Here is a 57,046-nt window from a genome sequence, read left to right on the forward strand (position 1 = left end):
GACCCGAGGTCCGCACCCCGATGGCGGTCGTCGTATGCCTGCTGGCCATCCTGGCCTGGTTGACGCTGATCGTCTGGCCGGGTGGCAGGCCGCCGTTCGCGGTTGTGCTGGTGGTCGTGTTCGTCTTCTCCCTCAGCGGGCCGACGTCGGCCGTGGCGTTCATGCTGGCGCGTGACTACAACCCGCGGCATCGGATCTCCACTGCGACCGGAATGGTGAACATCGGCGGGTTCTGCGGCGCCGTGCTCGGGATCTTCCTGGTCGGTCAGATCCTCGATCTGATGGAGCCCACCGGTTCGGTGCATTCGGTCCAGGCGTTCCGGTTCGCCTTCAGCTCGTTGATCGTGGTGACCGCCTTCGGGCTGACCCGCATGTTGACCTGGTGGCTGCGGACCAGGGCGATGGTGTTGCTGGCGGCCGCCCGCGGCGAGGAGGTTCCGGTGCATCTGCACGTCCACCGCTGGGAGCTGGTCGACGAGGCCGAACTGGCCAGGGAGGCCGAACGGTCGCGGGCCAACCGGTCGACCGGGGACGACGACTGATGGCGGGCGACGCAATCCCGCCCGGTGGCGGACTGCTGTTGGTGGACAAGCCGTCCGGCTGCACCTCTCATGACGTGGTCGGGCGCCTGCGCCAAGTCCTGCGCACCCGCCGCATCGGCCACGCGGGCACCCTGGACCCGATGGCGACCGGGCTGCTGGTGGTGGCCGTCGAGCGGTCGACCAAGCTGCTCGGACATCTGGCGCTGACCGACAAGACCTACCTGGCGACCATCCGGCTGGGGCAGTCGACCACCACCGATGACGCCGAAGGCGACGTGGTCGGCGCTGCGTCGGAGTCGGCGGTGCTCGGTGTCGCGGACGAAGGGATCCTGGCCGGCATCGCGGCGCTGACCGGCCCGATCCTGCAGGTCCCGAGTTCGGTGTCCGCCATCAAGGTGGACGGCAAGCGCGCGTACGAACTGGTCAGGGCGGGGGAGGAGGTCGAGCTCAAGGCGCGTCCGGTCACCATCTCGCGTTTCGACCTGCTGTCCCCGGCCCGTCGACTGTCGGGATCCATCGATCTCGACGTGTTGGTGGCGTGCACCACCGGGACGTACATCCGGTCGCTGGCCAGGGATCTCGGCGTTGCGCTCGGCATCGGCGGGCACCTGTCCGCACTGCGCCGCACCACTGTAGGACCGTTCGACGTGAGCGATTCCGTGGACGTCTACGGTCCCGACGGAGTTCCGCCGCGCGGTCAAGCCCGGGTGGAGGTGCCGCCGGAATTCAGCGATGCAGTGGCTGCTGCGATCATCCCGGCGGCCGACGCCGTCCGCAACGCCTTTGCCGTGCGCACCGTCGATGCGGCGCTGGCCGGCGACATGCGTCACGGGCGGCCCATTCCCGGCATCGGGATACCCGGTACCTACGGGCTCTTCGAGGAACGCGACCTGCTGGCCTTGGTCGAGGAGTCCGGCGGCCTTGCCCGGCCGCGTCTGGTCTGGGACCCGGCCTGATCAGGCGCGCGTGATCGACCAGGTCCCGTCGGCGACGATCTCCACGTATGCAGGCACATCGATCGGTCGAACACCGTTGTAGTTGCCGATCTCGTTGACGATGAGGTCCCCGAATTGGCTACCAGGTGTGTAGCTCTCGACGATGAAGTTACTGGTTCCGGTGTGCTTCAAACGGAAGTTCGCACCTGAGCCGAGGTAGATGGCGTCGTCACCTGATCCGCTGGTACGTGTGGATGACCGGAGCGTTGAAGCAGGCTCGACCTTCACCGACCAAGCTGCATCAGCCTGGATGGTGAGCTGGGTGGTGCGGTCTCCGGTCATGTCGACCAGCTGCCTTCCGGTATAGCTCCCGACTGCGTTGACCAGCAACGAATCCTCGTAGCCGCCGTTGCCCTCGACGATGAAGTTGCTGGTGCAGGCTGCGCAACTGATGGTGAGCAGCGCGGGCACGTCGCCGGTGTCGATGCGCACCACGTTGTCACCGGAACCGCCGTACACGTCTGAAAACGCTCATTATCCCTCGTTCCACTCTGTGAGACGGCGATCGGTGTCATCCCCCCAGACGGGTGGATGCAGAAAGTAGCTCTGCAAAGCCAGAAGGTAAAGAGTCTCCCATGGAACCCGTCGAGCAGGGCGTGGCACGCTGTAGACGGCGGGCGCGGGCGCACCGGCCGGGTTCAGGAGAGGGTGATCGCGTGGAGCGTTGGCGCGGAGTCGATGAAATACCCCCCGGTTGGGGGCGGTGCGTGCTGACCATCGGAGTGTTCGATGGTCTTCACCGCGGGCACCAGGAGCTGGTGCACGCCTGCGTGACCAAGGCCAAGGAACTGGGCCTGCCGGCCGTCATGATGACGTTCGACCCCCATCCGGCCGAGGTGGTCCGCCCCGGCAGTCATCCCGCCGAACTGATCACGCTGCGCCGCAAGGCCGAACTGGCCGCCGAGCTCGGGATCGACGTTTTGATGGTGCTGCCGTTCACCCCGGCCATGGCATCGACCGATCCGCAGGCATTCGTCCACGACGTGATCGTCGACAGCCTGCATGCCGCCTGCGTCGTGGTGGGGGAGAACTTCCGCTTCGGCCATCGGGGCGCCGGCGATCTGGACCTGCTGCGCACGCTGGGAGCGCGGTTCGGGTTCACCGCGGTCGGTGTCGGCCTCGTCTCCAAGGACACGCTGACGGTGACGTCCACGCTGGTGCGGGCGTCGGTCGGCGCCGGCGATGTGCACGCTGCGGCGCAGGCGCTCGGCCGGTCCCATCGGGTCGAGGGTGTCGTCGTCCACGGAGACGGCCGCGGCGGCAGCGAGCTCGGCTATCCGACCGCCAACCTCGACGTCACACCGCACGGCGCGATCCCGGCCGACGGCGTCTACGCGGGCTGGTTCGTATTGGGGGACAGGCGATCTCCGGCGGCGATCTCGATCGGCTCCAACCCGACGTTCTCGGGACGGGTCCGGACGGTGGAGGCGTTCGTCCTGGACGGCGGCGCCAACTTCTACGGCCGCCGGGTCGCCCTCGACTTCGTCGAACGTCTGCGCGCAACGATCAAGTACGACTCGGTCGACGCCCTGATCGAGCAGATCGGTCTCGACGTCGAGCAGACGAGGCAGATCCTGGAGCGTGCTGGTTCGTGACCTCGGTCCGCTGGTCGATCAGCCTGCGTGACGCGGACTCTGACGCGGTCCTTCTCGAGGAGAACGCCGACGAGGTGCTCAAGACCGCGAGCATCGGCAAGATCCTGCTGCTGTTCCGGATCGCCGAACTGCTCGAGCGCGGCGATCTGACGCCGGACGAGCCCCTGACCCGAACACCCGATGATGCGGTGGCCGACTCCGGCATCTGGCAGTACCTGGGCGTCGATGCCCTCTCCGTCGGCGATCTTTGTGAATTGGTCGGAATGACCAGCGACAACCTGGCCACGAACGTGTTGCTGCGCCGGGTCGGTCTCGCCGGGGTGGCCTCGAGTGCAGCACGACGCGGGATGACGGTCACCGCCCTGCACGACCGGGTCCGCGACGTCCGGGGGCCGCAGCACCCGGCCACCCTGTCCACCGGAAGCGCCGCCGAACTGGCTGGGTTGATGGCCGCTCTGCATCGCGGCGTCCGCGCTGGTGACACGGTGTCCGGACACGTGTACGGCTGGCTCGGCAAGGGCATGGATCTGTCCCAGGTAGCGTCCGGTTGGGGACTGGACCCGCTGGCGCACCTTGGCGAGAACCTGGGTCTGTCGGTGGTGAACAAGACCGGCACCGATAGCGGCGTGCGGGCCGAGATCGGACTGCTGACCACGCCGTCGAGGACCGTCGCCTACGCGGTCCTGGCCAACTGGGATGACGACGCAGAGCCGCAGGCCAGACATGACGTGCTCGCGCGGCAGCGCGAACTCGGACTGTCCGTCGCGGGTGCTGCGCGCTGGTAAACTTACCGATTGGGTCCGGCCTCAGTCCGTGGCGGCCGGCACCGTCATCCCCCCGGCGCATCCTCGTCCGGTGCGGGCAGTGCACGTGACAGAACCACACAGGGAGCACCACAGTGGCTTTGACCACCGATCAGAAGAAGACCATCCTGGCCGAGTACGGCCTGCACGAGACCGACACCGGCTCGGCAGAGGCCCAGGTGGCCATGCTCACCAAGAGGATCTCGGATCTCACCGAGCACCTCAAGGAGCACAAGCACGATCACCACACCCGCCGGGGCCTGCTGGCCCTCGTCGGCAAGCGCCGTCGGCTGCTCCGCTACCTGCAGAACATCGACATCGCACGCTACCGCTCGCTGATCGAGCGGCTCGGCCTGCGCCGCTAGCGCAACCACGTCAGGGGAGTGCCCACCAGGGCCCTCCCCTGACGTGCACCTGCACCACCGCGGTAGAACCGGGCACCGATGTCCGGACGCGGAGCAACACCCCCCTCGGCCTACGAGGCCGGGGACAAAAGAGGAGACACATGTCTGATTCAACCGCCAAGAGCGCAACCGCCGTCATCGACAACGGTTCGTTCGGCACCCGCACCATCCGCCTCGAGACCGGCCGTCTGGCCCAGCAGGCTGCTGGTTCCGTCGCCGCGTACCTCGACGAGGACACCATGCTGCTGAGCGCGACCACCGCCGGCAAGCACCCGAAGGACCAGTTCGATTTCTTCCCGCTGACGATCGACGTCGAAGAGCGCATGTACGCCGCCGGCCGCATCCCGGGCTCGTTCTTCCGTCGTGAGGGACGTCCCTCCGAGGACGCCATCCTGACCTGCCGCCTGATCGACCGGCCGCTGCGCCCGTCCTTCACGGCCGGCCTGCGCAACGAGGTCCAGGTCGTCATCACCGTCATGGCCCTGAACCCGGACGTGCTGTACGACGTGCTGGCCATCAACGCCGCGTCCGCTTCCACCCAGATCTCGGGCCTGCCGTTCTCCGGCCCCGTCGCCGGCGTGCGCGTCGCCCTCATCGGTAGCCAGTGGGTTGCCTTCCCGACGCACAGCCAGCTCGTCGACGCCGTGTTCGACATGGTCGTCGCCGGCCGTGTCACCGACTCGGGTGACGTCGCGATCATGATGGTCGAGGCCGAGGCCACCGAGAAGACCATCGAGCTCATCGCGGGCGGCGCCACCGCGCCGACCGAAGAGGTCGTCGCCGCCGGTCTGGAAGCGGCCAAGCCGTTCCTGAAGATCCTGGTCGAGGCCCAGTCGGAGCTTGCGTCGCACGCGGCCAAGCCGATCGCCGAGTTCAAGCTGTTCCCGCCGTACCAGTCCGATGTCTACGAGGCCGTCGAAGCAGCGGCATCCGAGAAGTTGTCGGCTGCCCTGGTTCTCACCGGCAAGCAGGAGCGCGACGAGGCCACCGACGTCGTCAAGGCCGAGGTCATCGCCGCCCTGGGCGATCGGTTCGAGGGCCGCGGCTCCGAGATCGGCCAGGCGTTCCGCAGCGTGACCAAGAAGCTGGTCCGCCAGCGCGTGCTCACGGACAAGATCCGGATGGACGGCCGTGGGCTGTCCGACATCCGCACCCTGGCCGCCGAGGTTGGCTACCTGCCCCGCGTGCACGGCTCGGCGATCTTCGAGCGCGGCGAGACCCAGATCCTGGGCGTCACCACGCTGAACATGCTCCGCATGGAGCAGCAGCTCGACACGCTCTCCCCGGAGACGCGCAAGCGTTACATGCACAACTACAACTTCCCGCCGTACTCCACCGGTGAGACGGGTCGCGTCGGTTCGCCGAAGCGTCGCGAGATCGGCCACGGAGCGCTCGCCGAGCGCGCCCTGGTGCCGGTGCTTCCGACCAAGGTCGAGTTCCCCTACGCGATCCGCCAGGTGTCGGAAGCGTTGGGCTCCAACGGGTCCACCTCGATGGGCTCGGTCTGTGCGTCGACCATGTCGCTGCTCAACGCCGGCGTGCCGCTCAAGGCCCCGGTCGCGGGTATCGCCATGGGTCTGGTGTCGGACACGGTTGATGGAGTCACCCAGTACCTGGCGCTGACGGACATCCTCGGTTCCGAGGACGCGTTCGGTGACATGGACTTCAAGGTGGCCGGCACCAAGACCTTCGTCACCGCCCTGCAGCTGGACACCAAGCTCGACGGCATCCCGTCCGACGTGCTCGCGGCTGCTCTGAGGCAGGCCCGCGACGCCCGCCTGACCATCCTCGAGGTGATGAACGAGGCGATCGACGCCCCGGACGAGATGAGCGACAACGCGCCGCGCATCACGACGGTCAAGGTCCCGGTCGACAAGATCGGCGAGGTCATCGGGCCGAAGGGCAAGATGATCAACTCGATCACCGAGCAGACCGGTGCGGAGATCGCCATCGAGGACGATGGCACCATCTACGTCTCGGCTGCCAGCGGTGAAGCGGCGGAAGCCGCGATCGCGATCATCAACTCGATCGCGAACCCGCAGTTGCCCAAGGTCGGCGAGCGCTTCCTGGGCACGGTCGTCAAGACCACCGCCTTCGGCGCGTTCGTCTCGCTGCTGCCTGGCCGTGACGGCCTGGTCCACATCTCCAAGCTGGGCAACGGCAAGCGGATCAACAAGGTCGAGGACGTCGCGAACGTCGGCGACAAGCTGCAGGTCGAGATCGCCGAGATCGACGCCCGCGGCAAGATCTCGCTGATCCCGGTCGTTGCCGGTGCCGACGCCGAAGCTGGTTCCGCTCCGGCGGACTCCGTCTCGGTCTGAGAGAACTGGATGGCCGCGAGGACCCGGACCACAGTCCTGGAACGGGGCGTCGACGGCTCTGCGGTGACGCTCTCGGTGATCCCCGGTGGTCTACGGGTGATCACCGAGAGCGTTCCCGGTGCACGGAGTGCCTCGGTCGGTATCTGGGTGGGCGTCGGTTCCGTCGACGAGACCCCGAAGCTGGCCGGGGCGTCGCACTACCTCGAGCATCTGCTGTTCAAGGGGACGAGCCACCGGACCGGGCATCAGATCGCCTCGGCGATCGATGCCGTCGGCGGTGAGCTCAACGCCTTCACCTCGCACGAGTACACGTGCTACTACGCCCACGTGCTGGCGAGTTCGGCCGAGCTGGCCGTCGACATCGTCTGCGATGTCGTGTTGGACGCGGTGATCACCTCCGCAGACGTCGATGTCGAGCGTCAGGTCATCCTCGAAGAGATCTCGATGCGGGACGACGACCCGGAGGACACCCTCGGCGACGCGTTCGCCGCCGCGCTGTTCGCCGGCCATCCCGTCGCGGCCCCGGTGATCGGCTCGGAACAGACCATCACCGAGATGACGAGGGCCCAGATCGCTGGGTACTACCGACGTCGGTACTCCCCGGACAAGATGGTCGTGTCGGTGGCCGGTGGGGTCGACCACGGCGAGGTGGTCAAGTGGGTACGCAAGGCGTTCGGGTCCCGCCTCGACTCCGATGCTGCTCCGGAGGCGCCCCGCCTCGGACGCGGGCGCGCCAGGGCGATCTCCGAGGTGCTCGTGGTCGACCGCGACATCGAGCAGGCCCACCTGTGCGTGGGTGTGCCGGCCCCGGGTCGCTCCGATCCGTCCCGTTACACGATGTCGGTGCTCGCGGCCGCGCTGGGCGGCGGGATGAGTTCGCGGCTGTTCCGGACCATCCGCGAGGAACACGGTCTGGCGTACTCCTGTTATGCCGCCACGTCCGGCTACGCCGACGTCGGCTCGTTCTCGGTCTACGCCGGTTGCCAGCCGGAGAACCTCGGCACGGTGGCTCGGCTGGTCGGCAGGGAGCTGACGGCCGTAGCCGCGAACGGTCTTGAGACCTCCGAACTGGCTCGGGTCCACGGCCAGCTGGCCGGGGGGCTGGTCCTCGGGTTGGAGGACAACGAGTCCAAGATGAGCCGCATCGGCAAGAACCTGTTGGTGCGCAACGAGTATCGCTCCGTCGCCGACGAGCTGGCGGCCATCGCCGCGGTCGACGCCGGCCAGGTCGCCACGCTGGCGAAGACGTTGCTGGGCCAGCAGCTCACCGCAGCCGTGGTGGGGCCGTACGCTGCCCAGACGGATCTGCCCCAGGAGTTGACGTCGATGGTTCACACAGGAGGACGCCGCCGTGCCGGATAAGGTGCTGTCGGATGAGGTTCTGCGGGTCGGCGTGATCGGCGCTCGCGGCCGGATGGGTTCGGAGGTCTGCCAAGCGGTGGACGCGGCCGACGACATGGATCTGGTCGCCGCTGTGGGCGGACGCGAGTGGTTGTTCTCGCTCTCCGATGCGGGCAGCCAGGTCGTCGTCGACTTCACCCACCCCGACGTCGTGATGGAGCACATCCGCTTCTGCATCGACCAGAACATCCACGCCGTCGTCGGTACCTCGGGCATCGGTGACGCTCAGGCCAAGCAGATCAGGCACTGGCTGGAGCTCAAGCCCGAGATCGGCGTCATGGTGGTCCCGAACTTCGCGATCGGAGCGGTGCTGACCGCGCGTTTCGCGCGTCAGGCGGCCCGGTTCTTCGAGTCGGCCGAGATCATCGAACGGCACCACGCGGGTAAGATCGATGCCCCGTCGGGCACCGCGATCGCCACTGCCCGCGGTATCGCCGCGGCGCGGGCCGCCGCCGAGATGGGTCCGATTCCGGATGCCACCACCATCGAGGCGCCCGGCGCCCGCGGTAATCAGGTCGACGGGATCCACGTGCACTCGGTGCGGATGCCCGGTCTGGTCGCGCACCAGGAGGTGATGCTGGGCAGCACCGGTGAGACGCTGACCATCCGGCACGACTCCCTGCACCGCTCGTCGTTCATGCCCGGCGTGCTGACGGCTGTTCGCGGGATCGTGGAACGCCCCGGTCTGACGCTCGGTCTCGAGCAACTGCTCGGTCTGGACTGACCCCCTCTTGAAGGTCCCCTCTTGAAGACCCGGATAACGGTCGCGGTCCTGACGTTCGCGCTGGTGGTGTATTTCTGGCTGCTCGGCCAGCGTGGCTTCTATCTTCTCGAGACCGGTACTGTCGTCGGCATCAGCCTGGGGATCGGCGTGTTGATCCTCCCCGTCATCGGGGTGGTGCTGGTGGTGTTCGAGCTGCGTTTCGGCGCCGCGACCGCCCGGCTGGCGCGTCGGCTGGCGCAGGACGACGAACTCCCGGATGACGAGGGGTTGACCCGTCGTCCGTCCGGTCGGATCGAGAGAGCCTCAGCGGACGCCTACTTCGAGACGGTCCGGACCAGGGTTGAGGCCGACGAGGGCAACTGGCGCCTCTGGTACGAACTCGGCTACGCCTACAACCTGGCCGGCGACCGCAAGCGCGCCCGCGCCGCCATGCGGACGGCCATCGAGCTGGCGGGCCGCTAGCACTAGCTTTGGCGGACTGCTGTTACCTGTAGACGGCCGCCGTCGCCGGGTACTGCGAGCCACTCTCGCCCAGTGGCATCGGGTCGGACAGCATGGCCGTGGTCCGTTTTGCCTGACTGTCGGTGGTCGCCCGTACAGTTGTACGCATGGACGTCGACGACAAAGATGCAGGTCACCGACCTGACGACGCCTCCGACACGGCTGATCCCTTCTGGGAACCCGGCCCGGCGCAGGCCGCGATCAACGCTGTGTCCGCAGCGGTGGACGGCCTGCTGATTTGACCGTGGAATCGCTGCGGGTGGTGTTCGGGGCGATGTGCGCACCCGCCGCCGACCGCAACAAATGCGACGCCCCCGACCCCGCCCCGGCACCCGGGTCTGACCCGACACCCGAGTCTGGCCCGGCCGACGGGACGATCAGCGATACGAAGCCCACCGCGGATGCCGACGAGACCAGCGGCGCCACGGCGGATGCCGACGAGACCAGCGGCGCCACCGCGGATGCCGACGAGACCAGCGGCCCCACCGCGGACGCCGATTCCGACGTCGACCTCGACCTCGACCTTCCAGACAGCTCCGACTCCACCACCCAGGAACCAACCGGCGTGCACCCCGCCGGTGAACCGGACATCGACCTGACGTCCGAGCAAGCCACAGGAACACCGGACGACCCCGACAACCGAGTCGAACCCGCGGAGGTCGACGACCACGGCGACCTCTTCGATCAAGGCGAGCCCGGTAGCTCGACTGAGCACGGCGAACCCGGCGACGTCGGCCAACCAGGCGAAGCCCGCGACGCCGGGCAGAACGAAAATGACTCGGTAGCCATCGATGTCGACCCACCGCCGACCTGGCGGGCACCACGCGTCCCCTACCAGTGGGCGCCGCTGGGCACCCTGCCCGGCGACTACCCCAACCCCACACCACACCCACCCGACGGCGATGACGCCTGCCCGTACCCGGACCTGAAACCGCGCCTGTTCTGCGGCGATGACCCCTGCCCCGACACCGATCCCGACCGGCAACAAGACCCCACCGGCACACCCCGAGCCGCCACCCGCCGAGCGCAAGCGTTGGGCATCGTGTTCACCAAATTCTTGGAAGCCGGACACGCCCCCATCCAGAGCGGGGAGAAACCTCAACTCCTGGTCACCGTCGAAGAACGATCACTGCGGGACCGCCTCGGCCACGGCACCCTGGGCTACGGCACCCACATCAGCATCAAACAAGTCCGGATGCTGGCCTGCGACTCCAAAGTCATCGCCGCCGTCCTCGGCGGCAGGTCAGAACTGCTGGACATGGGCAGATCCATGCGCGCCTTCAACGCGCCACCGCCAGAGCGATCCTGCTCCGCGACAAAGGATGTGTGTTCTCCGGCTGCGACATGCCCGGACTGTGGACTGAAAAACACCACATCCAACCCTGGGAAGACGGCGGACCCTCCAACTACAGCAACGGGTGCCTGCTGTGCCGACGACACCACACCCTGATCCACCACAGCGACTGGCAAGTCCGCCCGGCCCCCGACGGCCCCCCCGAAATCATCCCGCCCGCCACCCACGACCCCACCCGAACACCGTTGCGCAACACCCTCAACCACCAACCACAATTCAACTGGCCACAACCGGCCGGAATCTAGACCAGCATCAGGTCCAGGCTGCCCGAATACCTGATCTCGGCGAACGTGCTCTCACCCGTGTCGAGCACTCGGCGTCCGCCATCCGCGGCCCAGCCCACGGTGAGCAGGAACTGCTGGATGCTCTCATCCGCCTCCGGTGCCCACCAGCTGCCGCGCCCTGCAGCGGACTTGCGTAGGTGTGCGGCGGCGGCACCCAGCAGCCGACCGCCGTGGCCGCGCCGGGACCACCGGGGCAGCACGTGCAGCAGTTCCAGCTGAGCGGTTCCGTCGTCGTCCAGGTCCGGCTCGGTGGCAGCAAAGCCGACGGGTTCGGCGCCCTCGAAGGCCAGCAGGACCACCCCACCGGCGACGACGCGGGCCCCCCACACCTCGGCCTGCTGGTCCGGATCGGCAAGCAGCGCAGCTGCCGGCAGCAACTCGGAGTAGGCCTGCTGCCATACCCCGATCTGCAACTTCGCCAGGACAGCGGCGTCCTGCGGACCAGCCGGCCGGACCAGTGCGTCCGCCATGTCAGGCCTGGATGACGCGCACGTCGGCGTTCTCGAAGTCGGCCACCAGTCGGGGATCCGCTGCCGTGTCGGTGATCAGGATGTCGACCGCCGACGTCGGGCAGATCCGGGCGAACGACCGGTGTGCCAGCTTGGAGGCGTCCGCGACGACGATCACGGTGGTCGATTGACGGACCATCAACGCGTTGACCGAGGCCTCGCCTTCGTGGTGAGCGGTGGCGCCGGTCTCCACGTCGAAGCCGTCGACGCCCAGCACGACGTAGTCGAGATGGAGCCGTTCGAGCGCGGGTTCGGCCAGCGGGCCGATGAGTTCGTAGGAGCTGGGCCGGGCCACCCCTCCGGTGACCACCAGCTTGATGGTCCGGCGGACCGCCAGGTCGTTGGCGATGTTGAGGGCGTTGGTGACCACGGTGTAGGCGGGGTTGTCGCCGATCGCGTCGTAGTCCAGCCCGGTCGGGATCGTCACCAGGGCCCTGGCCACCTCGGACGTCGTGGTGCCGCCATTCACCGCCACCACCGAGCCAGGCCGGATCAGGGCGGCCGCTGCAGTGCCGATGCGGAACTTCTCCTCGGTGTGGCGTCCGGTCTTGTAACGCAGTGGCAGGTCGTAGGCGACACTCGCCGGCGCGGCGCCACCCCGGGTCCGGCTGAGCAGCTGCTGGCCGGCCAGGTGGTCGAGGTCGCGGCGGATGGTCGCGGCCGAGACATCCAGCTCGTCGGCGGCCTCCGCCACGTCGAGTCGTCCGTCGCGGCCAAGGATGTCCAGCAATGCCGTCCAGCGCTCGTGCGGGCCCATGCGCTGATCTTGCCTCGCGGGCACCGGCAAAAGCCACTTGCTCCTGTCCAGTGGGAGCATGTCGTGCGTGATCACGGCAGAGACAACCCTGAGCTCGGCCCACGACCGGCGGAATCGGTGCCCGACGACGAGCGCGCTGCCGTCCTCGGATCGATCGACGCCGCACACCAACAGCGCGACGACCAAGGAGACAGACGTCAGGAGGAGCGATCGTCGACGAGTCACTCATCATCGACGCGGCGGCCGATCCACCTGCCTGCGGAACCTTCACCCGAGGGGCGTTGGCCGCTCACCTGACAGTGAGCCTCTCCAGATCGAAATCGAATCCACACCCTGGCTCGACGTCTACCCGCGCCTGGGTACCCGCAGAAACGGCTCCTCGTGACGCCGACGCGGACGCTGCCGAACGTCGCCCACCCGCTGCTGACCACCGACTCAGCATTGGGTGCTCCGGTGCACCGATCACCTGCCAGATCATGAGGGTTCGCTGGTGCGGTACAGCAGGACTGTTAGCGCGGTACAGCAGGACTGTTAGCACTGACAGCGTCTGCGTCATCAGATCGAGGACGCGTCAGTGCGCTCACGATCTGCAGCCGTGATGATGAAGGGACAGCCACTTGAGGGTTGCACGGATCGTGGGGTCAGCTTGGTTCCAGGTTGCGTTGTAGTTGGTGCCGACCGTGACATCGGGTTCGATGGGCGCGTCCGGGTACACGTGGCCGGTCCGGTCGGTTTCGAAGGCCGTCGTGAGGATGAGGGTCGCGCCGTCGTCGAGTTCGAACGCCGCGTTGCCGGTCGGGACACCATCCGTTGCCGATCCCATCGACGTGGTGCACGGGCGTCCCCGAAATGCGATTGCGACGAACTCTGCGGCACTGGCGGTGGTTGGTCCGGTCAACACCACGACAGGGTCGGTGTTGGCGCCCTGCTGGGCTGCCACGGGTATCCGGATCGAGACCTGCCCACCTTGTGTCAGTTGCGTCGGCGTCACCCGAACAACGATGGGGGGTTCCGGTGGCGAGACGAACGAGCCGATCGTGCCGGAACCCAGCAGCGGTTGGATCCCGCCGAGCATGGGCCAGACGTCGCCGCCGCTGTTGCTGCGCAGATCCAGGATCCAGCCGTCGGGGTGCCCGACCTGCAGAGCCCGCACGACGGCGGCGCCGGCTTTTTGTTACTGATCGGCGTAGGGCACGTCGACGCCGGGAAGTGCGACATAGCCGATTCGTCCGGACAGAATCTTGGCTGATGGCTCCTGCGACGGACCAACTGGGAGCGAAGCGGTGGTCGTGCCGATCGAAGGTGGCAGGAGGCGGGAATGTCCGTTGACGTCAAGTGTCCCGACGGCCACCGCGATCGCAGAATAGGTGTCAGCGGGAGTCGCCGCTCCAGATGCACTGCGGACGGCCTCTTGCCGAATCGCCGGCCAGTTCAGCCTTGCACGATTGACCGCCCGACGCTGCATGAGATCCAACGCCGTATCCAGGTACTTCTGTGCGGCGGCGGACGCCGACAGAATGGACGTCTCGGATGATGACGGGGCAGAAGGGACAGGCCGTACCGGTTGGGTCGTCGTGCAGCTGACCAACGTGCTCGCGGCTGCCAGCGACCCGACCAGCCGACGAAGCCGCACCCGCCGTGTCACCATGCCTCAGTATCACGGTCCGGATCGCCCAACTGTTACTCCCTTGGTATGAAACTGGTCCCGGCATGCGGATCGCTCAATGGGGCATCCGGAGAGACTCGTCCAGGGTCTTCATGAGGTCCGTGACGCGGCTGACACCCACCAGCGCGCGGGGGTAACGATTCAGAACGTCGATCAGCGTTGCAGTGGCCCGGTTGCAGGCCAACTCGATCAGCGCATCCCCAACGTGAGGGTCTCCGCCTGCTCTCAGCTCGGCTGCGCGTGCCGCGCCGGCGACAGCCCGCAAGATATGACCGACCTGGGTGGCGTTGGCCAACGGGTGCAGATAGGCGGCCGCCGCGGCATCCCCGGCAGCACGAGCCGCATGCTGAGCGGCTTCATCCGACACCTCGCTGGCAGCCCGATGCGCTGCGACGGCAGTGATTCGCTGCAAGTTCGTGCGACCGGCACCGTGAGCGAACATCCACGCCGCCTCGATGGCAGCGCAAGGTCTGCGGTCATCGGTGGCGACCTCCTCGAAAAGCGGAAGAACCGCCTCAGCGCTCTCTGCGGCATACCGCACAACCATCCGCAGCTCGTCCACTGTCAGCTCGAAGTCGGCTCTTCCCAAGGCCATGGACGATGATAGCTACCGTTGGTGCGGCCCAAGCCGGCATGCGAGTCGAAGACGAAGATCGAACTGCTCCCACTTGCCGTCCGCACATCAGGCTCAGGCAGATGACGGACACGCCCGACCCACCACATCCGCAGCAGGGAAGAAGTCGCGTCGGGGGGCCTGCATTTGCCGCCTGTTTGTCCGACCGGCCCGCATCGCGCGCGGCCGGGGCGCAGGCAATCGCGCTTGCCCTCCGACACTTCGCCATCCAGCTGACGTCCGCGCCGCCGCTGATGGAACTACGCATCGAGGCCTTCTCCCTCGGTGCCGCAGTTGATACCGGTCTCGGATGGCCGGGAATTGGAACCGCGGCGTGGGCGCGGCGTCTACCGCCGACCCGTCGGAAGGTCCCATGGGCAGGAGCAGCTTTTTCGTGAATGCTTCCTGCCATCGACGGGCCATCAGAGGGTCATGTCAAGTGCGGTGACCACGAATTGGAGTCGGAGCGAACGTCTCGTCGGCACGGATCGACCGGCGAACGCGGAAGGCCGCAGCGACAAGGAAGGATCTGCTCGCGCATGATCGTCTGGATCGACGGGGCGTTTGGCGCGGGGAAGTCCACGCTCGCCCGGCAGCTCCATCGCAGGCTGCCGGAGGCCCTGGCATTCGACCCGCAGTGTGTCGGCGCCATCCTGGTCACATCGGCTCCACCCGCGCCGAGTGGAGATTTTCAGGACCTGCCGTTGTGGCGAAAACTGGTCGCGGACTTCGTGATCGGGCTCGCCGACGACTACGGCCAGATGCTCATCGTGCCGATGACGCTGGTGAACCCGCACCACCGCGGCGAAATCTTCGGGTTGATCAAGAAGTCTGGGCACGAGTTGTTGCACGTGTTCCTGGAGGTGCCGGCCGATGAGTTGCGGCGCCGCATCGACGCCCAGATCCTGGTGGACGACGACTGGGTCCGCGATGGCGGAGCGCGCGCGTTCCGGCACCGCAAAGTTGAACGATGCGTCGCCGCCCGCGAGTCCCTGACCGGCGACACGCTTGTCCTCCGCGGAGATCGGCACACACCGGCTGGGCTCGCGGACCTGGTGGTGGCCGCGATCGATGATCGCAAACCGGTCCCAACCGGGGCTGACTCAAGGTGTTCCTCGAACAGTGGCGAAGCCGCGGATGCTCCCGAGATCGGTCCGGCACTGCGCTCGGTCCGGGTGGTGGCCACGACGATGCTCAAGGCCGATGCCAGAGCACGGTTGAGCGAACAGCTCGGGCCCGGATTCGTCGTGCTCGACCTGCGCAAGGCCCCACCCTCCACCGACATCGTGATCGCTCCGGTGCTCAGTCCGCAGACGATCTCTGCCCTCAAGCAGATGTTCCCCGCAGCCCGGGTGGTCCTGACCGAGATCGAGGACCGAGACACGAGTGTTTCCTTTCCCGGCCCGGTGCAACGGGCCATCGAAGCCGGCGCCGACGGCTACGTCGTTGCCGGCGATCTCGCCGCTCTCGCTGCCTTCACCGCCGCGGATACCCACCTGGCGCTGAACCCGGGTCGACCCGGACAGCTGCAGGGGTCCACGGTCCGCAGCTCCGGTGCTGATCAGTCCGGTGCGGATGAGTCGGTCCGGCGGGAGCTGGGAAAGCATTCGCGACGTCGCGAGATCCACTAGACCGGCGGGCCCGCGCGCTTGGAGTCCGGCGATGGCGACCTTTCTCACCTGCAAGCGGTGGCGTGTGCGTGACGGCGTAGATGCCCAGACGGTGGTGATCTGAGCGGCAGCAGATTCCCCAGCGGGGGCTTCGCCGACGGCCGCCCGCGAGCCTCTGGCCGGCAACGCTGTCGGTGCCGGGTGGCAGCATGTCGCGTGTGATCACTGCAGAGGAAACCCTGAGCGCGGCCCAGGCCCGACGGATCGCCATCGCCGCCCAGGGTCTGGCCGCACCGCTGGGGCCGGAGCCGGCGACCGTCAACCGGGGTCACCTGCGGCGGATGCTGGATCGGCTCGGGCTGCTGCAGATCGACTCGGTGAACGTGCTGGCCAGGGCGCACTACCTGCCGCTGTTCGCGCGTCTCGGCGACTACCCGGTCGAACTCCTCCAGGGCGCCGCTTGGCCGGCCAGGGCGAGGGACCGGACGCTGCTGGAGACCTGGGCGCACGAGGCGTCGCTGGTCCCCATCGAGCTGGAGCCCCTCCTGCGGTGGCGCCAGGAGAAGCTGGTCGACGGTCCGTTTGCTTCCGCCGCGCGGCTGCGGGCCGAGCACCCGGGATTCCTCGACCGCGTCCTGGGTGTGGTGCGGGACGAGGGCCCGCTGTCCGCGGGCGACATCGAGAAAGTCCTGGAGGCGCCCGGAAAGGGTAAACCGGGCTGGTGGGGATGGTCGACGACGAAGACTGCCAGCGAGTACCTCTTCGCGACCGGGGCCATCGGGACGTCCTACCGCCGCGGGTTCGAGCGGGTCTACGACCTGATGGACCGCATCCTGCCGGCGGCCATCGCCTCGCTGCCGACACCCCCCGAGGCAGACGCCAAACGTGCATTGGTGGAGTTGTCCGCGCGCTCCCACGGCATCGGCACCGCCGGCGATCTGGCCGACTACTACCGCATCCGCAACGACGACGCCAAGGTGGCGCTGCAGGAGCTGGCAGAGGAAGGCGTCGTCACGCCGGTTCGCGTCCAGGGCTGGCGCGACGTCGCCTACCTGCACCGTGACGCCAGGGTGCCGCGCAGAGTGTCCGGCCGCGCCCTGCTGTGTCCGTTCGACCCGCTGATCTGGGAACGGGCCCGGACCGAGCGGCTCTTCGGGTTCCACTACCGCATCGAGATCTACACGCCGGCCGCCAAACGCGTGCACGGCTACTACGTGTTCCCGCTGCTGGTCGACGACGAGCTCGTGGGCCGGTTCGATCTGAAGGCCGACCGCGCTGCCGGCCAGCTGCTGGTCCAGGCCTCCTGGTACGAGCCGGGAACGAATCCCGGAGCCGTCGCCGAGGCAGCCGCGGCCGAACTGCGCCGGATGGCTCGGTGGCTGGGTCTGGACGAGGTGGTGATCAGGCCGCAGGGCAATCTGTGCGGCGAACTCGCCGCCGTGATCCTGGCCGCTGGGGGACCATGATGCCGGGAGGCTCCCGGTAACCTTCTGCCGGTGACCCAACTTCCGGCCGGTGTGGCAGCGGGACACCCGGCCACGGCCACCGCCGGACATAGCGTGCTGGCCGCTGGAGGCTCGGCGGCCGACAGCGCAGCGGCCATGGTGCTGGCCGGTTGCGTCTCCGAGACGATCTTCTGCGGGCTGGGTGGCGGCGGGTTCGCGACGTACTACGACGCCACTACCCGCATCGTGAGCTGTCTGGACTTCTTCGTCGCTGTCCCAGGGCTGGACGGTACGGAACCCGCACCGGCACAGAACATCTCGGTCGTCTTCGGCACGGTGCCCGTGCCTTATGCGATCGGCGGTCCCAGCGTGGCCGTCGCTGGAACGCCGTCGGGCGCCCACGAGCTCAACCGGCTTTTCGGACGTCTGCCGTGGGCCGAGGTGGTGAGGCCGGCCCGGGACCTGGCCGCCGGCGGGGTGGTGTTCTCGGAGGCGCACGCCGACCTGCTACCCGAGATCGCCCCGGCCATGATGGTCGGCGCCGGGGTCGAGGTCTACTCCCGCTCCGACACCGCCGGTGGCCGCCGGCTCCTGCAGGCGGGGGAGACCATCGACCATCCCGGCCTCACCGGGACGTTCGAGGCTCTGGCGGCGGAAGGGCCGGCGGTGCTGGCCACCGGCGAACTCGGCCGGGCGATGGTCGACGCGGTCCGGGCGGACGGCGGGGCGTTGTCCCTGCAGGACATGGCGGCCTATAAGGTGACCGATCTGGAGCCGCTCCGGGTGCCGTTCGGGCCGGGGACGTTGCACGTCCGCGGGAACGATCTGGATTCCTTCGGTGTGACCGCGGCTGCACTGGATCTGGACGCCGTCGGTCGTGGTGGTCCGGACCGGGCGACCGCCCTGGTGAGCGTTCTGCGGGCCCCATCGCGGCGAGCCGAGACGACGAGCGTGGTCGCGGTCGACCGCTGGGGAAATGCATGCGCCGCAACCCATTCACTGGGGCTGGGGTCCGGGATCTGGGTCGGCGGGGTCCACGCCAACTCGATGCTCGGGGAGGGCGAACTGCTCCGCGGGGAACTCGTCCCGGGCACCAGGATGGCCTCGATGATGGTGCCGTCGGTGGTCACCGACGCCGACGGCCGATTGCTGTTCGCCGGGGGCGCCGCCGGCGGCAGCCGGATCCGTCCCGCCCTGCTGCAGACCATGGCCGGCCTGTTCGGCGAAGGCCGTGACCTCGCGGACGCAATCGCCGCCCCGCGGATGTCGGTCACCGAGTCGGTGGTGCATCTGGAACCCGGGTTCTCGCCGGAGGTGGTGGCCGCCCTTCGTGCGGCGGGGGAGGAACTGGTGCTCTGGGATGCGCCCCGCCCGTACTTCGGTGGCGTCGCCGCCGCGGCCGCCGGCGGACCGGCCGGCGACCCGCGGCGGGGCGGCCTGGCGCTCAGGTTCTGAGTGCCGGAGTTCAGGCGGCCCGAGATCAGGCGGCCCGAGATCAGGCGGCGCGGTGCAGCAGGATGTCGCCCGAGGTCGTCCTGACCTTGATCTGCAGGATCGGCGCGTCGCCTTCGGTCACCTCGTCGGCCACCTCGAAGTCGGTCCGGGTGGTGCCCGAGACCGTCGACAGGTCGATGGCGGCCAGCGAGCCGGTGTGGATGCCGATGCGGACGTCTCCGGAGACGGCATTGACCTGGGCCAGCCCGGAAACGGCATCGGCCACCTGGACGTCGCCGGAAACGGTGCGGGCCGTGATGTCTCCGGTGACAGCGCCGAGCCGGATGTCGCCGGATGCCGTGTGCACCAGCGCGCTACCGCCGATCGGACCGACCACCACATCGCCGGATGCGGTGCGGACATCGACGTCGTCACCGGCGATGTCGATGAAGACGTCACCGGACGCGCTCTGCAGCAGAGCCTTTCCGCGGGTCTCGGTGAGTTTCACGTTGCCCGAGGCGGTCCGGACATCCGCGAGTCGAGTGGATCCGGTAACGGTCAGGTCAGCGGACTTGGACTGCACCCGGACGTTGGAGCCGACCGGCGCGTTGATGGTGATGTCGAAGGACGAGCGCCATCCGTCCCGGGCGGTTTTCGTGTCGACGATGACGGTGGGGCTGTCGCCCTCGACGTGCTCGACCCGGACGGAGTCGGCCGGGTCGGTGATGGTGGAGGTGGACCATCCGCTGGGGTCGGCGTCCGTGCTCTGGTCGCCAAAGCCGCCAAAGCCGCCAAAGCCGCCGAAGCCGCCGCGGGGGCCGGACTGGCGGCCCTTGCCGAAGCCGTCGAAGCCCCGCCCGGTCCCGAACGACTTCAGGAAGTCGTCGATGAATCCAAGTGGGTGGCCGGTGGAGGTGATGACGTCGACGGTGGTGGTCTGGGTGTCGGTCAGGTTCACGTGGATCTGACCGGCCGCGTTGCGGATCTCGAGCGTGACCGCGTCAGGGGTGAGAAAGGTGTGCATGGGGAGTCCTCAGGTCGGGGTCAAAGGCGTTGGGCTGGAAGGGGAGGAGGGCAGATCAGCCCTTGATGTATCCGGTGACGGTACGGCCGTTGCCGCTGCGGCCGTTGCTGTCCCGCTTGCCCTTCATGCCCGGCGGCACGGCAGTGCGGACCGAATCGGAGACGGCACGCGAGATGTAGGTGTTCAGCGACACGCCCTGGTCCGAGGCCGCCTGCTCGGCCTGCGACTTGAGGTCGTTGAACAGTCGGACGGTCGTGCGCGACAACTCGCCTCCAGCCTCCTGCATCGCCCGCCTCAGGTCGTCGGCGTGCAGGTGGTGGCCGTGACGGCTTGCCCCGTCGAGATCATCGTCGGAACCGTCGGAACCGTGGGTCTCGAAGGCGTTCGACGACGGTCCGCCGCGGTCGGACACGGAGACACGGACGTCCCGGCCGTCCAGCTTGATCTCCACGACGTGGCGGTCGAGAGCCTCGGTCACCTCGGCGGCGAGGTCGGAGAGCGCGTTCATGATGGCGAGCCGACCGGCCGGCTCGATGGCGGCGCCGAGGATGGCGGCCGCGCGACGGATTTCCTCGTCGCCGATTGCTGCTGCGGCGAGGAGGTCCTCGCGCAGGCTTCTGATGTACGGGTTCAGGTCCATGACACCACTATGACACCATTAGTGACGTCACGCAAGGAGAATCTGACGCTGATTGACGTCAGATCACCTCAGAATGGCGTCACTCCCGCAGGGATTGGATCTCCTACGATGGGGGAATGACGATCACCCAGAGCTCGACCACCACCTATGCCGGACTGCTCCGCAGCCAGATCCGCAACGAGTTCAACGCCAGCCAGCAGTACGTGGCCATGGCGGTGTGGTTCGATGCCCGCGACCTCCCGCAGTTGGCCACGCACTTCTACCGCCAGGCCGTCGAGGAGCGGAACCACGCGATGATGATGGTCCAGTGGATGCTCGACCGAGATCTGCCGGTGTCGATCCCGGGCATCGACGAGGTCCGCTCCGACTTCCTGGACATCTCCGATGCGGTCCGTATCGCGCTCGCCCAGGAGGTCGCCGTGACCGAACAGATCAAGGCCCTGTTCGCCAAGGCCCGGGAGGAGAGCGACTTCCTCGGTGAGCAGTTCATGCTGTGGTTCCTCAGCGAGCAGGTCGAGGAGGTCGCCGCGATGACGACCCTGCTGACCATCGCCGAGCGGGCCGGTTCCGACTGGTTCGAGGTCGAGACCTACCTGGCGCGGGAAGCCGTGGGCGACAGCGGTGTCAGTACCGGACCGACAGCCGCAGGCGGCGCCCTGTAGTGACCGATCCACGCATCCGGTTGATCGCCAGGACCGAGTTCCTCCCCCCTGATGACGTCGGCTTCCTGAGTGACGCCGAGGGCGGTCAGGCGCTCGCGGAATTCGCGGGCCGGGCCTGCTACCAGTCGTGGGACCGACCCAACCCGGCCACCGCCACCAACGACGGATACCTGCGCCACATCCTGCAGGTGGGACACCTGTCCGTCCTCGAGCACAGCACGGCCACCTTCTACCTGACCGGCATCTCGCGGGCGGTCACCCACGAGATCCTCAGGCACCGGCACTTCTCCAACTCCGAGTTGTCACCGCGGTTCGTGCCGCCCGGCGGTCCAGCCGTGGTCGAACCGGATGCGGTGGCGAGAAACCCTGCCCTGCATGAGAAGTTCACCGCTGCTACCGAAGCGGCAGCGGCTGCGCACGGCGAGTTGCTGGCCGCACTGGAAGAGGCGGCCGAGCAGTCGCCCGACGGCACATTGGCCCGCAAACAGGCCCGCCAGCACGCCGCGGGGTTGCTGCCGGCCGCCACCACGACGGCGCTGGTGGTGTCCGGCAACTACCGCGCCTGGCGGCACTTCATCGGCATGCGCGCGACCGAGGCGGCCGACGTCGAGATCCGCACGCTGGCCGTCGGAGTGCTCCGGGTGCTTCAGGACCTGGCTCCCAGTGTCTTCGCCGACTTCCGGATCAGCCAGCTGCCGGACGGCACCGAGCTCGCCGCTTCGCCGCTCGTCGCCGATGCCTGAGCCGCTCGCCGCCGCCGATGCCTGGGGCCGCTCGCCGTAACCGCCGCCGACGCCTGAGGCGGGAGCTCCGAAGCGGCGGTCGGTAGGTTGAACCAGTGACCCTCGCGCAGACGGAACGTGCAGCCCTGGCCGACCTGTTCGGCCACCTCGGCCCCGACCAGCCGACGCTGTGCGACGGGTGGGACACCGCGGATCTGCTCGCCCATCTGCTGGTGCGGGAACGGCGCCTCGACGCGGCGCTGGGCGTGTTGATCAAGCCGCTGGCCGGCTGGACGGCGCGCGTCTCCGCCGGCTATCGAAGTCGTCCGTGGGCGGACCAGATCGAGCTGTACCGGTCAGGGCCGCCCGGCTTCAGCCCGCTCGGCTGGGGCCCGATCGACGAGAAGGCGAACGGGATGGAGATGTTCATCCACCATGAGGACGCCCGCCGTGGCCAACCCGACTGGGAACCACGTGACCTGTCCGAGACCACCCGCTCCCAGCTGATCCCGATGCTCACCTCCGGCCTGATGTTGCGCTCGGTCAAGAAGGCAGGCATACCGATGACCGCCTGGCTGACGGACACCCCCGGCGGACACGACCGGCCCATCGTGCTGGTGCCCAGCACAGAACTCGTCGGCGGTGACGGCTCGGCAGAGGGGGTCACGCTGCACGGCGGCGTGGCGGAGATCCTGCTGTGGTTGAGCGGCCGGTCGCAGGTGCGACTGGAGTTCGCGGGTGACCCGGCGGCCGTGGCCGCGGTGCGGGCGGGCAGGAAGTAGGTCGGCGGGGCGGTAAGTTTTGCGGTATGACGAGTCTCATCGCCGGTCCGGCAGGTCGCGAAGGCCGGCCGTTCGGAACGGTTCTGGCAGCCATGGTCACCCCGTTCACCTCGGCCGGCGAAGTCGATCTGGGTGCCACCGCGGCCCTGGCCGTCCGCCTCGCGTCCCAGGGAAACGACGGTCTGGTGCTCAACGGAACCACCGGAGAGTCGCCGACCACGTCGGACGCCGAGAAGGTTGCGATCATCCGCACCGTGGTGGAGGCCGTCGGTGATCGCATCACCATCGTGGCCGGCGTCGGCACCTACGACACCGCGCACTCGGTCCGCCTGGCCAAGGAGGCGCAGAAGGCCGGGGCCCACGGCACTCTCGTGGTCACGCCGTACTACTCGCGGCCGCAGCAGGAGGGCCTGCTCGCCCACTTCGCCGCGGTGGCAGATGCCACCGACCTGCCGGTGATGCTCTACGACATCCCGCCCCGCTCGATCGTGGCGATCGCGCCGGAGACGTTGTTGCGTCTGGCCGAACACCCACGGATCACCGCCGTCAAGGACGCCAAGGGCGATTTCCTCGCCGGTTCCCAGGTGATCGCGAACTCTGATCTCGCGTACTACGCCGGTGACGATCCGCTGACACTGCCATGGATGAGCATCGGCGCGGTCGGCGTTGTCAGCATCATCTCGCACGTCGTCGGCCCGCACGTCCGGGCTCTGGTGAACGCGGCAGAGGCCGGCGACTACGCCAGGGCACGCACCATTCATGAAGCGCTGTTGCCCGCTCACCTGGCAATGTCCCGAACCGGAGGCGGAGCCGGCCTGGTGTTCGCCAAGACCGCACTGCGGCTCGCCGGTTTCGAGGTGGGCGATCCCCGTCTGCCTCAAATCCCGGCCACTCACGATCAGACTGCGCAGATAGCGCGTGACCTCGAAGAAATCGGTAATCTCACATGACGGCAACGTCCAAGGCCATTCCTCCGCCAAGGCTGCCCAAGGGCGGCCTCCGGGTCGTCGCACTGGGCGGCATCGGCGAGATCGGCCGCAACATGACGGTCTACGAATTCAACGGGCGACTGCTCGTCGTCGACTGCGGCGTGCTGTTCCCCGAGGACGCGCAGCCCGGTGTCGATCTCATCCTCCCGGATCTCCGATTGGTCGAGGACCGGGTGGACGACATCGACGCGGTGGTCATCACCCACGGGCACGAGGATCACATCGGCGCCCTCCCCTGGCTGCTCCGGCTGCGCAAGGATCTACCCGTCATCGGCGCCAAGTTCTCGCTGGCCCTGATCGCCGCGAAGAGCCGGGAACACAAGATCACCCCGAAGCTCGAGGTGGTCGTCGAGGGCGAGCGCCGCAAGGTCGGCGACTGGGACCTGGAGTTCTTCGCCGTCAACCACTCCATCCCGGATGCACTGGCCGTCGGCATCCGGACGCCGGCCGGCACGGTGCTGCACACCGGTGACATCAAGCTGGACCAGCTGCCGCTGGACGGCCGGCTGACCGACCTCGGCGGGTTCTCCCGCCTCGGCGACGAGGGCGTCGACCTCTTCCTGGTCGACTCGACCAACGCGGAGGTTCCCGGGTTCGTCGCGCCGGAGCGCGAGATCGGGCCGGTGCTGGACAACTACATCCGCTCCGCCAAGCAGCGGGTCATCGTCGCCAGCTTCGCCTCGCACGTCCACCGGGTGCAGCAGATGCTCGACGCCGCGCAGAACCATGGCCGCAAGGTCGCCTTCGTCGGGCGCTCGATGGTCCGGAACATGCAGATCGCCCAGGAACTGGGCCTGCTAGCTGTCCCGGACGGGCTGGTCAGGTCGTTGGACAAGGTCCTGGAGCTGCCGCCGGAAAAGGTGTTGCTGATCTCCACCGGTTCGCAGGGCGAGCCGCTCTCCGCGCTGTCCCGGATGTCCCGCGGCGAGCACCGACAGGTCAACCTGATCCAGGGCGACACCGTCATCCTGGCCAGCTCGATGATCCCCGGCAACGAGACCAGTGTCTTCACCGTCATCAACGAACTGGCGCGGGCGAACGTCACCGTGGTGCACCAGGGTGTCGCGAAGGTGCACGTGTCCGGGCACGCCTCGGCCGGTGAACTGCTGTACCTGTACAACGCGGTGAAGCCGAAGAACGTCATCCCGGTGCACGGCGAGTGGCGTCATCTGCGGGCGCAGTCCCGGCTGGCAGTGCTGACCGGCGTGCCGCCCGAGCGCGTCGTGCTCGCTCCGAACGGCACCATCGTCGACCTGATCGACGGGAAGGCCAGGATCACCGGGCACATCGACGTCGGCATGGTCTACGTGGACGGTGCCGCGGTCGGCGACGTCGGCGAGAACACCCTGTCGGATCGGCTCATCCTCGGCGAGGGCGGTTTCATCGCGATCACGGTGGCCATCGATGCGCACACCGGCCGGGCGGTGCAGTCGCCGACCATCTCCGGGCGCGGCTTCTCCGACGACCCGAACGCGTTGGCCAAGGTCGTCCCGCTGGTCGAGGCCGAGCTGGCCCAGCTCGAGTCGGACGGCGTCACCGATCCGCACCGGGTGGCGCAGTCCGTCCGCCGGGTGGTCGGCCGTTGGGTCGGCGACGTGTACCGCCGCCGCCCGATGATCGTCCCCACCGTCATCGCGGTCTGATGATCTACCACCTGGCCTTCGCCGCCGATTGGGATGCCGCGGTCACGGTCGGCTCGTACCGGATCTCCGGACGTGGCATGACGCTCGAGTCCGAGGGTTTCCTGCACTTCTCCTACGCGAGCCAGCTGCCCGGCGTGGCACAACGCTTCTGGCGCGAACCCGAGGCTCCGGTGGTGCTGCTGGTGGTGGATCCGGCACTCATCGGGTTGCCGGTGGTGGCCGAGAACACCAGCGGCGGGACGGAACTCTTCCCGCATGTCTACGGACCGCTGCCGGTGGTCGCGGTGGTGTCCGCGGCTCCGGTCCCGGTGTCCGCGTCCGGCGAGCTGGAGTTGCCCGCTGTCAATGACTGATGCGCGTCAGGCCGACAAACGTCAGTACCGTCCGGTCGATCCGCATTCGGGGTCGTAGGCGATGCGGTAGCCGCGCTTCACCAGGGTCTGGATGATGCGCGGATTGCCCAGCGCGGTGCGCAGGCGACCGATGGCCATCTCGACCGCGTGCTCGTCGGCACTTCCGCCGGGCAGGGCCGAGGCGAGTTCACTGCGGCTGATCACCTGACCGGGGTGGGCGGTCAGTCGCCCCAGCAGGGACATCGCTGTCGGTGGCAGATTCAGGTAGAGCCCATCCAGCAGCACCCCGTGCCCGCGGATCTCGAGTCGCTGCCCCGCTGCGACCAGCCGCTTCGCGTGGGCGTTCGGCAGCTGCGAGGCCACCTCCCTGACCAGGGAACCCAGCCTGGCCCGGTCCGGCTGGACCACCGGGATCCCGACCCGGTCGAGCGGGGAGGCGGTGACCGGGCCGACGGCAAGCACCATCACGTCACGGCAGTGCGCGTCGATCAGTGCCCGGGCGATCCCCAGTCGCTCGGCGGCCTGCAGGTAGCTGGCTGCGGCGGGCGCACTGGTGAAGGTCACGGCGTCCAGGGTGCGGTCCACGACCGCCTGGCACAGTTTCTCCAGTGGCACCGGGTCGACCGGCGGACGCCACCGGTAGACCTGCACCTGCACCACCGTCGCTCCGGCCGCCTCGAGCGCCTGGACGACGTCCGGCAACGGCTCGCCATGCTGCTGGATGGCCACCCGCCGCCCCTGCAGATTCATCTCCAGCAGGCGCTCCAAAACCTCGGTCGAGGATTCGGAGGCGGGGGACCACTCCCCGCTGAGCCCGGCAGCCCGCATGGCACCGCGCGCCTTGGGACCCCGGGCCAGGAGGACCGCAATGGACAGGCAGGCCAGCAGATCCTCACCGTGGCCCCAACCGTCCGCGGCGTCGATCCAGCCGCGGAACCCGATCCCGGTGGTGGCCACCACCACGTCGGGCGGGTGGCGGAGGCACTCGAGGGTCACCTCGCGGAGCGCCTCGTTGTCCTCGACCTGGACGATCTGGATGGCGGGTCCGTACAGCACGGTCGCCCCGCGGCGCTCCAGCGCGGCTCCGAACTCCTCCCGGCGGCGGGCCGCTGTGATCCCGACGGAGAAGCCAGCGAGCGGGCCGACCTCGGGTTCGGGCTTCGCCGGCTCGACTCTCACGCCTACGAGACTGTCGTGCTCCGGTCACTGTCGTGCGTCGGTCGTGTGAACCCGCTGCTACATCCGAGATGCATCGGTGACAGCCAGCCTGCGGAGCAGTTCGTTCCGCACGGCCGGCCACTCCATCGCGATGATCGAGAACACCACGGTGTCGCGGATCGTGCCGTCGGCGGTGAGCATGTGGCTGCGGAGCACCCCGTCCTGCTTGGCCCCGAGCCGGGCGATCGCCGCCCGGGACTGATGATTCAGCCAGTGCGTCCGGAACTCGACGGCGATGCAGTCCAGCGACTCGAACGCATGGCGCAGCAGGAGCAGCTTGCTCTCGGTGTTGGTGCCGCTCCGCTGGGCCGACGCGGCGTTCCAGGTCGACCCGATCTCCAGGCGGCGGCTGACCGCGTCGACGTTCATGTAGGTGGTCATCCCGATGACGGCTCCGGTGTCGTTGCGCCGGGCGGTGAACGCGACCATCGATCCGGCTGCCTGCAGCGCGAGGCGCCGCTCGATCTCGGCCGCCATTGCTTCAGGCCGGGGAACCGAGGTGTACCAGAGATCCCACAGGTCGCCGTCGCTTGCGGCTGCCACCAGGCCGTCGTGGTGGTCCCTCGTCAGCGGTTCGAGGGTGACCAGGGTGCCGGTCAGGGTGACCGCATCGGTGAGCGGTCTGCGGGAGGACATGACGACACGATAGGGGCAGCCGACGGTGTTGGTCGGCCTGACCTCGCGGGGCGGGGCGTGTGTGCGGGCGCCGTCACGGGGGCCGCACATCGCGGTCCGGGCCCCTGTGAGGAAAACGGAACCCTCAGGTAACTCCGGTGACACCGGGGGATCCCGTCGGCTGGCGATGCTGTTCCCGATGCCAAGGCCTGCGGCCGGCGCTCGCCGATCCCTCGACGTTAGGACCACCCCATGCCCAGCAAGAATCGATTCCTCCAGGGAATCTTCCATTTCAAGGGGGTCGGGATCGACAAACCGGCACCGCTGGACGACGGCCTGGTCTACGTCGTGCCGGACGGCTCCGTCGCCCAGGCACTGTACTTCCGGGGTGGCAACACCTCGGACGAGCTGATCACCGTCGTGCTGATGAAGGACGGAGCGGCCATCCGCTATTTCCCGATCGGGGCCAAGGGCGACGTGCACGTGCCCCTGCGGGTCGTCGAGGACATCGACTCCGGGAGTTCGGTCGAGCTGTACGTGGCGGCGCAGGACGGACTCACCGGATCGGTGGTCATCGACGTCGGCCTCGTGGAGGTCTGATGACGGCCACCCTCCCGCGCCCCGGAGTTGTGGGGAGCCCGGCGACACCCCGCCGCCTGGTGGTGGTGGGGAACGGCATGGCCGGCGCCCGGACGGTCGAGGAGATCCTGGAACGCAGTGCAGTGGGCCAGTTCTCGATCACCATGTTCGGTGACGAGCCCTACGGCAACTACAACCGCATCATGCTGTCCCACGTGCTCTCCGGCGAGGAGAGCGACAAGGACATCTTCCTCAACACGATGTCCTGGTATCGCGAGAACGACATCATCCTGTTCGCCGGCAGTCGGGTGACCCGGATCGACCGGTTCGCCAAGCTCGTCCATGCCCTCGATGCGGACGGCGTGACGTCGGTGACCCCGTACGATGTGCTGATCATCGCGACCGGGAGCCGGTCGTTCATGCCGTCCATGGAGGGCGTCAACCTCGAGGACGGGTCGCTCAAGCCCGGTGTCTTCGCCTTCCGGACCATCGACGACACCCGCGGCATGGTCGAGTACGCGCAGCACGAGCACCACAACCGCGCGGTCGTCATCGGCGGCGGGCTCCTCGGTCTGGAAGCGGCGCGCGGGCTGCAGGCCTACGGGCTGCAGGTCGACGTGGTCCACGCCGGTGGCCACCTGATGAACGCCCAGGTGGGCCCGCAGGCCGGCGAGATCCTGCGCCGGAGCGTGGAGAAGCTCGGTATCGAGGTCCACCTCAAGGCCCGGACCACTGCCATCCTGGGCGACGAGAAGGTCACCGGCATCTGGCTTCTCGAACACCCGCAGATCGCGTGCGACATGGTCGTGGTCGCCGCCGGCATCCGCCCCAACGTGGAACTTGCCGTCACCAGCGGGTTCACCGTCGAGCGGGCCATCGTGGTCGACGACCAGATGCGCACCATCGACGACGACGACGTCTACGCGGTCGGCGAGTGCGTGCAGCACCGGGGTGAGATCTACGGGCTGGTGGCACCCCTGTGGGAGCAGGCTGCCGTGCTGGCCGACCATCTGAGCGGAAGGGATCTGAAGGCCGCGTACCACGGCAGCAGGACCGCCACCAAGCTCAAGGTGGCCGGGGTCGACGTGGCCTCGATGGGTCTGCAGGGGCCGGAACGGGACACCGACGAGCACCTGGTGTTCGCCGAGCCGAAGAAGGGCGTCTTCAAGTCCCTGGTCATCCGCGACGAGAAGCTCATCGGTGCCACCATTCTCGGCGATACCTCCAAGGTCGCGTTCCTGATGCAGGCGTTCGACCGGGGTCTGCCGTTACCGGTCGAGCGGCTCGAGATGATGTTCGATCTCGGCGCCCCTACCGCCGAGGTCGGTGCTGCCGAGCTCGACGACGATGCACAGGTCTGCAACTGCAACGGCGTCACCAAGGGCGCGCTCGTGCATGCCGTGGAGGGCGGCTGCAGGTCCGTGGCCTCGGTGATGGACAAGACCAGGGCCGGTAAGGGGTGCGGCTCCTGCAAGACCCTCGTCTGCCAGATCGTCGAATGGGCCGCCGGCGACGCAGTCCAGGTCGATCCATCGGCGAACTGGTACGTCCCGGGCATCCCGATGGACAAGCCGGTGCTGATGGCGGCCATCCGCGAGCAGGGCCTGAAGTCCGCGTCGGCGGTGTTCGCCGCGCTGGCCCCGGGAGGTGCTGAGGACGCGAAGTCCAAGATGGGCCTGGCCTCGCTGCTCAAGATGATGTGGGACACCGAGTACATCGACGAGCGCGATTCCCGTTTCATCAACGACCGGGTGCACGCGAACATCCAGCGTGACGGCACCTTCTCGGTCGTCCCGCAGATGCGTGGCGGGGTCACCTCCCCGGACCAGCTCCGCCGGATCGCCGACGTAGCGGACAAGTACGACATCAAGCTGGTGAAACTCACCGGTGGGCAGCGGATCGACCTGCTCGGTATCCGCAAGGAAGATCTGCCCGCCGTCTGGGCGGACCTGGACATGCCGTCCGGCTTCGCGTACGCCAAGAGTTTCCGAACGGTGAAAACCTGCGTGGGCAGCGACTTCTGCCGATTCGGGGTCGGTGACTCCACGGCTCTCGGGGTAGCCATCGAGACGAAGTTCCAGGGCCTCGAGTCACCCGGGAAGTTGAAGCTGGCGGTATCCGGTTGTCCCCGGAACTGCGCCGAATCCCTCTGCAAGGACGTCGGGGTGGTGGCCATCGACGGCGGCCGCTGGGAGATCTACGTCGGCGGCGCGGCCGGCGCCCACATCCGCAAGGGCGACCTGCTGGCCACCGTGGACGACCCGGCCGTGGTGATGACGCTGACCGGGCGCTTCATGCAGTACTACCGGCAGAACGCCAAGTGGCTGGAGCGGACCTATGCGTTCGTGCCGCGCATCGGGATCGACACCATCCGGGCCATCGTGGTGGACGACAGCGAGGGCATTGCAGCCGAACTCGACGCCGCGATCGAGGAAGCCGTTGCGGCCTACCGGGATCCCTGGAAGGAGCGGGCAGAACCGGTCACCAGCGGACAGTTCCGCACCGCCTTGCCGCTGGAAGTCCTTCCGCAGGTGCCGGTCCGATGACCGCCACCACGGGCGTCGTGCTCGGCCCGGTGGACCAGATCCCGGTCGGGGAGGGCCGTGCCTTCGATGTCCACGGTCAGCAGGTGGCCGTCTTCCGACTGAGAAACGGCCAGGTGCATGCCGTCTCGGCCGTCTGCCCACACCGCGGCGGCCCCATCGCGGACGGACAGATCGACGGGAACGTCGTCCTCTGCCCGCTGCACCTCAATGCGTTCACGCTCGCCGACGGTTGTTCCACCAGTGGTCAACCGCCCTTGTCCGTGTGGTCGGTGACCGTCGACGAGGACAGCCGGCTGGTGATCCAGGCGCCGGCGCTGACCTGATCTTTCGCTCCACCCGTTTCGTACGCCCCCACGCGACAAGCCCTCACCCGATGGAGCCCCGCCATGAGTTCGACGACCGACACCGAAGTTGACGCTGCCCCGAAACCCCCGGCGCGTGGCAAACGCTGGATCGACGACTGGCGTCCGGAGGACCTGAAGTTCTGGGACAACGGCGGCTCGAGGATCGCCCGCCGCAACCTGATCTTCTCCGTGCTGTCCGAGCACGTCGGCTTCTCCGTCTGGAGCCTGTGGTCCGTCCTTGTCCTGTTCCTCGGGCCGACCTACCACATCGATCCGGCCGGAAAGTTTCTGCTCACCGCGGTGCCGACGCTGGTCGGCGCGATCCTGCGGCTGCCCTACACCTTCGCGGTGGCGAAATTCGGCGGCCGCAACTTCACCATCTTCAGCGCGCTGCTCCTGCTGCTGCCGACCATCTTCATCGCCATCGTGCTGAAGCCCGGTGTGTCGTACTCGACGCTGATCATCGCGGCCGCGGTGGCCGGCGTCGGTGGCGGCAACTTCGCGTCGTCGATGACGAACATCAACGCGTTCTACCCGCAGCGCCTCAAGGGCTGGGCACTCGGCCTCAACGCCGGCGGGGGCAACCTCGGTGTCGCGGTCGTCCAGCTGGTGGGTCTCCTGGTGCTGGGCACTGCCGGGGCTGCCCACCCGCGGGTGATGGTGGCCGTCTACATCCCGCTGATCGTCCTGGTGGCCCTCGGGTCGGCCCTGACGATGGACAACCTGACCGTCGCCTCCAACGCCAGAGGCGCCATGCGCAGGGTCTGCCGGGACAGGAACACCTGGATCATCGCGCTGCTGTACATCGGCACGTTCGGATCGTTCATCGGCTTCGGCTTCGCCTTCGGCCAGGTGCTGCAGGTCCAGTTCAAGGGCACCTTCTCCACCCCCGTCAAGGCCGCCAACCTGACGTTCCTCGGCCCGCTGCTCGGCTCCGTCGTGCGGCCCTACGGCGGCATGCTGGCGGACCGGTTCGGCGGCGCGAAGGTGAGCTTCTACAACTTCATCGCCATGGCTCTCGGTGCGGCACTGGTGCTCTCGGCCGCCCTGGCGAAGTCCCTTCCGCTCTACCTGATCGGGTTCATCCTGCTCTTCGTCTTCTCCGGCCTCGGCAACGGCTCGGTCTACAAGATGATCCCGGCGATCTTCAAGGCCAAGGCGGCGATGAAGATCGCCGCCGGCGCGGACGAGGTCACCACTGCGGCCGAGTCCATCCGGCTGTCCGGGGCGCTGATCGGCGTGGCCGGCGCGATCGGTGCCTTCGGCGGCGTGCTGGTGAACCTCGCGTTCCGCCAGTCGTTCCTGTCCACCGGATCGGCCAACGCCGCGTACGTCGTGTTCATCGTGTTCTATGCACTGTGCTTCGCCGTGACCTGGACGGTCTACGTCCGGAACTCGCCGAGTCGGCTGGTCGGCGTGTGACACCCGGCCTGCTGCCTCTGCACCTGTCGATCGCCGGCCGGCTGGTCGTCGTCATCGGCGGGGGACCGGTGGCCTGGCGGAAAGCTTCGTCGGCTCTGAAAGCCGGGGCGCTCGTCAGGGTGATTGCGCCCTACCTCTGCGACGACTTCGCCGAGGCGGCGGACGCGGGTCAGGTGCGGTGGCAGGACCGCGACTACCTGCCCGGTGACCTCGACGGTGCCTGGCTGGCGTTCGCCGCGACCGGGGACCGGGATACCGACGGAGCCGTCGAGGCGGAAGGCGAGGCATCGCGGATCTTCTGCGTCCGGACGTCGCCCTCGACCGAGGGCCCCCGGCCGGGGACCAGATCGCCGGCGGTGCTCCGACGGGGATCGGTGACCGTCAGCGTCTCCACGACGGATGGTGCCGATCCGCGGAGGGCGGTGGCCATCCGGGACGCGGTGGGCTGGGCGATGGACAGCGGCGCGCTGCCGCTGCGGCGGGCGCGCGGCGGTCCCGGTCGGGTCACCCTGGTGGGCGGCGGTCCCGGTGCGGGTGATCTGCTGACGCTTCGCGGGCGCCGGGCACTGGCCGAGGCCGACGTGGTGGTGGTGGATCGGCTGGCGCCTCGGGAGGTGCTCGACGAACTCGGACCCGGCGTCCTGGTGGTCGAGGTCGGCAAGGCCGCCGGGCATCACCTGGCCTCGCAGGGGGAGATCAACGATCTGCTGGTGGACCACGCCAAGGCCGGGCGTCAGGTGGTCCGGCTCAAGGGTGGTAACCCGTTCGTCTTCGGGCGGGGCGCCGAGGAGGTGGCCGCCTGTCGCGACGCCGACGTCGAGGTGTCGGTGGTCCCGGGTGTGTCCAGCGCGTTCGCCGTGCCGCTGGCCGCCGGCATCCCGGTCACCCACCGGCGGACGGCCCGTCAGGTGACGGTGCTGACCGGCCACGACGAGGACGGGCTGGTCACCGCGGACTGGGCCACCCTGGCAAGGGGCGACGGCACCCTCGTCGTCCTGATGGGAGTAGCCGCCCTGCCGACCATCGGCCGAGAACTGCTGGAGCGCGGGATGTCCGGTGCCACGCCGGTGGCGATCATCGAGAACGGGTGCCGCCCGGACCAGCGGGTCACCACTGGCACACTACGAGGGATCGCCGACATCGCCCGTCGGCGTGGTGTGCGCGCGCCGGCGGTGATCGTCATCGGCGGGGTCGCCTCGTTCGCGCGGACGTCGCCGGAGCCCCGGCTCATCCCGTACTCCTGAGGAGAATGTCATGCAGGTCCGCGCCGACGCGGTGGTGTTGTTCGGAGCCTCCGGTGATCTGGTCCGCAAGAAGCTGATCCCGGCGATCTACCAGCTGGCCCTGGCCGGCCGCCTCGGCATGCCGGTGATCGGCGTGGCCCGGTCCGACTGGGACGACCAGCGGCTGCGCGACCACTCCCGCGACGTGCTGACGTCGGCCGGGCCGGTCGACGAGGCGGTCTTCGGTGAGATGGCGGCCGCCCTGTCGATGGTGGTCGGCGACTACAGCGATCCCGAGACCTACAAGATGCTCGCCGACAAACTGGTGGACTCGGTCCGGCCGGTGTTCTACCTCGCGATTCCGCCGTCGGTCTTCCAGGACGTGGTCGAGGGCCTCCACTCGGTCGGTCTGGCCGCTCGTGGGCGGGTCATCGTGGAGAAGCCGTTCGGCCGCGACCGGGCCTCGGCGCGTCAGCTCAACAACTGTCTCGCCGCCGCGTTCGACCAGCCGGACATCTTCCGCATCGACCACTACCTCGGCAAGGAGTCGGTGGAGGGCCTCCTCGTCTTCCGGTTCGCCAACACGCTGCTCGAGCCACTGTGGAACCGCAACTACATCGCGAGCGTGCAGATCACCATGGCCGAGGCCTTCGGCACCGAGGGCCGGGCCGGCTTCTACGACGGGGTAGGGGCCGTCCGTGACGTCCTGCAGAACCACCTGCTGCAGGTGATCGCACTGCTCGCGATGGAACCCCCCATCGCCGATGACGCCGACGCCTACCGCGACGAGGAACTCAAGGTCCTCAAGCAGATCCACCCGATAGACCCGGCCACGACGACGCTCGGCCAGTACGTCGGATACCTGGACGAGCCGGGGGTGAAGAAGGATTCGACCACCGAGACGTTCGTCTCCACCACGCTCGAGATCGAGTCCTGGCGATGGGCCGGCGTCCCGTTCCACGTGCGCACCGGCAAGTGCATGCCCGGCGGGGCCACCGAGGCGGTGATCGAACTGCGGCGTCCGCCGCGGTTGCTGTTCACCGGACACGACGCGGCCCTGCCCGATGCCAACCTGATCAGGTTCCGGCTGGGCAGCAACGACGGCCTGACGATGACCCTCCAGGCCAAGGCCCCCGGCATCGCGACGATCACGCAGTCGGTCGACCTCAATGTTGATTTCGCCGCGGCTCTGGGGCATCGTCAGGAGGCCTACGAGCGCCTGCTCGACGACGCCATGGACGGGCGACGGCACCGATTCGCACGGGAGGACACCATCGAACAGGAATGGCGCATCGTGGAGCCGATCCTGGATCACCAGGAGCGGCCGTCGCCCTACTACCGGGGGACCTGGGGTCCGCAGGCACTCGAGGGCACCGACGACCCGTGGCACCCGGTGTCGATCTGATGTCGGCCATCGATCACCTGTTGCACGCCAACGAGCAGTACGCCGCGACGTTCCCGGGGCCGCGGCCACTGCGGCCGAAGCTGCGCCTGGCCGTCATCTCGTGCATGGACTCGCGCCTGGATCTGTTCGGGGCGTTGGGTCTGGACATCGGTGATGCCCACCTGATGCGCAACGCGGGCGGATTGCCGACCGACGACATACTGCGGTCGCTGGCGTTGAGCCAGCGCGCGCTCGGCACCCGGGAGGTGGTGCTGATCCACCACACCCAGTGCGGCATGCAGGATTTCGACGACGAGACGTTCCGCGAGAAGCTCGCGGCCGAATCGGGCGAGACGCCACCGTGGGACGTCCCGGGGTTCCATGACCTGCACGCCACCATGCGTGCCTCCCTCGCCCGGGTGCGCGGGTGCGGGTGGATCCCACACCGCGACGACGTCCGCGGATTCATCTTCGACATCGCGACGGCACGCCTGGAGGAGGTCACCTGACCCATGCCCCCGGTTCCGCGGCTGGGTGAACCGGTGTGGCAACTGGGACAGGAGTGACTGCAGCGACTAGCGTGACCTCCATGGCCGGAAAGACCTCTGCTTCATCGCGTCCGCGTTCGGGCAGCGGCGCCTCCACTGGAGCGAAGTCGCGCGTCGCTGCACCCAGGTCCAGCGCTTCGGGCCGGTCGGCGGCGGCAACCAGATCTGCGGCGGCGAGCAAGTCTGCTGCCGGGACCAAGTCCGGCTCGCCCGGGAGCGCGAAGACGACGGGAGCCGGGTCGTCACGTGCCCGAGCATCCGTCGCTGCCCCCGCGACACGTGCTTCCGCCGCCCCGCGAACCAGCGCCAGGGCCACCAAGCCCACCGCGCGGGCCCGCCGCACGAATCCCACGCCGCAGGGTCCTTCGGGATTGTCGAAGATGGCCCGTGGACTCGGCAGGGCCATCGGGGCGATCTGGCGGTTGATCGCCAGGGGAGTGGGCAGCGTGGTGCGTGCGGCGGGCCGGGGAGCGGCCAGGGCGCAGGACATCGACGCCGCCCATCGGCGGGACGGCCTGGCTCTCGGCCTGCTGGCGCTGGCCATCGTCTGTGCCATCGGCTCGTGGTTCCAGGCCGCCGGCCCGGTCGGCAACGCCGTCGACGATGTCGTCAGGATTCTTTTCGGGGCACCTGGCGTCATCCTCCCGGTGCTGCTGCTGGCGGCAGCGATCGTGCTGATGCGCACGCAGGGGGATCGAGAACACCGCACCCGCCGGGTCCTTGGCGGGATCGCCGTCATGCTCGCAGTCACCGGGATCTTCCAGGTGGTCCACCTGGCCGAACTCGCTGGTGGACCGGACACCACCATCGATCGCCGGTCGGCCGGCGGCGCGGTCGGCTGGCTCCTCGGTCAGCCGCTGTTCCTGGGCGTCACGACCGCGCCGGCGATCATCCTGCTCGTGCTGCTGGCCGTCTTCGGCCTGCTGCTGCTCACCGGAACGGCTCTGCGGGACATCCCGTCCACCGTCCGCGGCGCCCTCGACCGGCTCCGGCACGGACACCCTGATTCCGAAACGGACGACGGTGAGGACAGGTACCCAGGCGACTCCGAGGGTTCCTTCGACGACCGCGCTCTCGACGACCGTGGGTTCGACGACGGCGACCTGGCCGACGACTACCGGGTCGGCGGACAGGCGCGTCTCGAGGAGGACGTCGACCTGGCCGCGACCGCCAGGTTGCGTCGCCCGTCGAAGCGCCGGCAGGGTGCCGACTCGACCGGTCAACCCGTCGCTGCCGAGCTGGATCCGGTCCCGCCGGCGCTGGCTGCTGCCACCGCGCCGACGGAAGCCCTGCCGGGCCGCCTCCGGCCGCGGGTGGTCTCGCCGGCGGTCCCCGAGACGCCACCACCCCCGCCGGTCGCCGAACCCACCCAGCTCACCCTGGACAGCGCGGTCGACGGCACCTATCAACTGCCGCCATCGACGATCCTCAAGCTGGGTGCGCCGCCCAAGCAGCAGACGGCGGCCAACAACGAGGTCATCGAACGCATCTCACGGGTTCTCGAGGAATTCAAGATCGACGCCGCGGTCACCGGTTTCACCAGAGGCCCGACGGTGACCCGCTACGAGGTGTCGGTCGGGCCGGGTGTCAAGGTCGAGGCCATCACCCGACTGACCAGGAACATCGCCTACGCCGTCGCCTCCGAGCACGTCCGGCTCCTCGCACCGATCCCCGGGAAGTCGGCGGTCGGTATCGAGGTGCCCAACACCGACCGCGAGATGGTGCGTCTCGGCGACGTGCTCGCCGATCCGGAGTCCCGCCGTGACCAGCATCCGCTGGTGATCGGGCTGGGCAAGGACGTCGAGGGCAAGTTCGTCAGCGCCAACCTGGCCAAGACGCCGCACCTGCTGGTCGCCGGTGCGACCGGGTCGGGCAAGTCGTCGTTCGTCAACTCGATGCTCGTCTCGCTCCTCCAGCGGGCCAGTCCGGCCGAGGTGAGGATGGTGCTGATCGACCCGAAGATGGTCGAACTGACGCCCTACGAGGGCATCCCGCACCTGATCACTCCCATCATCACCAACCCGAAGAAGGCTGCCGCTGCGCTGGCCTGGCTGGTCGAGGAGATGGAGCAGCGCTACACCGACATGCTGGCCCACGGTGTCCGGCACGTCGACGACTTCAACCGCAAGGTACGCAGCGGCGAGATCAGCACCCCACCGGGATCGGAGCGCGTCTACCGTCCCTATCCCTACATCCTGGGCATCATCGACGAGCTCGCCGACCTGATGATGACGGCGCCCCGCGACGTCGAGGACGCCATCGTCCGGATCACCCAGAAGGCGCGTGCCGCCGGCATCCACCTGGTCCTGGCCACCCAGCGACCATCGGTCGACGTGGTGACGGGCCTGATCAAGACCAACGTGCCGTCCCGGCTGGCCTTCGCCACCTCGTCGCTCACGGACTCGCGGGTCATCCTGGACCAGCCCGGTGCCGAGAAGCTGAGCGGGATGGGTGACGGGCTCTACCTGCCGATGGGTGTCCGCAACGCCATCCGGATCCAGGGCGCCTACGTCAGCGACGAGGAGATCGCCGAGGTGGTCGCCTTCGCCAAGACGCAGGCCGAGCCGGAGTACGCCGAGAACGTCACGGTGCCCAAGCCGGACCCGTCCAAGAACGTCGACCCGGACATCGGTGGCGACCTGGACGAACTGATCGAGGCCATCACGCTGGTGGTCACCTCGCAGCTGGGCTCCACGTCGATGCTGCAGCGCAAGCTGCGGGTCGGTTTCGCCAAGGCCGGTCGGCTGATGGACCTGATGGAGACCCGCGGGATCGTCGGACCGTCGGAGGGATCCAAGGCCCGGGAGGTGCTGGTCAGGCCGGATGAGCTGGACGCCATCCTGACGACGTTGACCGGCGGCGAGGGCGTTCCCGAGGAGATCTGACCCAGGCGGACCGGCCGGAGAGCCGGCAGGTCTGACGGTTCTCCATGCGGACGAGGGTTTCGAGCTCACCGCCGATGTCACAGGACAACCGAGTGAACGCCTGGGCACCACCTGACGTATCACTGTCGGTGGTCTGCTGTTCTATACGGATATGAGCAACGATGCAGCCCACGAGGCGCCAGAGGCAATCGAACGACGGACCGTTCCCGGTAGTCACCGGGCCCCGGTCCCGGGGTCGGAGAAGGTCGGCGAACTGGCCGGCGACACCCGGATCCAGGTGACCCTGGTGCTTCGGCGCCGAGCCGAGCTGCCCGACGACCTGCCAGGCCCGATCAGCAAGGCCGAGCTGGCGGAGAAGTACGGCGCCGACCCGGCCGACGTCACGGCAGTGACGTCGGCGGTCGAAGCCGCCGGCGCGCAGGTCGTCTCGGCCGATGCCGCGTCCCGCCTGGTTGTGGTCTCCGGATCCGCCACGGTGTTGGAGGGCTTGTTCGGTACCGAGCTGGCAGTGGCCAAGGCCTCGGATGCGGTCACCGGTCGTCCGGTGGAGTACCGCGCGAGGGTTGGCGAATTGACGGTCCCGGCGGGTCTGTCGGACATCGTCACCGCGGTGCTCGGGCTGGACAACCGGCCACAGGCCCGCACCCGGGTGGTCGCGGCAGCGGCCGCCACCGCCGTCAGCTACTCACCGCTGGACCTCGGCAAGGTCTACAGGTTCCCGGCGGGGACGGACGGCACCGGCCAGACGATCGCCATCATCGAGCTGGGCGGCGGGTTCGGCCAGTCAGACCTCGACACGTACTTCGGCGGCCTCGGCATCACCGGCCCGGCGGTGACGGCGGTCGGGGTGGACGGGGCGGAGAACAAGCCCGGCCAGGACCCGTCCGGCGCCGACGGCGAGGTGCTGCTGGACATCGAAGTGGTCGGGGCGCTGGCCCCGGGCTCGCAGATCCTGGTCTACTTCGCGCCCAACACCGACGCCGGCTTCCTGGATGCCGTGTCGCAGGCCGCCCACGCCGAACCAGCTCCGGCGTCGATCAGCATCAGCTGGGGACAGAGCGAGGACGATTGGACGGCGCAGGCCCGCAAGGCGATGGACTCGGCGTTCGCCGATGCTGCCGCGCTGGGCGTCACCGTGACCGCGGCCGCCGGTGACGACGGGAGCACCGACCGCGCCACCGACAACAAGGCGCACTGCGATTTCCCGGCGTCCAGCCCGCATGCGCTCGCCTGCGGTGGGACGAGCTTGCGGGCGGATCCGTCAGCCGGCACCGTGACGTCGGAAACGGTGTGGGACAACGGGATCGGCAACGGCGCCACCGGCGGCGGCGTCAGCAGCAAGTTCAAGCTGCCCAGCTGGCAGAAGAATGCCGGCGTGCCGGCCCGCTCGACGGGTAGTCACGGCCGTGGCGTTCCGGACGTCGCGGGTGACGCCGACCCGCAGACCGGCTACCAGGTCCTCATCGACGGCAAGCCATCGGTGATCGGCGGTACCAGCGCGGTGGCGCCGCTCTGGGCTGCTCTCACCGCGCGTCTCGTGCAGGCGCTGGGCCGCCCCTTGGGCCTGCTGCAGCCGGCGCTCTACGCCGGGGTCGCCGCCGGCGCCGTGCAGCCCGGCTTCCGCGACATCACCGTCGGCAACAACGGGCAGTACCAGGCCGGCGCCGGCTGGGATGCCTGCACCGGCTTGGGCGTCCCCGATGGCGAGGCCCTGCTCACCGTCCTGGGGGGTGGCGGTCGGTAGCTCCTTCCCACCCTTCGGACCGACGCGAAAACGCGAAGCCGCTCAACGCGCCGGTCCGGGGGTGAAGGCCGTCTCCTCCGCGGGGGGATCAGGTCCGCGGGGGCGAGGCGATCCAGGTTGTCGTGCTTTCATGGTGTTTCAGCGTCTCGAGGAAATCGTCCGACAGCGGGCAGTTTCGGCCACCGGACAGGAGCATCTTGCGTAGGACCGGCACTCGCAGGACCCGCAGGTACGCCGGTGGTGCGGCTGCTGCCCTCCTGGTGCTGCTCTCCGCGTGCACGTCACCCTCCGCCGATTCGATCACCACCGCGGTCCCGGCCCCGTCGGTGTCCGCACCGGTCTCGAGTTCCGCTGCCCCGACCGCATCCTCCGCGGCGTCGTCCGAGCCGGCGCAGGGCGTCGATCCCTCGCTGACCAGAGTGTCGCTGGACGCCCAGGTCCGCGGTGGGACGGTCACCGCTACCGCCGTCATCGCAGCGGCCCCGGCCGCGACCTTCGACCGGGTGGGGGTCTGTGCCCGCAACGCCAGTGGCGGAGTGGTGGACTTCCCGTTCGCCCGGTCGGCCGCGGTGTCGGCGGTCGGTACCAGCTTCACCGTCAGCCGCACTCTGCTGCCGGGTTCCTACCAGTACTGGTCCTGCGCCAAGTTGGGCGAGAACTGGCACGACATCGGACCGAGGAAGACGGTGGTGGTCACGTCCACGGTGAGCCCGAATGCGGCAGGCAGTGCCAGCGGACAGCCGATGCCGGTGGGTGACCTGCCCGGATGGCGGCAGATCTTCACCGACGACTTCACCACCGATGTCCCGATGGGCGGGTTCCCCGGGCCGTACGCCGACAAGTGGGCGGGCTACGACGGATTTCCCGACACCTCGGGCGACGGCGCGTACGCGCAGCGGATCCTGTCCGTCCACGACGGCGTGCTGGACATGTTCCTGCACACCGAGAACGGCGTTCCCCTCGGTGCTGCACCGGTCCCGCTGATCCGTCAGGACGGGCAGTGGGGCGGTCAGGTCTACGGGCGCTATGTCATCCGGTTCAAGTCGGACCCACTCCCCGGGTACGGCACCGGGTGGCTCCTGTGGCCGGACAGCGGCGACTGGAACGAAGGGGAGATCGACTTCCCCGAAGGGGCCCTTGACAAGGAGATGGAGGCGTTCAACCACTGCATCGGCAACCCGCACGACAAGTGCCTGGTGGCTGACACCACCACGACCTACACGCAGTGGCACACGGCGACGATCGATTGGCGGCCGGAGCGGCTGAGCTTCGTCCTCGACGGCAAGACGATCGCCAGCACCACCGACAACATCCCGAAGACCCCGATGCGTTGGACCCTGCAGACGGCGACCAACGGGCACAAGCCTGCGGCAGACGTCGCCGGGCACCTGCTGATCGACTGGGTGGCGATCTACGCGCTGGACTGAGAGAAGACCCGGCCGGACCGGGCCGGCCGGGTCGGTCGCCCCGGATCAGATCAGGCCGAGCCCCTTGACGGCGTCGCGCTCCTCGACCAACTCGGTGATCGACTTGTCGATGCGGCCGCGGGAGAACTCGTCGAATTCCAGGCCCTGGACGATCTTCCAGGAGCCGTTCTCGGCCGTCACCGGGAAACCGGCCATCAGACCTTCGGGAACGCCGTAGGAGCCGTCCGACGGAACGCCGGCGCTGGTCCAGTCGCCGGCGGCGGTGCCGTGCACCCAGGTCTTGACGTGTTCCACCGCGGCGTTCGCCGCGGAGGCCGCCGAGGACGCGCCGTTGCGGGCGGCGATGATGGCGGCGCCGCGCTTGGCGACCGTCGGGATGAAGGTTTCCTCCAGCCAGGTCCGGTCGACCTGCTCGGCGACGGACTTGCCACCCACCTTGGCGTGGAACAGATCCGGGTACTGGGTGACCGAGTGGTTGCCCCAGATGGTCATGTTGGTGACGTCGTCGACGGATACCCCGAGCTTGGTCGCGACCTGCGACACGGCGCGGTTGTGGTCCAGCCGCATCATCGCGGAGAACCGGTCGGCGGGGATGTCGGGTGCGTGCGAGCGGGCGATCAGGGAATTGGTGTTGGCCGGGTTGCCGACCACCAGCACCTTGATGTCGTCCGCGGCGCCGGCATTGAGGGCCTCGCCCTGCGGTTTGAAGATGCCGCCGTTCGCGGCGAGCAGGTCGCTGCGCTCCATTCCGGGGCCGCGCGGGCGTGCCCCGACCAGGAGAGCCACCGAGGTGCCGTCGAAGGCTGTCTTGGCGCTGTCGGTGATCTCGACACCGGCCAGCAGCGGGAAGGCGCAGTCGTCCAACTCCATCGCGGTGCCTTCGGCGGCCTTGAGAGCGGGGGTGATCTCCAGCAGGCTCAGGATGACGGGGGTGTCGGGGCCGAGCATGGCACCGGAGGCGATCCGGAACAGCAACGCGTAGCCGATCTGGCCGGCGCCGCCGGTGACGGTGACTTTGACGGGGGTCTTGCTCATGAGTGGTTCTCCTCCTTGAGGACCGAGGGTGGTGACCGCTCCAGCGGACACCCTGACACGACTTCTCTTCGTCCAGCATTTCAGTTGACGGCCGGGTGGCCTCACGCAGCGCGGTGTCTGCTCCGTCACGCCTGGCCGGCGCTCTGGTGATCACCAGGTTCAGGACGCCGTCTCCGCGACGGTTCCCGGTGGCAGCCGGCTCGCAGAACCCTTGTCCAGCAGGAACAGTGTGCGTGCGGTGCCGATCGCGCCGGCGGCCGGCAGGTCCACCTCGGCGGCGCCGCCGAGAAGGAGTTCAACGGCTTCGGCCTTGCCCTCGCCGCCGGTGACGATCCACACCTCGTCCGCAGTCCTGATGGTCGGCAGGGTCAGCGAGATCCGGGTGGGGGGCGGCTTCGGGCAGTCGCGGACGGGCACCACGCTCAGCGAATGCTCGTGGACCGCAGGCGAGTCGGGGAAGATCGAGGCGACGTGACCCTCCGGTCCCATCCCGAGCATCACCACGTCGAATCGGACGTCCGTCCCGAGGATCTCGGCATAGTCGGCGGCCGCAGCATCGACGTCGGTGCCGAAACGGCCGTCAGAGGCTGCCATCGCATGAACGAGCGAAGCATCCAGCGCCACGTGGTCGAGCAGCGCGTCGCGAGCCTGCTTCTCGTTGCGCTCCGGGTCGGCGACCGAAACGAAACGCTCGTCGCCCCAGAACAATTCGACCCGCTGCCAGTCGATCTCGTCACGGGCGGGCAGCGAGTTCAGGGCGGCCAGCAGGCCGATGCCGGACCCGCCGCCGGTGAGCACGATCCTGGCCGTCCGCCCGGCGGCCTGGACCTCGAGCAGCTTGGCGGCCAACCGGGCCCCGGTTGCGGAGGCGAGTTCCTCGGCGTCCCGATGGACGATGACCTCTGCGCGAGTGCTCACGGTGCAGCCTTCTTCCTGGTTCTCGGGGCAGCGCTCCGGGCCTTCGCCACCCGCGGTTTCGGGGTGCGTTTCCTGGTGTTGGGAGCGGCTGCCGTCGCCGGCACCTCCTCTGCCACCGACCCGAGCACCGGGTCCGGCGCGGAGGTGGCCCTGGCCACCGAACGGGTCACTGCGAGCTTCGGGGCAACGGGCTTCGCCGATGCCTCGGGGGGAGCCTTCGTCGTGGCCTTGGCGGTGGCCTTCGCGGCAGAGTTCAGCGGGGCCCTCGACCTGGCACCGGCCGGGGGCTTCGACCTGGCACGCGCCGGGGCCTTCGCGGGGGCGGCGGCGGTCGGGGCCGCCGTCTTCGCGACCAGGTCCAGACCCTTCGACAGCACGTCCGCGTACACGTCGTCGGCATCCAGACGTCGCAGTTCCTCGGCGATGCAGTCCCGCAGGATCCGGCGGGGGAGCGTCAGCTGGCGCGGCGCCTGGTTGGTGACCGACAGCGTGGCCGTGACTCCCTCGGGCCGGATCAGGCTGACCTCACCGGACCGGCGCACCATGGTGACGGCCCGCAGGCCGCTGCCCGCCCGGTCCACCTTGATCCGGCGGACGGGGCAGCGCAGCTGCAGGGCCAGCCACCCGGCCAGCAGGTCGGCCGAGGCCGAATCCGACGCGCCGGCGACCGTCGCCTCGGTGATCTTCTCGTGCGGCGGTTGGTCGAGGGCGGCAGCCAGCAGGCCTCGCCAGTTGGTCAGCCGGGTCCAGGCCAGGTCGGTGTCGCCCGGCTGGTAGCTGGTGCGTCGGTTCGTCAGCGCGGCGATCGGCCGCTTCACCGCGGCCGAGTCGGTGATCCGCCGCTGGGCCAGCGCTCCGATCGGGTCCAGCGCGGGTACCTCGGGCGACTCGCCCGGCCACCACACGACCACCGGGGCATCGGCCAGCAGCAGCGGGATCACCACCGCCGCACCGTGATCGGCCAGCGGCCCGTAGAGCCGCAGCACGATCACCTCACTGGCGCCGGCGTCACCGCCGACCCGGATCTGCGCATCGAGGCGTGCGGCTCCACGCTTGGAGCCCTTGGCGACGACGATGACGCGGCACGGATGTTCGAAGGATGCGCCGTTCGCTGCCGCGATCGGATCCTCGGAGGAGTCCTCGTCGGTGACGATCACCAACGTCAGGACGCGTCCCTGGGCGTTGGCGCCGCCCTTCTCGCGCATCTCGACCATCTTCTTGTTGATGGTCGACGAGGTCGTCGACGGCAGATCGATGATCAACGGGGATCGCCCTTCCGCACTGCTGACCGGACGGCCGGCATCGCACCCGGCGCCTGCTCCGCGGCGGTCACCGGCCAACTCCAGACGGGATTCACGGACGTCGCCAGGTACGACCGTCGCGGGCCATCATCGCGTCGGCCGACGCGGGCCCCCAGGTGCCGGAGATGTACGCATCGGGCTGATTCTTGGAGTGCGCCCAGTATTTTTCGATGGGATCCAGGATCTTCCACGACAGCTCGACCTCCTGGTCCTGCGGGAACAGCGACGGCTCCCCGAGCAGCACGTCCAGGATGAGTCGCTCGTACGCCTCGGGCGAGGCCTCGGTGAACGACTGCCCGTACGAGAAGTCCATGTTGACGTCCCGGACCTCCATCACCGGCCCCGGCACCTTCGATCCGAAGCGGATGGTCACGCCCTCGTCCGGCTGCACCCGGATCACCAGGGCGTTGGAACCCAATTCCTCGGTGTCCGTGCGGTCGAAGGGCAGGTGCGGTGCACGCTTGAAGATGACGGCGATCTCGGTGACCCGCTTCCCGAGGCGCTTACCGGTCCGCAGGTAGAACGGGACCCCGGCCCAGCGCCTGGTATCGACGAGAAGCTTGACGGCGGCGTAGGTCTCGGTGGTGGACGCGGCGGAGATGCCGTCCTCCTGGAGGTACCCGGCGACCTTGGTCCCGCCCTGCCAGCCGGTGGCGTACTGCCCACGGGCCGTGCCGGTCGACAGGTCCGCTGGCAGCCGGACCGCGGAGAGCACCTTGATCTTCTCGGTGCGCAACTGCTGCGGGGAGAACGAGACCGGCTCCTCCATCGCGGTCAGGGCCAGCAGCTGGACGAGGTGGTTCTGGATCACGTCGCGGGCGGCGCCGATGCCGTCGTAGTACCCGGCGCGACCACCGACCCCGATGTCCTCGGCCATGGTGATCTGCACGTGATCGACGTAGTTGGAGTTCCAGATCGGCTCGTAGAGCTGATTGGCGAACCGCAGGGCCAGCAGGTTCTGGACCGTCTCCTTGCCGAGGTAGTGGTCGATGCGAAAGACCGACTCCTTCGGGAATACCTCGTTGACCAGGGTGTTCAGGTCCTGCGCGGATTCCAGGTCGTGTCCGAACGGCTTCTCGATGACGACCCGGCGCCACTCGTCGCCGTGCGGATCTGCCATGCCGGAGCGGCGGAGCTGCTGCAGGACGGTGGGGAACGCCCCCGGCGGGATGGAGAAGTAGAAGGCATGGTTGCCCCCGGTACCGCGGACCCGGTCGAGGTCGGCCAGGGTGGCCGAGAGCGCGTCGAACGCGTCGTCGTCGTCGAAGGTGCCGGAGACGAACCGGAAACCCTCGGCCAGATGCCGCCAGACCTCCTCGGAGAACGGTGTTCTCGCGTACTGCCGAACGGAGTCGTGTACCACTTGGGCGAAGTCCTCGTTGGCCCAGTCCCGGCGCGCGAACCCGACCAGGGCGAAGCCGGGCGGCAGCAGCCCCCGGTTGGCCAGGTCGTAGATCGCCGGCATCAGCTTCTTGCGGGAGAGGTCACCCGTCACTCCGAAGATGACGATCCCGGACGGTCCGGCGATGCGGGGGAGCCGCTTGTCCCTCGGATCGCGCAGCGGATTGACGTAGCTGGTCGTCATCTGGTGGTGAGAGTCCTTCCGTCGGTTGCGGGACCGCAGCCCCGGCCGACGACGCGGAGTGCGCCATGGGCCGGGGAGGATCGAATCAGCCGGCCAGGGCCTTGGCGACGGTGGCCTGCAGCTCTTCCCACGACTTGATGAACTTGTCGACACCCTCGGTCTCCAGGACGTCGAAGACGTCCGTGATGTCGATGCCGACGGCCTCCAGCGCACTGAAGGTGGACGACGCGGCCCCGTAGGTGCCTTCGATGGTGTTGCCCCTGATGACGCCGTGATCCGCGACCGCGTCGATCGTCTTCTCGGGCGCAGTGTTGACCGTCTTCGGAGCAACGAGCTCGACGACGTACTGGGTGTCGTCGTAGTCGGGATCCTTGACACCGGTGGAGGCCCACAGCGGGCGCTGGGCGTGTGCGCCGGCCGCGGCCAGTGCCTCCCACTGCTCGCCGGCGAACTTCTGCTCGAAGAGCTGGTAGGCCAGCCGCGCGTTGGCGATGGCGGCCTTGCCCTTGAGCGAGAGTGCCTCCGGCGAACCGATCTTCACCAGGCGGGCATCGATCTCGGTGTCGACGCGCGAGACGAAGAAGGAGGCGACCGAATGGATCTTCGACAGGTCGTGGCCATTGGCCCTGGCCTGCTCGAGCCCGGCGACGAACGCGTCGATGACGCCCTCGTAGCGCTCCAGGGAGAAGATCAGCGTGACGTTGACGCTGATGCCCTCGGCCAGGGTCTGCGTGATGGCGGGCAGCCCGGCCAGCGTGGCCGGGATCTTGATCAGCACGTTGGGCCGGTCGACGATCTTGTACAGCTCCTTGGCCTGGGCGACGGTCCCGCCGGTGTCGTGGGCCAGGCCCGGCTCGACCTCGATCGACACCCGGCCGTCCGCACCACCGGTGGACTGGTAGAGCGAGGCGAACAGATCGCAGGCATCGCGGACGTCATCGGTCGTCATGGCGCGGACCGCGTCATCGACGGAAGCGCCACGGCCTGCGAGCTCGGTGGCCTGCTCCTGGTAGGACTCGCCGTTTGCCAGGGCGGCGGCGAAGATCGACGGGTTGGTCGTGACTCCGACGATGTGCTTGGTGGTGATCAGTTCCGCGAGGTTGCCGCTGTGCAGGCGCTGGCGGGACAGGTCGTCCAGCCAGAGCGAGACACCGGCCGCGGAAAGGTCCGCGAGTGGATCGGTCATGATGCTCAGCTTCTTTCTTCCTCTTGTCAGATGGGGGATCGACCCGGATAAGGATCGACTACTTGGAATCGAGGTCGACGCCGGCGTTTTCGAGGGACGTCGTGCCGTGCGAGACGGTGTCGGGCGTGTTCGCGGCGGCCAGGGACTCCTTGGCGGCGGCCACCGTCGCCTCCGGGGTGATGCCGAACTCCTTGTACAACGTGGCCGCGTCGGCCGATGCGCCGTAGTGCTCCAGCGACACCGGACGTCCCTGGCTGCCGATCCAGCGCCACCACGGCTGGGCGATGGCGGCCTCGACTGACACCCGGGCGGTGACCGCCTTGGGCAGCACCCTCTCGATGTACGCGGCGTCCTGGGCCTCGAACCAGTCCAGGCACGGCATGGAGACGACGCGGGTCCCGATGCCCTCGGCGTGCAGCGTGTCACGGGCTGCGAGGGCGATCTGCACCTCGGATCCCGAGGAGATGATGATCACCTGCAGGTCGCCTTCGGCGTCGGCGAGCACGTAGCCGCCCTTTGCGACGCCCTCGGCGGAGGTGCCGGCCAGGGTCGGGACGTTCTGCCGGGTCAGTGCGAGACCGACGGGCCCGGTGTTCCAGGTGCTCTGCTTCTCCAGGATCGCCTGCCAGCCGAAGGCGGTCTCGTTGGCGTCGGCCGGACGCAGGATGGCAAGGCCCGGGATCGCGCGGAGGGCAGCCAGGTGCTCGACCGGCTGGTGGGTGGGTCCGTCCTCGCCGAGGCCGATCGAGTCGTGGGTCCAGACGTAGGTGACCGGGGCGCCCATCACGGCGGCCAGGCGGACGGCGCCGCGCATGTAGTCGGAGAACTGCATGAACGTGCCGCCGTACGGGCGGGTCGGTCCGTGCAGGGCGATACCGGACAGAATGGCGCCCATGGCGTGCTCGCGGATGCCGAAGTGCAGGGTCCGACCGTACGGCTGGGCCTTCCACTCGCCGGTTGCCGCGTCGAGCGGGCCGAACGAGTCGACGCCCTTCATGGTGGTGTTGTTCGACTCGGCGAGGTCGGCGGAGCCGCCCCAGAGCTCCGGCAGCACGTCGGCGATCCCGGACAACACGGCGCCGGACGCGGCGCGGGTGGCGATGCCCTTCGGGTCGACCGGCCAGCTCGGCAGCGAGTCCTTCCAACCCTCGGGCAGGTCACGGGCGACGAGGCGGTCGAACAGCGCCTTGTTGTCGGGGTTGGCCGCGGCCCACTCGTCGAAGCCCTTCTGCCAGGCTGCCTTTGCGTCGGAACCACGGTCCAGCGCCAGCCGGGTGTGCTTGATGACGGTGTCGTCCACCTCGAACGACTTGTCCGGGTCGAAGCCGAGGATCGTCTTGACGGCGGCGACCTCGTCGGGCCCGAGGGCCGAACCGTGGATCTTGCCGGTGTTCATCTTGTTCGGTGCCGGGAAGCCGATGACGGTGTGCAGCTGGATGAACGACGGCTTGTCGGTGACGGCCTTGGCGTTCTCGATGGCGGTCAGGATCCCGCTGACGTTCTCGCCGCCCTCGACCTTCTGGACGTGCCAGCCGTAGGCCTCGTAGCGGGCCGCGACGTCCTCGGACAGGGCGATGTTGGTGTCGTCCTCGATGGAGATCTGGTTGTGGTCGTAGAACACGATCAGGTTGCCCAGCTGCTGGCGCCCGGCGATCGACGACGCCTCCGAACTGACGCCCTCCTCGATGTCACCATCGGAGGAGATGACGTAGATGAAGTGGTCGAACGGGCTCGCCCCCGGAGCGGCGGACGGATCGAAGAGACCACGCTCACGACGGGAGGCCATGGACATGCCGACCGCGGAGGCGAGCCCCTGTCCCAACGGCCCGGTGGTGATCTCCACACCTTTGGTGTGATGGACCTCCGGGTGTCCCGGGGTCAACGAACCCCAGGTCCGCAGCGCCTCGAGGTCACCGAGCTCCAAACCGAACCCGGCCAGGTAGAGCTGGATGTACAGAGTGAGGCTGGAGTGTCCGCAGGACAGCACGAAGCGGTCGCGGCCGGTCCAGTCGGGGTCCGCCGGGTCGTGGTTCATCACCTTCTGGAACAGGGTGTAGGCCAGCGGGGCCAGACTCATGGCCGTACCGGGGTGGCCGTTGCCGACCTTCTGCACGGAGTCGGCGGCCAGTACTCGGGCGGTGTCCACTGCGCGCTTGTCCAGGTCCGACCAGTCGTCGGGGACGTGAGCGGTGGTCAGTTCGGTGATCTGGGCGGTACTGGTCACTTTTGACCCTTCTCGGCCGGGCGACCCCTGTGGGTCGCGTTGCTGTCGCGAATTTTCAAGGCTCCAGGAGATCGAACTCCAGGTGGGGCGTGCGTCACTCCGTGCAAACCCTAGTACGCGCCGCAGTACCCGACTTCAAGTGGCTCGACGCCACGACCTGGCACCGGCTGCCGTCGGGCCGGGGTCGGGCCGATGCACCGCCTACCATGAGTTGGTGTGCCCTTCCGGTGCGCTCGATCGATCGTGAGAAAGTGGGTAGGCGTGGCGCACCAGACCTCCGCCGAGCAGCGGGCCGGGGCTTCCGTGACCACCAGCACCGCATCGTCCTGGCAGGTCAGGATAGGTGCCTACGTCGCATTGACGAAGCCGCGCATCATCGAACTGCTGCTGATCACCACGATCCCCGCGATGTTCGCCGCGCAGCGTTCGGTGCCCGGTATCGGGCTCGTACTGGCCACGCTCGTCGGCGGCACGCTTGCTGCGGGCAGCGCCAATGCGCTCAACTGCGTGGTGGACGCCGACATCGACGCTGTGATGCGGCGCACCAGGTCCCGTCCGCTGGCACGTCATCTGGTACCCACCCGCAATGCCCTGGTCTTCGGCATCCTGCTGGGTCTGGCGTCCTGCGCATTCCTGGCGTGGACGACCACCTGGCAGGCGGCGGTGCTGGCCGTCGTCGCCATCCTCTTCTACGTCTTCGTCTACTCCCTCTGGCTCAAACGGCGGACCAGTCAGAACATCGTCTGGGGCGGCCTGGCCGGCTGCATGCCGGTGGTCATCGGCTGGTCTGCGATCACCGGCGGGATCGGTTGGCCGGCATGGGTGTTCTTCGGTGTCATCTTCTTCTGGACGCCGCCGCACACCTGGGCGCTGGCCATGCGATATCGCGAGGACTACGCCGCCGCCGGGGTGCCGATGCTCCCCGTGGTCGCCCCCGAGCGGGTGGTCGTACGCCAGATCGTCCTCTACTCGTGGGCCATGGTGGTCTGCTCGCTCCTGCTGATCCCGGCGTCGTCGTGGATCTACGCGGCGGTCGCGCTACCGGCCGGGCTGGCTTTCCTGGCCATCGCCCACGTCCTGCACTTCCGGGTGCTGCGTGGCGTGCCGGCGCAGCCGATGACGTTGTTCCACCTGTCGAACCTCTACCTGACGGCCATCTCGGTCGCCTGGGCGGTCGACGCCGCCGTCGGTCTCGGCGTGATCGGGTGGCCGCGATGACGCAGCCGGCGCCGGCCGAGGATTCGCCAGGTGCTGGTGAGACCGACGTCAAGCGGACGGCCGACCGACTCCGGTCGTTCGCCTCCTCCCACGGTGGGTCCGGTACAGCGGTCCTGAGCCCGATGGGCCGCCGTGGCGTCCGGATCGTGGTGGTGTCGGCCGACGGGCCGTTCGCCGACGCGGTGGTGCCCGATCTCGACGTGGCCGCGGCCGTCTGCGAACGCGCGGGCATCCCGGTCGGCGACTGGGACCGTGAGTTGTCCGGACGAATCAGCGTGAGTACTGCCGATCGGATCAGAATGGCCGGCACGGGCCGCTGACCTGATCGTGGACCGGCTCAGTGCGCCGGCAACGCTGACGGTGACGCCGTCGGCGGCCGGGTGCGGGTGGCCAGCGCTACCGATGCAGCGGTCGCCGTCAGCATGACGGCACCGAGCACGTGGGAGACGACCAGCGCTTCCGGTACCCCGGTGGCGTACTGAACCAGGCCGATGAGGCCCTGAGCAGCGGTCACGACGAGCAGGAGGATCGCCCGTCGCATCAGCCGGCGTGGCGCGTGAACTGCGAGGAACCCGACCGTCATGGCGATGAGCAGCCCGAAGTAGAGGAACATCAGGTCCGCATGCAGCTGGGCGAGCTTCTCCACGGAGACGTCGAGCCGCGGGGTATTCGCGTCGCCGCTGTGTGGTCCGGCCGCGGTGACCAGGGTGCCGGCCATGCAGAGCAGCACGAGCACTCCGACGGTCGCCCAGGTGAGCAGCTGCAGCGGCCGGGCCACGGTCGGCACCGCCGGTGCGTCGGACTCGCGCACCCGGACCAGCACCACGATCGCGACGAACAGCAGGGCGAGGGAGAGGAGCAGGTGCGGCGCGACGGTCCACCAAGCCAGACCGGTGTACACCGTGATGCCGCCCCAGACCGCCTGGACCAGCACGCCGAACGGCAGGACCGCAGCGATGACGGTGAGTCTGCGCCGGCCGGCCGGCGCCAGCAGCAGGGCCAGGAAGATGCCGAGCGAGGGCACCAGCACCGCCCCGGTCAGCGTCCGGTTGGCGAACTCGATGGCCTGGTGGAAGGCCGCAAGACCGGAGCGTGAAACGGGTGCCAGAGACCCGGGCTGGCACTGCGGCCAGGTGATGCAGCCGAGCCCGGATCCGGTGACCCGGACGGTGGCGCCCGTCACGGCGATCCCGCCGTTGGTGATCACCGCGAGCCACGCGAGGATGCGTTGCACCCGGTTGGTCGGCCACCGGCGCCACCAGGGCGGGGGCGCTGCGGGCGCGGCGCTGGCCGCCTTGGAATCGATGATCACTGCCATTGGAACCACCGTACTGTCCCGGCCCAGCCGACGACGACCCATCCGGCGAGCACCAGCACGCTGAGCGCAGCCGGGCCGACGCCGTTCTGCAGAACCGCGTGGAGACCGTCCGACAGTGCGCCGGCCGGCGTCAGCTCGCCGATGACGCGGAGCCAGTGCGGCGCCTTGGTCAGCGGGATGATCACGCCCCCGACCAGAATCATGGCGAACCAGATCAGGTTGGCCAGGGCCAGTACCGCTTCGGCCCGCAGCGTCCCGCCGAGCAGCAGCGCGAGGCCGATGAAGGCGGCGGCCCCGAGCAGCACGAGCAGGACGAGCCAGGCCGGGTTGCCGTGCGGATGCCAGCCCATGATCAACGCGACCGCGCCCAGCACGACCCACTGCCCGACGATCACCACCAGCGCGGCGCCGCACTTGCCCGCGATCAGCAGGGGGCGGCCGACACCCGCTGCGGCGAGTCGTTTGAGCACTCCGTAGCGGCGGTCGAACCCGGTGGTGATGGCCTGCGAGGTGAAGGCCGTCGACATGATCGCGAGGGCCAGCACACCGGGCGTGACGGTCGCGATACGCGGCGAGGCGAGGTCTGCGATGGAGACCGAGGTCAGTCCGATCAGCACCGCCAGCGGGATGATCAGGGCCAGCAGCAACTGCTCCCCGTTGCGCAGCAGCATCTTCAGTTCCAGCCCGGAGGCGGCCCTGACCATCTGCCATCCCGGGGCACGGCGAGGGTCGGCGGTGAACGCGCCCGGCGCGAACACCGGACCGGTCCCGGTCGTCTTGAGATCCGTCATCCGCGCAGCTCCTTGCCGGTCAGTTCCAGGTAGACCTCGTCGAGCGAGCGAGCGCCGACCTGCAGCCCGGAGGGCATCACGCCGACCCTGGCGCAGAACGACGTGACGGTGGCCATGGTGGCCGGCACGATGTCGCCCTCCAGCAGGTAGCGGCCCGGTGTGCTCTCGACGACCCGGAAGCCAAGGGGGAGAGCCCTTCTCAGTAGATCGAGGTCGAGACCGGGGCTGGCGGTGAACCGCAGCTGGGAGGAGCTACCGCCGGTCAGCTCCTCGGGCGTGCCGTCGGCGACGCTGCGGCCGTTGTCGATGATGACGATGCGGTCGGCCAGCAACTCCGCCTCGTCGAGCAGGTGCGTGGTCAAGAGGATGGACACCCCGTCGGCCCGGGCGGCGCGCAGCAGATCCCAGACCAGATGGCGGGCCTGCGGATCCATGCCGGCCGTCGGCTCGTCCAGGAAGAGCATCTCCGGTCGCCCGACCAGGGCCATCGCCAGGCTCAGCCGCTGGGCCTGACCGCCGGACAGCCGGCGCACCGGCGTCCTCGCGGAGGACGACAGGCCGAGGACGTCCAGCAACCAGGCCGGGTCGAGCGGGTTGGCCGAGCAGCGCGCCATCAGGCCGAGCATCTCGCCCGTCCGAGCCGAGGCGTGCGCGCCGCCGGCCTGCAGCATGACGCCGATCCGGGGCCGCAGCGCTCCACCCTGCCGCCACGGATCGAGCCCGAGCACGCGCACCTGGCCGGCGTCGGCCCTGGTGAAGCCCTCGCAGATCTCGACGGTGGTGGTCTTGCCCGCGCCGTTCGGCCCGAGCAGGGCCAAGAGGGATCCACGGGGCAGGCGGAAGGACAACCCGTTGACCGCCGCCACGTCACCGAACCGACGGTGCAGCCCCTCGACGATGATCGCGTCTGAATCCGGGATGCCGTCAGCGCGTCCGGGGGCGGAACTCTGGGGCTCAGCCGCGGTGGGGCCCGTGTGCATCGGTGTCACGATTCCGAGGATAGGGATTCCCGGCGACCGGGGTGGAATCGAGCTCGGCCGGTGGGACGTCAATCACGACGCCGGCGCTGACGCCGGTGACCCCGGTGACCGGATGCAGCAGCCCGCCGGGCGCGGGATCGGTCTCCGGCAGCCCGGATCGACGCAGGGCCAGCAGCACACCGCCAACCACGAACGCCGCCACCAGCACCGCCTGGACGATGGTGAACACGGGGATCGTGGCGCCGTTGGGCATGATGATCACGGAGAAGAACGCGGTGAGCCAGATGGTCGCCCTTCGGTACCGCGAAAGACCGGTGGAGGCAGCGAGCGGTAAGGCCGCCCACAGCAGGTACCACGGCTGGATTACCGGGCTGAGCAGCACAAACGCCCCGAGGGCTATGCCGAGCCCCTGAATCGGTTCGACGCGGCGCTGCCAGCATTGCCACATGATCAGAACCGCTACCGCCCCGCCGACCGCCGTGCCCAGGGGCTGCATCACCTCGATGGTCCCCGTGGTGTGATCGCCCAGTCCGAGCAGCAGCCCGATCTGTCCCGCCCCGACGGCGAGGCTGGTGGAGAACGACAGGAACGAGCGGACGCTGCCCGGGGCCGACAACGCGCTGATCCATCCGAAGCCGGCGTCGGCCAGCAGCGTCAGGACGCCGAAGGTGAGCAAGGCAACTCCGCCGAGCAACCCGGCGGACCGGAAGAGATCCGGCCAACGCCCGCCGGCCCGCCTGGCCAGGGCGATGGCGAGAAAGGCCAGAGCCATCGCGGCCGTCACCTTGATGCCGACGGCGGCGGTGATCATCGCTGTGCCGGCCGCCGTGCGCAGGGTGTCCGAGCCGGCCAGGACCGACCACCGACCGGCAGTGCCGTTCCAGCCGGTCTGCAGCGCGATCTCGAGTCCGGACAGCATCAGACCGATCATCAGCGCCTCGTTGTGACCACCGGCGACCAGGTGGAACAGCAGCAGGGGGTTGAGAGCGCCGAGCCAGAGTGCACTGACCGGGTCCTTGCCGCATCGCCGGGCCAGGCGGGGCAGTGCCCACACGATCAGCGCCACGCCGATGAGCTCGACGAAGCGTTGCACCAGCACACCGAGGATGACGTGGTTGCCCGAGATCAGCACGACGCCCTTGGCGATCAGGAGGTAGGCGGGCCCGTAGGGCGACGAGGTGTGCTGCCACCGTGCGTCGACCTGGTGGGCGAGGGCATTGCTGTCCCCGAGCGTGTCGTACGGGCCCGACTGGTACGGGTTGTCGCCGTGCACCATCATCGCGCCGACGGCCAGGTACGAGTAGACGTCGCGCGAGAAGATCGGTGGCGTGACCAGGAACGGGACCACCCACATGGCCAGCGTGTGGGTGAGCTGGGTCCGGGACAGCCGGCGTGTCCGGCCCGGGGCGGTCAGTCTGCCGATCAGGAACCAGCAGACGACCACCAGTCCGATGCCCGAGTACGACACCGCGAGGGCGGCCGGGCCGATCCGGGACAGCAGACCCAGGATGCGCAGGCCGTCGACCGGATTGGGGATCGGGGTCGCGGCGCCGTAGGACGAGGTCGATCCGACCATCATCAGCAGGGCGCCCGTCGTTCCCCACCGCCGCAACCGTGACAACTGGCGGCGTTCGGCCGGGTTCAGCGCTCCGGGCCGCGGCTCGGCCGACGTCGTCGATCCGCCGATGGTCATCGCCGCAGTCTAGAAGCACCCTGTTCCGCGCATACCGATCTGCCCGGCGCATACCGTTGTGCCGAAACTAGTGCCGTTTGTCTGGTTCGCGGACGATTCTGTATGCGCGCTGATCTCGGCGGGGCAACCTGGCGGGGCAACCTGGCGGTGCAACCTAGTGCCGGAAAGATAGGTAAGGCTTGCCTCCAGTGGGCAGGTGTGTTTATTCTGACCGGCTGAGCTCTTTGATCTTCGGCTGGAAAAAGGTCACACTGGTGTTGTGAAAACATCGATCGAGGAGAAGGCCGGCAGTCGCATGCCGTCCGTCGGCTCCGTCGATGCAGTTTCCTACGACGCCGTAGCCGAGGTCAGGACCCGCGAGGCAGTCGTCCAGCTGCTGCTGGCGCATGGCCCGCTCACCGCGGCCGCACTCGCCGAGCGCATCGGATTCTCCTCGGCCGCCATCCGCCGCCATCTCGAGCAACTGCTCGCCGAGGGTGCCGTCATCAGCCGCGAGGCCAGCACCCTTGGTCGCCGCGGCCGGGGACGCCCCGCCCGCACCTACCTGCTGACCGAGATCGGTCGCACCCGTCTCCCGCACTCCTACGACGCCCTGGCGATCGAGGCGCTCGAGTTCCTCTCGGACGTCGGCGGTCCCGACGCGGTCGCCACCTTTGCCCGTCGCCGCGCCGAAGGCATCGTCGACGGCGTCCGTGGCGAGCTGGCGGCAGCAGTCGATGTGCCTGCGAAGGCGGAGATCCTGGCCCGAGCGCTGACCGGGGCGGGATTCGCCGCCTCCGTCCAGGAAGTCGGCATCGGACAGCAGCTCTGCCAGCACCACTGTCCGGTGGCCCACGTGGCCACCAGGTTTCCCCAGCTCTGCGAAGAGGAAATGACAGTCATCACGCAGGTGTTGGGAACCTATGCCCAGCGTTTGGCGACGATCGCCCGGGGCGACTCCTTCTGCACGACCTTCATCCCGGCGGCGCACCAACCGCACCAGCTGCTGCCGCTCAGCACCATCGCCGCCGCTGCACCGAACACCGCTTCACTGCACGATGCTGCACCGAACAACGCTGCACCGCACGACCAATCTCACCGCATCACGAG

Annotated in this window: 54 protein-coding genes (2 of these 54 cut by a window edge); 35 read left to right on the top strand and 19 right to left on the bottom strand. The window is 68.7% G+C overall.

Translation table 11 applies throughout. From position 1 onward, the window contains the following. Both ABIB25_RS02430 and truB read left to right on the top strand, forming a co-directional pair. A protein-coding gene (locus ABIB25_RS02430; RefSeq protein ID WP_354526797.1) for an MFS transporter crosses the window boundary here: on the top strand, positions 1–542 show its final stretch. Its footprint begins 955 nt before the window's first position; 542 of the gene's 1,497 nt are visible here — the last part of the coding sequence; its start codon lies off the left edge, out of view; the stop codon is at positions 540–542. Beyond that, a complete protein-coding gene (truB, locus tag ABIB25_RS02435) occupies positions 542–1,498 on the top strand; it encodes a tRNA pseudouridine(55) synthase TruB (RefSeq protein ID WP_354526798.1) in 957 nt (318 codons plus the stop codon). The genes ABIB25_RS02430 and truB overlap by 1 nt, the downstream gene beginning before the upstream one ends. Here the strand turns inward: truB and ABIB25_RS02440 are convergent, their stop codons facing one another. Continuing rightward, entirely contained in the window at positions 1,499–1,996 is a 498-nt protein-coding gene (locus ABIB25_RS02440) for a hypothetical protein (protein WP_354526799.1), read from the bottom strand. It lies immediately after the preceding gene. 197 nt (positions 1,997–2,193) lie between these two features. On the opposite strand from ABIB25_RS02440, the gene ABIB25_RS02445 reads away from it, so the two are divergent. From ABIB25_RS02445 to ABIB25_RS02490, 10 genes are all read left to right on the top strand, one after another. Continuing rightward, positions 2,194–3,132 (top strand): bifunctional riboflavin kinase/FAD synthetase, encoded by a 939-nt coding sequence (locus tag ABIB25_RS02445; protein ID WP_354526800.1) that lies wholly within the window; start codon positions 2,194–2,196, stop codon positions 3,130–3,132. Further along, positions 3,129–3,917, top strand: coding sequence for a serine hydrolase (locus ABIB25_RS02450; protein ID WP_354526801.1), 789 nt, complete (start codon positions 3,129–3,131; stop codon positions 3,915–3,917). The genes ABIB25_RS02445 and ABIB25_RS02450 overlap by 4 nt, the downstream gene beginning before the upstream one ends. Before the next feature lie 113 nt (positions 3,918–4,030). Continuing rightward, positions 4,031–4,300, top strand: a complete 270-nt coding sequence (rpsO, locus tag ABIB25_RS02455; protein ID WP_354526803.1) for a 30S ribosomal protein S15 — start codon at positions 4,031–4,033, stop codon at positions 4,298–4,300. A gap of 140 nt (positions 4,301–4,440) precedes the next feature. Beyond that, a complete protein-coding gene (locus ABIB25_RS02460; protein ID WP_354526804.1) occupies positions 4,441–6,660 on the top strand; it encodes a polyribonucleotide nucleotidyltransferase in 2,220 nt (739 codons plus the stop codon). A 9-nt stretch (positions 6,661–6,669) separates the two neighbouring features. After that, on the top strand, positions 6,670–8,022 hold the full coding sequence (locus tag ABIB25_RS02465; protein WP_354526805.1) for a M16 family metallopeptidase: 1,353 nt from the start codon (positions 6,670–6,672) through the stop codon (positions 8,020–8,022). Beyond that, the gene (gene dapB / locus ABIB25_RS02470; protein WP_354526806.1) at positions 8,012–8,785 is read left to right on the top strand and encodes a 4-hydroxy-tetrahydrodipicolinate reductase; all 774 of its coding nucleotides are present in this window, start codon (positions 8,012–8,014) and stop codon (positions 8,783–8,785) included. Before ABIB25_RS02465 ends, dapB begins: the two co-directional genes overlap by 11 nt. A gap of 21 nt (positions 8,786–8,806) precedes the next feature. Further along, a complete protein-coding gene (locus tag ABIB25_RS02475) occupies positions 8,807–9,247 on the top strand; it encodes a tetratricopeptide repeat protein (protein ID WP_354526807.1) in 441 nt (146 codons plus the stop codon). A 146-nt stretch (positions 9,248–9,393) separates the two neighbouring features. After that, positions 9,394–9,528: a hypothetical protein gene (locus tag ABIB25_RS02480; protein WP_354526808.1), complete on the top strand. Its 135-nt coding sequence runs from the start codon at positions 9,394–9,396 to the stop codon at positions 9,526–9,528. Between the two features lie 2 nt (positions 9,529–9,530). Further along, a complete protein-coding gene (locus ABIB25_RS02485; protein WP_354526809.1) occupies positions 9,531–10,736 on the top strand; it encodes a DUF222 domain-containing protein in 1,206 nt (401 codons plus the stop codon). After that, positions 10,631–10,885 carry an HNH endonuclease gene (locus ABIB25_RS02490; RefSeq protein ID WP_354526810.1) on the top strand — a complete coding sequence of 85 codons (255 nt, stop codon included), beginning with the start codon at positions 10,631–10,633 and terminating at the stop codon, positions 10,883–10,885. The genes ABIB25_RS02485 and ABIB25_RS02490 overlap by 106 nt, the downstream gene beginning before the upstream one ends. On the opposite strand, the gene ABIB25_RS02495 is transcribed toward ABIB25_RS02490, so the two are convergent. The 4 genes from ABIB25_RS02495 to ABIB25_RS02510 all read right to left on the bottom strand — a co-directional run bounded on the left by ABIB25_RS02495 (position 10,882) and on the right by ABIB25_RS02510 (position 14,451). Beyond that, positions 10,882–11,394 (bottom strand): GNAT family N-acetyltransferase, encoded by a 513-nt coding sequence (locus tag ABIB25_RS02495; RefSeq protein ID WP_354526811.1) that lies wholly within the window; start codon positions 11,392–11,394, stop codon positions 10,882–10,884. The two genes, ABIB25_RS02490 and ABIB25_RS02495, sit on opposite strands and share 4 nt — an antisense overlap. A gap of 1 nt (position 11,395) precedes the next feature. Further along, positions 11,396–12,190, bottom strand: coding sequence for a DeoR/GlpR family DNA-binding transcription regulator (locus tag ABIB25_RS02500; RefSeq protein WP_354526812.1), 795 nt, complete (start codon positions 12,188–12,190; stop codon positions 11,396–11,398). A gap of 580 nt (positions 12,191–12,770) precedes the next feature. Next, the gene (locus ABIB25_RS02505; protein ID WP_354526813.1) at positions 12,771–13,343 is read right to left on the bottom strand and encodes a S41 family peptidase; all 573 of its coding nucleotides are present in this window, start codon (positions 13,341–13,343) and stop codon (positions 12,771–12,773) included. A 568-nt stretch (positions 13,344–13,911) separates the two neighbouring features. Continuing rightward, entirely contained in the window at positions 13,912–14,451 is a 540-nt protein-coding gene (locus ABIB25_RS02510; RefSeq protein WP_354526814.1) for a putative immunity protein, read from the bottom strand. A gap of 101 nt (positions 14,452–14,552) precedes the next feature. Here ABIB25_RS02510 and ABIB25_RS02515 point away from each other — a divergent pair, with 101 nt between their 5' ends. From ABIB25_RS02515 to ABIB25_RS02530, 4 genes are all read left to right on the top strand, one after another. Beyond that, positions 14,553–14,867, top strand: a complete 315-nt coding sequence (locus ABIB25_RS02515) for a hypothetical protein (RefSeq protein WP_354526816.1) — start codon at positions 14,553–14,555, stop codon at positions 14,865–14,867. A gap of 141 nt (positions 14,868–15,008) precedes the next feature. Then, positions 15,009–16,100 (top strand): AAA family ATPase, encoded by a 1,092-nt coding sequence (locus tag ABIB25_RS02520; protein WP_354526817.1) that lies wholly within the window; start codon positions 15,009–15,011, stop codon positions 16,098–16,100. Between the two features lie 200 nt (positions 16,101–16,300). After that, entirely contained in the window at positions 16,301–17,545 is a 1,245-nt protein-coding gene (locus ABIB25_RS02525) for a winged helix-turn-helix domain-containing protein (protein ID WP_502919735.1), read from the top strand. Positions 17,546–17,575: 30 nt separating this feature from the next. Continuing rightward, the gene (locus ABIB25_RS02530) at positions 17,576–18,979 is read left to right on the top strand and encodes a gamma-glutamyltransferase (protein ID WP_354526819.1); all 1,404 of its coding nucleotides are present in this window, start codon (positions 17,576–17,578) and stop codon (positions 18,977–18,979) included. A 40-nt stretch (positions 18,980–19,019) separates the two neighbouring features. On the opposite strand, the gene ABIB25_RS02535 is transcribed toward ABIB25_RS02530, so the two are convergent. Together ABIB25_RS02535 and ABIB25_RS02540 are read right to left on the bottom strand one after the other, a co-directional pair. Then, complete coding sequence (locus ABIB25_RS02535) at positions 19,020–19,982, bottom strand: DUF4097 family beta strand repeat-containing protein (protein WP_354526820.1); 963 nt, start codon at positions 19,980–19,982, stop codon at positions 19,020–19,022. Between the two features lie 55 nt (positions 19,983–20,037). Further along, positions 20,038–20,622 carry a toxin-antitoxin system HicB family antitoxin gene (locus ABIB25_RS02540; RefSeq protein WP_354526821.1) on the bottom strand — a complete coding sequence of 195 codons (585 nt, stop codon included), beginning with the start codon at positions 20,620–20,622 and terminating at the stop codon, positions 20,038–20,040. A gap of 116 nt (positions 20,623–20,738) precedes the next feature. Here ABIB25_RS02540 and ABIB25_RS02545 point away from each other — a divergent pair, with 116 nt between their 5' ends. The 6 genes from ABIB25_RS02545 to ABIB25_RS02570 all read left to right on the top strand — a co-directional run bounded on the left by ABIB25_RS02545 (position 20,739) and on the right by ABIB25_RS02570 (position 25,773). After that, positions 20,739–21,284: a ferritin gene (locus ABIB25_RS02545; protein WP_354526822.1), complete on the top strand. Its 546-nt coding sequence runs from the start codon at positions 20,739–20,741 to the stop codon at positions 21,282–21,284. Continuing rightward, a complete protein-coding gene (thyX, locus tag ABIB25_RS02550; RefSeq protein ID WP_354526823.1) occupies positions 21,284–22,027 on the top strand; it encodes an FAD-dependent thymidylate synthase in 744 nt (247 codons plus the stop codon). The genes ABIB25_RS02545 and thyX overlap by 1 nt, the downstream gene beginning before the upstream one ends. A 95-nt stretch (positions 22,028–22,122) precedes the next feature. Further along, entirely contained in the window at positions 22,123–22,788 is a 666-nt protein-coding gene (locus ABIB25_RS02555) for a TIGR03085 family metal-binding protein (RefSeq protein ID WP_354526824.1), read from the top strand. A 26-nt stretch (positions 22,789–22,814) separates the two neighbouring features. Continuing rightward, the gene (gene dapA, locus ABIB25_RS02560) at positions 22,815–23,738 is read left to right on the top strand and encodes a 4-hydroxy-tetrahydrodipicolinate synthase (protein WP_354526825.1); all 924 of its coding nucleotides are present in this window, start codon (positions 22,815–22,817) and stop codon (positions 23,736–23,738) included. Continuing rightward, on the top strand, positions 23,735–25,420 hold the full coding sequence (locus ABIB25_RS02565; RefSeq protein ID WP_354526826.1) for a ribonuclease J: 1,686 nt from the start codon (positions 23,735–23,737) through the stop codon (positions 25,418–25,420). Before dapA ends, ABIB25_RS02565 begins: the two co-directional genes overlap by 4 nt. Further along, on the top strand, positions 25,420–25,773 hold the full coding sequence (locus ABIB25_RS02570) for a DUF952 domain-containing protein (RefSeq protein ID WP_354526827.1): 354 nt from the start codon (positions 25,420–25,422) through the stop codon (positions 25,771–25,773). The genes ABIB25_RS02565 and ABIB25_RS02570 overlap by 1 nt, the downstream gene beginning before the upstream one ends. Positions 25,774–25,794: 21 nt before the next feature. Here ABIB25_RS02570 and ABIB25_RS02575 read toward each other — a convergent pair whose 3' ends face one another. Together ABIB25_RS02575 and ABIB25_RS02580 are read right to left on the bottom strand one after the other, a co-directional pair. Continuing rightward, on the bottom strand, positions 25,795–26,952 hold the full coding sequence (locus ABIB25_RS02575) for a uroporphyrinogen-III synthase (protein ID WP_354526828.1): 1,158 nt from the start codon (positions 26,950–26,952) through the stop codon (positions 25,795–25,797). Between the two features lie 57 nt (positions 26,953–27,009). Beyond that, complete coding sequence (locus tag ABIB25_RS02580) at positions 27,010–27,627, bottom strand: GNAT family N-acetyltransferase (protein WP_354526829.1); 618 nt, start codon at positions 27,625–27,627, stop codon at positions 27,010–27,012. Between the two features lie 231 nt (positions 27,628–27,858). Here ABIB25_RS02580 and ABIB25_RS02585 point away from each other — a divergent pair, with 231 nt between their 5' ends. From ABIB25_RS02585 to ABIB25_RS02630, 10 genes are all read left to right on the top strand, one after another. Then, the gene (locus ABIB25_RS02585; RefSeq protein ID WP_354526830.1) at positions 27,859–28,206 is read left to right on the top strand and encodes a molybdopterin oxidoreductase; all 348 of its coding nucleotides are present in this window, start codon (positions 27,859–27,861) and stop codon (positions 28,204–28,206) included. After that, positions 28,206–30,731: a nitrite reductase large subunit NirB gene (gene nirB / locus ABIB25_RS02590; protein WP_354526831.1), complete on the top strand. Its 2,526-nt coding sequence runs from the start codon at positions 28,206–28,208 to the stop codon at positions 30,729–30,731. Before ABIB25_RS02585 ends, nirB begins: the two co-directional genes overlap by 1 nt. Then, positions 30,728–31,054 (top strand): Rieske (2Fe-2S) protein, encoded by a 327-nt coding sequence (locus tag ABIB25_RS02595; protein WP_354526832.1) that lies wholly within the window; start codon positions 30,728–30,730, stop codon positions 31,052–31,054. The genes nirB and ABIB25_RS02595 overlap by 4 nt, the downstream gene beginning before the upstream one ends. Positions 31,055–31,117: 63 nt before the next feature. Next, complete coding sequence (locus ABIB25_RS02600) at positions 31,118–32,497, top strand: MFS transporter (RefSeq protein WP_354526833.1); 1,380 nt, start codon at positions 31,118–31,120, stop codon at positions 32,495–32,497. Beyond that, positions 32,494–33,741 (top strand): uroporphyrinogen-III C-methyltransferase, encoded by a 1,248-nt coding sequence (gene cobA / locus ABIB25_RS02605; RefSeq protein ID WP_354526834.1) that lies wholly within the window; start codon positions 32,494–32,496, stop codon positions 33,739–33,741. The genes ABIB25_RS02600 and cobA overlap by 4 nt, the downstream gene beginning before the upstream one ends. A 10-nt stretch (positions 33,742–33,751) precedes the next feature. Then, positions 33,752–35,125, top strand: coding sequence for a glucose-6-phosphate dehydrogenase (zwf, locus tag ABIB25_RS02610; RefSeq protein ID WP_354526835.1), 1,374 nt, complete (start codon positions 33,752–33,754; stop codon positions 35,123–35,125). After that, complete coding sequence (locus ABIB25_RS02615) at positions 35,125–35,613, top strand: beta-class carbonic anhydrase (protein ID WP_354526836.1); 489 nt, start codon at positions 35,125–35,127, stop codon at positions 35,611–35,613. Before zwf (ABIB25_RS02610) ends, ABIB25_RS02615 begins: the two co-directional genes overlap by 1 nt. 419 nt (positions 35,614–36,032) lie before the next feature. Next, positions 36,033–38,537 carry an FtsK/SpoIIIE family DNA translocase gene (locus ABIB25_RS02620; protein WP_502919722.1) on the top strand — a complete coding sequence of 835 codons (2,505 nt, stop codon included), beginning with the start codon at positions 36,033–36,035 and terminating at the stop codon, positions 38,535–38,537. A 151-nt stretch (positions 38,538–38,688) separates the two neighbouring features. Continuing rightward, on the top strand, positions 38,689–40,281 hold the full coding sequence (locus ABIB25_RS02625; protein ID WP_354526838.1) for a S53 family peptidase: 1,593 nt from the start codon (positions 38,689–38,691) through the stop codon (positions 40,279–40,281). Positions 40,282–40,478: 197 nt separating this feature from the next. Then, a complete protein-coding gene (locus ABIB25_RS02630; protein WP_354526839.1) occupies positions 40,479–41,708 on the top strand; it encodes a glycoside hydrolase family 16 protein in 1,230 nt (409 codons plus the stop codon). A 45-nt stretch (positions 41,709–41,753) separates the two neighbouring features. On the opposite strand, the gene ABIB25_RS02635 is transcribed toward ABIB25_RS02630, so the two are convergent. The 6 genes from ABIB25_RS02635 to tkt form a co-directional block, all read right to left on the bottom strand. Beyond that, positions 41,754–42,743 carry a malate dehydrogenase gene (locus tag ABIB25_RS02635; RefSeq protein ID WP_354526840.1) on the bottom strand — a complete coding sequence of 330 codons (990 nt, stop codon included), beginning with the start codon at positions 42,741–42,743 and terminating at the stop codon, positions 41,754–41,756. A gap of 159 nt (positions 42,744–42,902) precedes the next feature. Then, positions 42,903–43,661 (bottom strand): 6-phosphogluconolactonase, encoded by a 759-nt coding sequence (gene pgl, locus ABIB25_RS02640; protein WP_354526841.1) that lies wholly within the window; start codon positions 43,659–43,661, stop codon positions 42,903–42,905. After that, positions 43,658–44,923, bottom strand: a complete 1,266-nt coding sequence (gene opcA / locus ABIB25_RS02645; RefSeq protein ID WP_354526842.1) for a glucose-6-phosphate dehydrogenase assembly protein OpcA — start codon at positions 44,921–44,923, stop codon at positions 43,658–43,660. Before opcA ends, pgl begins: the two co-directional genes overlap by 4 nt. 91 nt (positions 44,924–45,014) lie before the next feature. Then, the gene (zwf, locus tag ABIB25_RS02650; protein WP_354526843.1) at positions 45,015–46,547 is read right to left on the bottom strand and encodes a glucose-6-phosphate dehydrogenase; all 1,533 of its coding nucleotides are present in this window, start codon (positions 46,545–46,547) and stop codon (positions 45,015–45,017) included. An 85-nt stretch (positions 46,548–46,632) separates the two neighbouring features. Next, a complete protein-coding gene (gene tal, locus ABIB25_RS02655; protein WP_354526844.1) occupies positions 46,633–47,733 on the bottom strand; it encodes a transaldolase in 1,101 nt (366 codons plus the stop codon). A gap of 58 nt (positions 47,734–47,791) precedes the next feature. Further along, the gene (gene tkt / locus ABIB25_RS02660) at positions 47,792–49,957 is read right to left on the bottom strand and encodes a transketolase (RefSeq protein WP_354526845.1); all 2,166 of its coding nucleotides are present in this window, start codon (positions 49,955–49,957) and stop codon (positions 47,792–47,794) included. Positions 49,958–50,218: 261 nt separating this feature from the next. Between tkt and ABIB25_RS02665 the strand changes: the two genes are divergently transcribed. Beyond that, the gene (locus tag ABIB25_RS02665) at positions 50,219–51,175 is read left to right on the top strand and encodes a heme o synthase (protein WP_502919723.1); all 957 of its coding nucleotides are present in this window, start codon (positions 50,219–50,221) and stop codon (positions 51,173–51,175) included. Further along, complete coding sequence (locus ABIB25_RS02670) at positions 51,172–51,495, top strand: hypothetical protein (protein ID WP_354526846.1); 324 nt, start codon at positions 51,172–51,174, stop codon at positions 51,493–51,495. The genes ABIB25_RS02665 and ABIB25_RS02670 overlap by 4 nt, the downstream gene beginning before the upstream one ends. 17 nt (positions 51,496–51,512) lie before the next feature. Here the strand turns inward: ABIB25_RS02670 and ABIB25_RS02675 are convergent, their stop codons facing one another. The 4 genes from ABIB25_RS02675 to mptB are packed head-to-tail and all read right to left on the bottom strand — an operon-like array spanning position 51,513 to position 55,957. Further along, positions 51,513–52,493, bottom strand: coding sequence for a COX15/CtaA family protein (locus ABIB25_RS02675; RefSeq protein WP_354526847.1), 981 nt, complete (start codon positions 52,491–52,493; stop codon positions 51,513–51,515). Next, positions 52,484–53,284, bottom strand: a complete 801-nt coding sequence (locus ABIB25_RS02680; RefSeq protein WP_354526848.1) for an ABC transporter permease — start codon at positions 53,282–53,284, stop codon at positions 52,484–52,486. The genes ABIB25_RS02675 and ABIB25_RS02680 overlap by 10 nt, the downstream gene beginning before the upstream one ends. Then, a complete protein-coding gene (locus ABIB25_RS02685; RefSeq protein ID WP_354526849.1) occupies positions 53,281–54,264 on the bottom strand; it encodes an ABC transporter ATP-binding protein in 984 nt (327 codons plus the stop codon). Before ABIB25_RS02685 ends, ABIB25_RS02680 begins: the two co-directional genes overlap by 4 nt. Then, on the bottom strand, positions 54,239–55,957 hold the full coding sequence (mptB, locus tag ABIB25_RS02690) for a polyprenol phosphomannose-dependent alpha 1,6 mannosyltransferase MptB (protein WP_354526850.1): 1,719 nt from the start codon (positions 55,955–55,957) through the stop codon (positions 54,239–54,241). Before mptB ends, ABIB25_RS02685 begins: the two co-directional genes overlap by 26 nt. Before the next feature lie 259 nt (positions 55,958–56,216). Between mptB and ABIB25_RS02695 the strand changes: the two genes are divergently transcribed. Continuing rightward, a protein-coding gene (locus ABIB25_RS02695; RefSeq protein WP_354526851.1) for a helix-turn-helix transcriptional regulator crosses the window boundary here: on the top strand, positions 56,217–57,046 show its 5' portion. The gene runs 25 nt beyond the window's last position; only the first 830 of its 855 coding nucleotides appear in the window; the start codon lies at positions 56,217–56,219; its stop codon lies off the right edge, out of view.

It is taken from the genome of Nakamurella sp. UYEF19 (assembly GCF_040546275.1).
Classification (GTDB): Bacteria; Actinomycetota; Actinomycetes; order Mycobacteriales; family Nakamurellaceae; genus Nakamurella.

What these genes read in the sequence shown, in the direction of transcription:
- ABIB25_RS02635 (WP_354526840.1), bottom strand. Translation starts at nt 42,743, where the DNA reads ATGAGCAAGACCCCCGTCAAAGTCACCGTCACCGGCGGCGCCGGCCAG.
- ABIB25_RS02565 (WP_354526826.1), top strand. Translation starts at nt 23,735, where the DNA reads ATGACGGCAACGTCCAAGGCCATTCCTCCGCCAAGGCTGCCCAAGGGC.
- truB (WP_354526798.1), top strand. Translation starts at nt 542, where the DNA reads ATGGCGGGCGACGCAATCCCGCCCGGTGGCGGACTGCTGTTGGTGGAC.
- ABIB25_RS02480 (WP_354526808.1), top strand. Translation starts at nt 9,394, where the DNA reads ATGGACGTCGACGACAAAGATGCAGGTCACCGACCTGACGACGCCTCC.
- ABIB25_RS02495 (WP_354526811.1), bottom strand. Translation starts at nt 11,394, where the DNA reads ATGGCGGACGCACTGGTCCGGCCGGCTGGTCCGCAGGACGCCGCTGTC.
- ABIB25_RS02580 (WP_354526829.1), bottom strand. Translation starts at nt 27,627, where the DNA reads ATGTCCTCCCGCAGACCGCTCACCGATGCGGTCACCCTGACCGGCACC.
- zwf (WP_354526835.1), top strand. Translation starts at nt 33,752, where the DNA reads ATGCAGGTCCGCGCCGACGCGGTGGTGTTGTTCGGAGCCTCCGGTGAT.
- zwf (WP_354526843.1), bottom strand. Translation starts at nt 46,547, where the DNA reads ATGACGACCAGCTACGTCAATCCGCTGCGCGATCCGAGGGACAAGCGG.
- nirB (WP_354526831.1), top strand. Translation starts at nt 28,206, where the DNA reads ATGACGGCCACCCTCCCGCGCCCCGGAGTTGTGGGGAGCCCGGCGACA.
- ABIB25_RS02515 (WP_354526816.1), top strand. Translation starts at nt 14,553, where the DNA reads ATGACGGACACGCCCGACCCACCACATCCGCAGCAGGGAAGAAGTCGC.
- dapA (WP_354526825.1), top strand. Translation starts at nt 22,815, where the DNA reads ATGACGAGTCTCATCGCCGGTCCGGCAGGTCGCGAAGGCCGGCCGTTC.
- ABIB25_RS02500 (WP_354526812.1), bottom strand. Translation starts at nt 12,190, where the DNA reads ATGGGCCCGCACGAGCGCTGGACGGCATTGCTGGACATCCTTGGCCGC.
- ABIB25_RS02600 (WP_354526833.1), top strand. Translation starts at nt 31,118, where the DNA reads ATGAGTTCGACGACCGACACCGAAGTTGACGCTGCCCCGAAACCCCCG.
- ABIB25_RS02585 (WP_354526830.1), top strand. Translation starts at nt 27,859, where the DNA reads ATGCCCAGCAAGAATCGATTCCTCCAGGGAATCTTCCATTTCAAGGGG.
- mptB (WP_354526850.1), bottom strand. Translation starts at nt 55,957, where the DNA reads ATGACCATCGGCGGATCGACGACGTCGGCCGAGCCGCGGCCCGGAGCG.
- tal (WP_354526844.1), bottom strand. Translation starts at nt 47,733, where the DNA reads ATGACCGATCCACTCGCGGACCTTTCCGCGGCCGGTGTCTCGCTCTGG.
- ABIB25_RS02685 (WP_354526849.1), bottom strand. Translation starts at nt 54,264, where the DNA reads ATGCACACGGGCCCCACCGCGGCTGAGCCCCAGAGTTCCGCCCCCGGA.
- ABIB25_RS02620 (WP_502919722.1), top strand. Translation starts at nt 36,033, where the DNA reads ATGGCCCGTGGACTCGGCAGGGCCATCGGGGCGATCTGGCGGTTGATC.
- ABIB25_RS02535 (WP_354526820.1), bottom strand. Translation starts at nt 19,982, where the DNA reads ATGCACACCTTTCTCACCCCTGACGCGGTCACGCTCGAGATCCGCAAC.
- ABIB25_RS02545 (WP_354526822.1), top strand. Translation starts at nt 20,739, where the DNA reads ATGACGATCACCCAGAGCTCGACCACCACCTATGCCGGACTGCTCCGC.
- ABIB25_RS02540 (WP_354526821.1), bottom strand. Translation starts at nt 20,622, where the DNA reads ATGGACCTGAACCCGTACATCAGAAGCCTGCGCGAGGACCTCCTCGCC.
- ABIB25_RS02460 (WP_354526804.1), top strand. Translation starts at nt 4,441, where the DNA reads ATGTCTGATTCAACCGCCAAGAGCGCAACCGCCGTCATCGACAACGGT.
- ABIB25_RS02615 (WP_354526836.1), top strand. Translation starts at nt 35,125, where the DNA reads ATGTCGGCCATCGATCACCTGTTGCACGCCAACGAGCAGTACGCCGCG.
- ABIB25_RS02490 (WP_354526810.1), top strand. Translation starts at nt 10,631, where the DNA reads ATGCCCGGACTGTGGACTGAAAAACACCACATCCAACCCTGGGAAGAC.
- ABIB25_RS02625 (WP_354526838.1), top strand. Translation starts at nt 38,689, where the DNA reads ATGAGCAACGATGCAGCCCACGAGGCGCCAGAGGCAATCGAACGACGG.
- ABIB25_RS02510 (WP_354526814.1), bottom strand. Translation starts at nt 14,451, where the DNA reads ATGGCCTTGGGAAGAGCCGACTTCGAGCTGACAGTGGACGAGCTGCGG.
- ABIB25_RS02680 (WP_354526848.1), bottom strand. Translation starts at nt 53,284, where the DNA reads ATGACGGATCTCAAGACGACCGGGACCGGTCCGGTGTTCGCGCCGGGC.
- ABIB25_RS02670 (WP_354526846.1), top strand. Translation starts at nt 51,172, where the DNA reads ATGACGCAGCCGGCGCCGGCCGAGGATTCGCCAGGTGCTGGTGAGACC.
- ABIB25_RS02570 (WP_354526827.1), top strand. Translation starts at nt 25,420, where the DNA reads ATGATCTACCACCTGGCCTTCGCCGCCGATTGGGATGCCGCGGTCACG.
- ABIB25_RS02675 (WP_354526847.1), bottom strand. Translation starts at nt 52,493, where the DNA reads ATGGCAGTGATCATCGATTCCAAGGCGGCCAGCGCCGCGCCCGCAGCG.
- ABIB25_RS02595 (WP_354526832.1), top strand. Translation starts at nt 30,728, where the DNA reads ATGACCGCCACCACGGGCGTCGTGCTCGGCCCGGTGGACCAGATCCCG.
- ABIB25_RS02520 (WP_354526817.1), top strand. Translation starts at nt 15,009, where the DNA reads ATGATCGTCTGGATCGACGGGGCGTTTGGCGCGGGGAAGTCCACGCTC.
- ABIB25_RS02465 (WP_354526805.1), top strand. Translation starts at nt 6,670, where the DNA reads ATGGCCGCGAGGACCCGGACCACAGTCCTGGAACGGGGCGTCGACGGC.